The organism is Novosphingobium sp. fls2-241-R2A-195 (assembly GCF_030209485.1).
GTDB lineage: Bacteria > Pseudomonadota > Alphaproteobacteria > Sphingomonadales > Sphingomonadaceae > Novosphingobium > Novosphingobium resinovorum.
Genome location: NZ_JARVRY010000003.1, coordinates 170195 through 227865 on the forward strand (window position 1 = coordinate 170195; position 57671 = coordinate 227865).

A 57671-nucleotide genomic window follows, 5' to 3' on the forward strand; every position below is an offset into this window, starting at 1 on the left:
TTGTCCTGATCCTGCGGCAGATTCTGGCGCAGACCCGGGGCGAAGGCTTCAAGGCGCACGCTGTTGAAGTGGTCGTAGTGCGTCTTCATGTAGAAGCCGCCCGCCTGGAACTTGATCGCGTCGCTGAGGTCGGCAGCGGTGCGCAGTTCCTGGCTGAACTGCCAGCCGCGCGTGCCACGGAAGGTGTCGATGCCGAGGCCGACGACGGCGTCGTTGTCGGTGAATTCCTCCAGATGGAAGCTCTTGTAGCCGGTGATCGCGGTGATGTCGCCGATCGGCGTATTGCTGACGTTGGCGGTCAGCGTGGCGCGGTAGTTGTCCATGTTGCTGAGATCGGGGCCGAAGTCGCGCGCGCTGTAGTACTTCTTGGGCGCGCGGCACGGCGCGGTATCGGAAGCACAGGGGGAGGCGTACATCGGCAGGACCTGGCCCGTCGTCATCGTCCCGGCGGGCACGTAGATGGCGTAGTCCGGTCCCGTCGATCCGTTGACGATGACGGGCGAACCGTTGCGCGAACGCCCGTATTCGCCGCTCAGCGTCACATCCACGTCAGCGGTTGGCGTGTAGCGCAAGTAGGCGCGCAGCACGGTGACGTTGCGGCTGCCCATGTCGGAGCCATCGACGATGTTGGTGTAGAAACCGTCGCGCTGGGTGTGCATCGCGGAAATCTTGCCCGCGAGAATCCCGTCGATCAGGGGGGCATCCACGGCAGCCTTGATGTCCATGCGGCCCCAGTTGCCGTACGTCACCTCACCGCGAACGCCGAAGGTCCCGGTGGGCTGGCGCGTCATCACGTTGACGACGCCGCCGGTGGTGTTGGCGCCGAACAGCGTGCCTTGCGGCCCGCGCAGCACCTCGATCCGGTCAACGTCGAACAGGTCAAGCAGCGCACCCATCGAGAAGTACTGTGGCACGCCGTCCTGCACGATCGACACGGTGTTGCCGGCGAACGGGTCGGGCTCGACCACACCGATGCCGCGGATCGTGAAGACCGCGCTGTTGGGCGTGTTGGTGAAGTTGTTGATCTGGAGGTTGGGGATGGTCCCCTGCAGGCCCTTGAGATCGACCGCCTTGAGGTTTTCGATCGCCTCGCCGGTGACGGCGGTGACCGCGATCGGCACCGACTGGATGTTCTCGGACCGCTTCTGCGCGGTCACGACGATTTCCTGAAGCCCTTCGTGAGGCGTGGTGTTGGCGGAACTGTCTTGCGCGCGAACCGGCACGGCAGTGACCAGGCAGGCGGCAATCGCGCACGCAGCCGTGCGGGTATACAAGAAACTGACCATTTTCTCCCCTCTCCCTAAGGCGCGCTCCCGATTTTCAGGTGCTTTTGCTGCGCCTCAATTCTCCAAGCTTGCCGCCGATATACGGCGGACATTTTTATGTCGTCTTGTTGTACAACGAATTTGCATAAAGAATCGGCGGTCGGCACCTCGCACTTTGGCGAGGCGGCTCACACCGGGAAGCGGTCGCAGCGGCGCTCAGATGGGAGAGGTGAGAAACGCCCTCAGTGGAGCGGGAAAACGCTCTGGAGAAGGTCGCGCAGCGTCTGCTTCTGGCGCTCGGCCGGCCATCCGGCTCGGTCCTGGGATACGAGCGAGGCTATCCCGTTGACCAGGATCTGGATGCGCGTCGCCGCCAGAACGCAGTCGACGGCTTCCGGGAATTGCCCCGCGTCTTGGGCGCTCTTGATCAGGCGCAGGAACAGATGGTGCGCGTTGCTGGTGCCTTCGCGCCATTCGCGCGTCACGTCGGGTTCGGCCGGCGCCATGCCCCAGAAGGCGAACCAGGTGTGCCAGTTGCGCCAGCGCTCTTCTGTGATCGGCAACAGCTCTTCAAGTGTCTCGATCAGGGGGCGGTTGGTGCGAACGGCCTCGTCGATCAGCCCTTCGGCCATCCGCCGCGCGACTTGGTGCGTGAAGACCAGCATCTCCAGCTTGCTGCTGAAGTAATGCGAAACGACGGTGGTGCTGTACCCGACGCGGGATGCGACTTCACGGATCGTGACGGCCTGCACGCCCTGCTCATAAACCAGCTGGTCCACGACCTGCGCGATTTGCAGACGGCGTTCGTCGTGGTCTACTACGCGCGGCATGCCGTATCAGCCAGTTTGCGGTGGACCTGCATGGTCTTGCGCATAGACCAGCGAGAGGTGTCCCGGCAATTGGGACCATTGAGATTTCCAGTCGGAGACTAGGTCGTGACCCCATAAATTGATCGTTGAGGGGAGCCAGAAGGCTCCTCACAAGATTGCCGATGGTAAGCTTCATCCGCACAGCTTGGTTTCGTGACCCCGATGCCGATCCGGTAGATCAGGACTATGATTGCCCTGCCTCTATTCGAGTGAACGCGGATACGGCTTAAGCTGCGCGGAGGTCGATGACCACCGTGTGCTGAACGGGATATTCTGGGTGCTGCGATCTCGCGTGCCGTGGCGCGATTTGCCGGAGCTTTATGGCCCGCGCACCACCTGGTACAACCGCTTCGTGCGATGGACGATCCGTGGTTCGGCAGGCCAAGACCTGGTGCTGCGCTTGCCGGAACGCGAGCACATCGACCTTAGGAGCATCGTGCGGACCTATCTTGCCAATGGCGAGGCGAAGGCGGCACCGGCTTCCGGGGCGATCGACACCTGGTCGCCCTGAGGCAGCTATGTCGGAATAGCCGTGCTGGAAGACAAGAATCGGGTGCTCGTAGGCGGTAGCGAATAATCAAGTGGCGTGAGGTTCTACGCGGCCAAAGATGCGACTATCGCCAATAAGCGCGTGTTGCTCGCAGACTATATCGGCCGGCGTGCGCGTATCCGTGACTTGGGGGGCAGCGGCATCCGGACGAATATGCGAAGGTCCCGTCTAAGGAAACCTGCATCCCCGTTAATGGTGAGGTCCTGCCTGCCCGAAAATAGACGCGGGCCAGCATAAAGGAAAAGGCCGCAGTGAGATCGCTGCGGCCTTTTCCTCCTCGGTGTCCGCCACGTTATTTGAGCGCGAACCCCAGCGCGTTCAGGGCTTCGCGCAGACGGTGCCGACCGTTCAGCGATGCTCCGCTGCGGCTGCGAGCGAGAATGGTCCTGATCCATCCGATCGGGTCCTGCCCTTGTGATCGCTGGAAGGTGCGGGCCACCTCGTCATAGGCGGCAATCGCCGGGCGCTGATCATCGAGTCGATATCGCCCTTGGTGCAGGACCGCGTCCTGTGTAAGGCGCGGCTTGACGGCGGCGGGGCGATCCTCGTCCTCGAACCCAACCACCAGCCCGAACACGACTGCGGCATGGGGCGGCAGGCCGACAAGCTCGGCGACGGCTTCTGGTTCGTTGCGCAAGGCGCCGATATAGACGGTGCCAAGCCCCAGCGATTCTGCAGCAACGACTGCATTCTGCGCGGCCAGGGCAGCATCGACGGCGGCCACCGTCCAGCTTTCCAGGTAGGCTAGGCCCTCTACGGACACTCCCTCGTCGCCGGCGATCAGATGCGCGCGCGCGAGGTCGGCCACCCACAGCAGGATCAACGGGGCGGCGGTGATGTGGGCCTGGCCGCCGGCCAGCCGCGCCAGTTTTTGCCGCTGATGTACATCGCTGACCGCGACCACGCTCCACAACTGCAGGTTGGAAGAACTGGCAGCGGACTGCGCCGCAGCGATTAGCGTGGGTACGGTTCCGTCGGGTAAGGGATCGCTGCGATAAGCGCGCACGCTTCTGTGGGCGACGAGCCGGGCGATCGTATCGTTCCAAAGTATTGGCGGCATGCCGGCACCGCCGTAGCGCACCGCTAATGCTTCGTGTGCGGGGTCACTCCGAGGGTCATCGAGAGCCATGATCATCCTTTCGGTTCGTTGCTGCCGAAAAATATGAACTTTGTGTCTTTCGCGTCGTATGAAATCTGCACATCGTCCTATGAGTTTGGAGAGACAAACATCGCGTCTCGCTCATCTGCTGTTGATACTTGTTCAAGCGGCCGATGTTTGCTTTTCACCGGGCGCATGCGAGCTAAAGAGCGGCATCGATCATGGGATCAAGGACCATCATGCAATACCGCAAACTCGGCCGTACCGACCTTAATGTCAGTCTGATCTGCCTCGGCACGATGACCTGGGGCTCGCAGAACACCGAGGCGGAGGCGCACGCACAGCTCGACTATGCGATCGGCGCGGGGGTCAATTTCCTCGATACCGCCGAAGCCTATCCGGTCACCCCTGTGAGCCGTGAAACGCAAGGACGCACCGAGGAATACATCGGCAGTTGGCTCGCCGCGCGCGGTCGGCGCGACGACGTCATCGTGGCAACCAAGGTCGCAGGCCCATCGCGCGATCCAGTACGTGAGTTTCGCGGTGGCGGCAATCGCCTCGACCGGCGTAACATCCACGCTGCGATCGACGACAGCCTCATGCGGCTGCGAACGGATTACGTCGACTTGTACCAGGTTCACTGGCCGGACCGCTCGGTACCCTCTTTCGGGGTGCGCGGCATCAGTGCCCTCGCCGATGCGCCCGAGACGGTGCCGATCGAGGAGACGCTCGATGCGCTGGCGGAACTGGTGAAGGCTGGCAAGGTGCGCCATTTCGGGGTTTCAAACGAGACGCCCTGGGGTGTTTCGGAATACCTGCGCCTTGCCGCCGAAAAGAAGCTGCCACGCATTGCCTCGATCCAGAACGCCTACAATCTGCTCAACCGCATCTACGAGATCGGGCTTTCGGAATTTTCTCTGCGCGAAGCTATCAGCCTGTTGGCCTATTCCCCCTTGGGTGGCGGCAATCTTACCGGCAAGTATCTGGGCGGCATCGTACCCGCAGGGTCGCGCCGCGATGTAGCCAAGCAATTCGGTCGCTATGACCTGCCGGGACAAGCTCCGGCCAGTGCCCGTTACGTCGCCATCGCGCAGGCTCACGGAATCGATCCAGCGCAGTTCGCGCTGGCGTTCGTCAACAGCCGCCCGTTCGTGACCTCGACGATCATCGGCGCGACGTCGCTCGATCAGCTCAAGTCCGATATCGCCAGCGTGGATGTCACGCTTCCCATTGAGGCAATTGCGGCCATTGATGCCGTGCACCGCGAAAATCCCGATCCTTGCCCGTAACCGCAGGGAATCGGTTCAGGACATCCGTCTTCTCCAAATCCTCAAATGGTGCTCAAGGTGAGTGAGGCGCGAAGGTCATCACTGATGCTGTGTGTCGGTGAATGCAGATTCAACGGGCTGCAGGGCTACAGAGTGCTCCCCGCTACTTCCGTTTTCCGAAGAATGCGCCGGAGTAAACCGCGTCCGCTGGTCCGCCCGGTGATACCCGGGTGAAGAACTCGAACGCGCCGCCGATTTCTTCTCCTCCGGGGCCATAGAGGCTGCCGCGAATGGACCCGTCACTGTGCCCGGGCGCATCGAACAGCAAGGTGTCGAAAGCGTAGGCGTTGCCTGTCGCGCTGAACGTCATGGAGGGAAGGTTGATGGCCTCGTTTGCCGCCGTCCAGGCCGCTGCGTTGAAAGTGCCATCGACCCTGGCGGCCGCGAAGTCGATCGTGATCGCGGTAGTACCCTTCAAGGTGAGCTGCCCCATGTCGGCAAGGCGTTCGCCAGACCCCAGCACGGTGGCGCTGAAATGCGCGGTCCCCGTGGATGGCAATGTGCCACTGATGGTGCGGGCGCCATAGGAGAACCAGGTGGACAGGCTGTGCCGGACGGCGTCGCCGATGGGGCGGTCTTCGCGCCAGTGCCCGAAGCTGCTGTAGGTCAGCGCGATCTCGGGGTTGCCGGTCCCGGGCTTGAACATCTCGAGCCGATAGGTGTTGTCGCCGTTTCGAACCTCATACACGTCGAAGCGGTTATCGCTTTGCGCGGCGATCCGGTCAGTCGGAAGGAAGGTCACGTTCTGGAAGCGGGGGTCGTTGATGAGGAACATCGGCGTCACGCCGCCAGAGGCGTCGAACTCCACGCTGCCGAAGGTCGCGGGCAGGTAATAGGCTGCGCTGTCCGAAGACGTTGCCCCGGTTCGCTGCGATGCCACCGACGTGCCCTGAAGCGAAGAGTATTTTCGCGCACCCTGGTCAAGTACGGTCAGGCTGGCGTCGATGCCATCGCGCAAGCGGGTGCCGGCGAAGGCGCCCGTGAACGTGGCGTCCGTGCCATCGTTGCCAAGGATGGTCCCGCCGATTTCCGCAGCTCCCGGGCCATAGAGCGCACCGGAAATGGAAGAGCGGTAGGTGTTTCCTTCACGCCCGCCGAAGTTGAAATAGCCGGTGAGCCCGCCGTTTGCACCAAGATATCCTGCACCCTGCCATGTGGAGCAGCAGCTCGAATAATCGACGTCGTTATTATACTCGCCTGCCTGGCCTGACATGGCGAAAAGCCCATGGGCAAAATCGAGCGAAAAAGTGCCGTCACCGATGACGCTTCGCGGGAAGTACCCGGCCGGAGAAGCAACGCCGAACAAGTCGATGTCGTAAGTCGCGCTTCCGCTGACGGGAAGCTGGGCTATCCTGGTCGGAAAGCCGTAGACGAAGACGTCGAACTGGAGATCACTTGCGCTGGTACGGCGCTGCCACAGTCCGAGGGAAACACTCTGTGTGCCGACGCCGATACGCTTCGGATTGAATAATGTGAGGGATTCGCGGCCGCCGTCCAGCTGGCGTGTGAAAAGCGCATCGCCAGCCTCACTGTCACCGAGAGATTGCGCCGTGCCGAACGTCGACGAAACGCCGCTGCCGGACACCGAGTAGGCTTTAGCCGCGGCATCGTAGCGAAAAGTCAGCGGCGCGCTCTGCGCCGACGAGGTCATGACCACATCGCCCTGATCCGTGAGGCGCTGCGCCGTATGCGTGGACGAGGTCGAAAAGTCAGTGGTGCCCGCCCCGGCACCAAGCGCATGCGGGGGAGACGCCGGAGTGGGAGCGGGGCTGGGCGTCGGCGTAGGAGCCGGTGTGCTGTTTACATCGCCGCCGCCGCATGCCGAGAGAGTTAGGCTGAGCGCCGCCAGTGAGGCCGTTGCAAGAAGACGTGCGGTATCTGTCCAAGTCACGAACCTATTCCCCCTAGAATGCCGACGTGACGCCAAATTCGGCGACGACGCGGCGGTAGTCGTAAATCTCGATCGAAGAGTGGTTACGCTCCCATTTGAAGCGGACCAGCGGCGCGAAGCTACCCAGATGCAGCGCCCGCAACGTCGCAGCTATCGAAGCGCTGTAACGATCTTCGACTCGCCGGCTTGGATATAAAAACAGTCGCGCGTCGGCTTCAAGGTGGCTGTAGGCGACAGTCCCCACCAGCGTCGTGCGGCCCAGTTCACGAAACAGGTAGGCGGAGGAACCTCCCATCGCCAGCGAGTAACCCGGGTCGCGCGCGGCTTCCCGGAAGCCGAAGACCTGCACGCCGCCGCCAAAGCGCGCGCTGAAGGCCCGGTCGATATTTGCTGAAAGCGTGAAGTCGTCCGCGGTTTGCAATGCATTGCGACGGTTGCGGACATGGGCCAGGTTCCCATCAATGCGGACCTGCGCTCGTTTTCCCAGCGACCGCTGCCAGCTGACGCCGCCCCCGATCGTCGTGCTGAACAGGTGTCCCCCGTACCAGCGACGCGACGGACCGGCTGAAAAGGTCAGCTGGTTACCGCCCCAAGTGTACTGCGGTCCGGCCTGGATCGCTACGGATATATCGTTGAAGCCCGGCTCTCGGTAAAGCGTCGTGTCGCTCGAAGCACGTACGAGCAGATCGGTGCCGGGTTCGATACCCAGCCGGAAATAGCCCTGTCCCTGCAGGTCGAGACCAACGCCCGACTTTGCGCGCGCGTCGTCGTCGAGCGTGAAATCGCCAATCACGGTGCCCAGGGTATCCGATCGCGTGGCCCGGTTGATGTTGCTGTCGGGAGCAACGGCTACTTCAATCGAGCCGCCCAGAGGCTTTCGCGCATTGAGCGCGCGGGAATAGAAGCGCACGAGCTGTTCCACGGCCGAAGGCAGGCCAGCCGCCTGCGCCGCGCGCAACTCCTTGCGCGCGGCGCCCATGTTACCAAGCATCGTCTGCATGCGTGCCAACTCCAGCCGCACACGCGCAGCGCCGGGTTTGTCATCGAGGATGCGACGAAATTCGAGTGCGGCATCGCCATAGCGCTTGAGATCGTCGGCCAGCATCAGGCCCAGGCGAAAGCGTGCCTCTGTGCGAATCTCAAGGTCCGGGTCTTGGGTCAGCGCGCGATAAGCGGTCTCCGCGGTGAAGAAATCACTGCGCTCACGCGCATTATCGGCAAGCGCAAAGACCTGCGCGGCCGAGAGATGGTCAGGCGCGGAAACCGGCGCAGCCAGGCCCTCTTGGTCCTGCGCGCCTACGCTGGTCGCGATGCCCGCCAGCATCACTGCGACCAGCAGTCGACGAATTGAAATGGTACACCCCCGTTTGCGTGATGCTTACCGCGGAGGCGAGAGCCTTGTCCATATTTTCAAGTACCGCCACATCGCGACAGATTTGTATTTCAGGAATTTAATCTGGCTCGCTGGTGCATTGCCTCATCCGCGTTCAATCATCGCGATGTCCCGCTCAACCTGATCGGCGATCAAGCTCAGGCCGGATGCTGTGCTGCGGTAGCGGAATTTTTTCTAATAGGACGGAATTCCATAAATAACATCAATATCATGCAGATAATAATAATTGCAATTGACTCGCAAATGCATCATTGATGCTGCGCTGCGACATTTGCAACAAGGGGGCGACAATTCCTACTTTTCGGGTTTCCAGAGCAGCCGTTCTGCTGACTTCCATTCCGTTTCTCTCGATCCCGGCCGTGGCGGCGGAAGGTGACGAGAACGACACAATAATCGTCAATGGCGTCACCGAAGATCGCTACGGTATCTCCTCCACTTCGACGGGCATGAAAATCGATGTGCCTCTCCTGAAGGCGCCTCAGGCGGTCGCTGCCGTCTCGAACGAAGTTATCCTCGAGCAGTCCGCGCAAACCCTTACCGACGTACTGCGTAATGTCAGCGGCATCACCGAGGCGAACACCTTCGGCAACACCGGTGACAACTTCATGATCCGCGGCTTCGAAAGCGGCCAGGGCACCATCCTTCGCGATGGCTACACCAGCGTACAGGTTCGCGCCCTCAACGCCTCGACGGAGCGCGTCGAAGTCCTGAAAGGACCCGCATCACTGCTCTACGGGCGGTTCGAGCCGGGCGGCCTGGTAAACGTGATCACCAAGAAGCCGCTGGATACGCTCCATTACAGCCTCAACACCAATTTCAGCACCCGCGGCCAAAGCCGTCAGGTGGCCGACGTCACTGGACCGCTGGGCGGCGGATTTGCCTTCCGCCTGATCGGCGAGTACGAGGACAGCGACTATTGGCGCCCGCAGGCCCACGACGTGGAGCGCACATATGTCGCGCCCAGCCTGTCGTGGAGTGGCGGCGGCTTCAGTATACTGACTGCTTACGAATATACCGACAGCACCCAGCCCTTCGATCGGGGCCGCGTCTATTACAACGGCAAGCGGGTGAACGTTCCTTCGACCCGCTATTTCGGAGAGTCCTTCACCACGCTCAAACAGAAGCTGCATGCGGGTAACGTTCTGCTTGCCTACAGGTTTGCGCCTGGCTGGCGCATGGAAACCAAGTACGCGATGCAGCGCACGTCGGGCTCCGACCTTCAGGTCCGCCCACGCAGCCTGGTCGTTGGGCCAGACGGCCAGTTGACCGGTGAGTTGATCCGCAGCCTCGATGGCAACCGCGACCTCAGCGACGATCGCGATTATGTATCGCTCAACCTACACGGCGACGTCGGTTTCCTGGGCATGCGGCATAAGCTGCTGTTTGGCGCCGATTACGAGAGCTTCCGCAGCCTGCGCGGTTACATGGTCGACTCTCCGCGCCGGGGTGGGTTCAACATCTTCGATCCCGCCTATGGCCTGCTTGATCAGAACTATGCGAACCTGACTGTGACGCCCAATTCGGCTACGATCGACAGCTACAAGACCACCGGCCTCTACTTCCAGGATCTGGTCATGGTCGACGATGCCTGGACGTTCGTGTTCGGCGGCCGCTACGAAACGTTCAAGGACTTCCAGCGCGAAGGGACACTGGCGAGGCCATCCAACCAGTCGAAGAGCGACACTTTCCTGCCGCGCGTGGGTGTGGTGTTCCAGCCCAGGCAGAATGTCTCGATCTACGCCAGCTATGCTCGCGCGTTCGCACCGAACCCCTCGGTCCCCGCCCAGGGCGATCAGCCGGCGTCCGGTCCCTTCCCGGCGGAAAAAAGCCGCAGCTACGAGATCGGTGTCAAGGGCGAAGTGTTCGACGGAGTGACCGCCACTCTCGCCGCATACGACATCCGCAAGAACAACGTGCTGGAGACCGTCGACATCGGTGACGGCAATTCGATCACCGAGGCACGTGACAAGGTCACTTCACGGGGTATCGAATTCGATCTCGCTGGGGAAATCACCCGGCACCTTAGCGCGATCGCCTCCTACGCCTATACCGATGCGCGTGACCCGCAGAGCACGCTGTCCGACGACGTGGTGAACGTCGCGCGCCATACCGGCAGCTTCTCATTCTCATATCGCCCCGGCGGGGTGCTGGAGGGCGTTTCTCTCGGCGCGGGCGCATTCCATGTCAGCAGACGGTATGGTGGACTTTCTCAGTCACCCACCGGATCGACGACAGTGCCGTTCCACCTGGCGGCCTACACGACCTTCGACCTAAACGCGGGCTACGCGACGAAGCTGCGTTCGGGCCACAGCGCCTATGCTCGCCTGACGCTGCGTAACCTCACCAACCGCAATTACGACCAGTCGTCGGGTAACGCGCTGCGTGTGGTGCCGGGCCAGGCCCGCACCCTGTTCGCGACGATCGGCATGCGCATGTGACACGCGCCGCCTGTGCTTTTGTATAGGCAACGACTTATACGAGAGCACAGGTTGCGAGCATTGAAGGCGGGAAAAGGGCAGATCCTTGCGATATTCTTAAGCCGTTTGGTGGGCGCGTTCCAGATAAAGCGCTTCTACCCCAGGCCTTTTAGACCCTGCACTCCTCAGCCGCGGCGCCAGCCTCGCTTACTGGGGGATACGCTTAAGTACCAAGAAAGCATGATCTGGTCGTAAACAGCATCATACCGTGTCACTTCTAACTACGGTGCATCTTAGGCCGGGTGGACGAATTTGAGAGAGTATTTGGCGGTGGCGAAATTGCCTGGTGCGGCCGGCATATCCTGCAGGAATACACCGTCGACCAATTCGACTTTCTCCAGGCCGCGCAGTTCATGACACCTGAGCCTGAGGTGTTGCCCGGCAGCATGACCCTCGCCGATGCGCTCTAGAACCGAGGCGCGCCATCGCAGCTATCCGGCGGATGCTACGCTCGCCGACGCACTGTCCGACGCGTCGCAGCCCTGCGGCAGCCCGCATGACCCGCTCAGCCGGATCGCGGATCTCATGGTCGCGACGGGCATCGGTCGCATTCCGATCGTCGCCCCTGAGACGCAGCGGGTCGTCGGCATCCTTACCAGACACGACCTGCTGCAGGTCCGCAACGTGCATCACGGCCTCGAGACCAAGCGGGCACGAACATGACCTGAGGTCGTTTTGGTATCGTGGCACTTTGCGCCTTGGCTTGGTTACGCAGTTGAACTCACGATCGGCGAATTTTGATCTGCGATATCAGTCTATACTGCGAAAGGCGTCGTCCGAACCAAGCCGAACGGCTGCGCCAGTCTGACTAAGGCCATACAGCCGGAAGGGCAGGTACCCATAGCTGGTCGCTTATCTCTCATGCTGTTCGTCAAGGACCGCAGCTATCTCCGGTTGGTTCCTGCAACCGGAAAGTCGCCTATCGGCCGGTTTTGGGCATTCAGAAGTTCTCCCATGGCCGTCAGGGCCACATCCTTGGAGGACTTTGCATTTCCTAGCCGCACCGATCATGCAGCGCACATCAGCATCAAGCAATATGCTCGCCTTGCCGATGAATGGGTCTTGGGGATTGGCTTCCCCAACGAAGATTACGGGAATCACTTGCTGCGGCTAACGACGGTGTCGATCACTTACCAGGCGACCGGGAATCTCCGTGTAGTCCAAATTCTTGGACACACGAAGATCGAAAGCACGGTCAGATACCTTGGGGTAGACGTTGAGAACGCCTTGATGTTGATAGAGGCCACCGAAATCTGAGATCGCCTGGCTCCTTGTCGTTCCGAGAAGCGAGGGGCCAGGACCTACACTGTGGTTACCGCGCGTCCATGTCGGTCAATCCAGCGGCAATTATCATAAATTTGTCATGCTCTGATTGGCAAATCCCCAGCCGCGAAGTTGCGCGGCGCGGTCTATGAGTGAGTCCGCATCGCCGATCGAAAATGGATGCGCACTTTTCATGCCGTCCAGTTCATCCCACTCCACCGGCACCGCGACCGGTGCGCCTTCCCGTGACCGAGCCGAGTAGGGCAGCACTGCGGTCGCCCCGCGCTGGTTGCGCAGCCAGTCGATGAAGATGCGGCCTTTGCGCTTCGCCTTGCTCATTGTCGCGACGTAGCGGTCGGGCTCGGAGAGGCTCATGGCCTCGGCGAAGCGGCGGGCGAAGTCCTTGTGGGTATCCCAGTCATGGCCCCGTCTCAGCGGTACGACGACATGTACGCCCTTACCGCCGGACAGCATGGCGAACGTCACCAGTCCGAGGTCCGCCAGCCGCGCGCGAATGTCCCTGGCGGCGCGCACGCACTCCTTGAAGTCCAGCCCTTCGTCGGGATCGAGATCGAAGATCATTCGATCAGGAAGGTCTACCTCATCGGCTCGTGCCGCCCAGCCGTGGAACTCGATCGTCCCCATCTGCACACAGGCGAGCAGGCCCTCGGCATTGTCGAGATAGAGGTAGTCCTCCATGCCGCCGTCCTTCTCACGGATGGGGACATGATGGACGTGATCGCCGAAGGTGCCGCTGTCATGCTTCTGGAAGAAGCATTTCTTCGCACGGCCCTGCGGACATCGCACCAGGCTGATCGGGCGGTCAGCGGCGAAGGGCAACATGAGCGGGGCGATGGCGGAATAGTAGTCGGCCAGATCTCCCTTGGTTTCGCCGCTTTCGGGGAAGATTACGCGGTCGTGATTGCTGATCTTCACGGCAATTTCCGCCTTGGGCGCGGCCTGCGGTTGCTCGGGTGTCACTGACTTCGCCCTCTTTTCGGTCCTCAGGCCAAGAAAGCTGCCGTGGCGGATGCGGCCGTCACCGGTGAACTCGGCGAAGGCGACCTCCGCCACCAGCTTCGGCGTGACCCAGCTTGCGCCGCGAGCCTCCGCGCGCTCGACTTCGACAGGTGCGGTCTTCCGCGCCAACTGCTCCAGCCGGGCAGCCATATCGACGAGGCTTTCGGCATCGAAGCCGGTGCCGACCTTCCCGCAATAGATGAGCGTCTTCCCCTCGTACTGCCCCAACAGCAACGAGGCGAACGGACGGCCCTTTGCGCTAGACTTCGACCAGCCAACGATCACGAATTCCTGCCGACGGGTACACTTCACTTTGACCCAGTTCCTCGTGCGGCGCCCCAGGTAAGCGGCATCGACGCGCTTGGCGATGATGCCTTCCTGGCCGGCCGCGCACATCGCATCGTAAAGCTTTTCGCCCGCACCGATTACATGGTCGGCGACGAAGACGGGCGGGCGGGCTTCCGAGAGCAGGGCCTCGAGCCGCTCCTTGCGCTCGATATTGGTCATCGTGGCCAGGTCATCGCCTTCGAGTTCGAGGAGATCGAAGGCATGGAATTCCAGGGGCTGGTCTTCGCTCTGGCTACCCTTGCCGCGCTTGAGCACGGCCTGGAGGTTGGAGAAATCGGGATTGCCGTCCGGCCCCCGGGCGATGATCTCTCCGTCGATCAGGCAGGGCGGCAGGTCCAGCGCGGCGATATGCGTGGCGAGGGGGCTGAACTTGTCGGTCCAGTCGAGGCCGCTGCGGGTGTGGACGACGACCCTGTCTCCCGCCGCCGCGATGAGCGCGCGGTAGCCGTCAAACTTGATCTCGTGCATCCACAGGTTGCCGGTGGGCACGGTATCGACCAGCGTGGCGAGCTGGACGGGACGGAACTTCGGCGGCTTGACCGGGGCTTCGCGGGAGGTCCGCTTCTGCCGCGCGTTGCGAGAGGCGGCCTTCTCCATGACCTGCGCGAAAGCATCGCCCTTCTTGCCTTTCAGCGAGTGGGTTCCGCCTTTGTCGGCTTCGATCTCGGCCATGGTGCGGCCGGTGAGCACACTGGTGAGGCCCTGTTCGACGAGTGCATCACCCGTCTGCGCATGGGCATCCTTCACCTTGCGCAGCAACCAGTTCTCGCGCTTCTCGCCGGGTCTGGGCTTCATGCGCACGAGCAGCCATTCGCCCTTCATCCGCTCGCCGTCGAGAGTGAAGTGAAGGTGGCCATCCGCGATGTCCTTCGCGCTCTTGCCCGCGATCGGCGCCCAGGTGCCCCGATCCCAGAGCATCACCGTACCGCCACCGTATTCGCCCTTGGGGATGCCGCCTTCGAATTCTCCGTAGGACAGCGGGTGGTCTTCGGTGCGCACGGCAAGGCGCTTGTCGTCGGGATCGGGGCTGGGCCCCCGGGTCACCGCCCAGGACTTGAGCACGCCATCGACTTCGAGTCGGAAATCCCAGTGCAATCGCCGCGCCGCGTGCTTCTGGACGATGAAGCCGTTGCCGCCGGTCCTGCCGCTTTTGCCCGCAGGTTCGGTGGTCTTCGCGAAGTCGCGCTTGCGGTTGTATTCGGCGAGGAGGTCGGCGCCCGGATCGCCGGCCTTGCCGCTACGCCCGCTTGCGGGCACGGCTGCCACCCGAGGAAGACGCCTTCTTCGCCGCAGGCTTGCGCGTTGAAGAGGTGGATTTGCCGCCGGCCTTGCCGTCCCCGACAGACTTCTTGAGCGCCGCCATCAGATCGATAACGTTGCCCTTGCCGCTGGTCGGTTCCTCGACGTCCTCCAGAATGCGCTTGTTGCTCTTCGACTTGGCTTTCTTGTCGATCAGGCGGTGGAGCGCATCGACATAGCGGTCATGGAACTCGGCGGGTTTGAACGGCGCGGTCTTCTTGTCGATCAGCGTCGTGGCAAGGTCGAGCAGGTCGGTGTCGGGCTTCGCATCCTCGATATCGCGGAAGTAGCCCTGCGCCTTGTGGACCTCGTCGGCGTAGCGCAGCACTTCCATCACGAGGCCCCGCCCGCAAGGCTTGATCGAGACCAGTTGCTCGCGCCCGCGCACCGCCAGTTGCCCAAGGCCGACTTTGCGCGTCTTGCGCAGCGCCTCGCGCAGCACCGTGTAGGCTTCCTCCGCCAGATCGTCGGCTGGGACTACGAAATAAGGCTTCTCGTAATAGAGCACGTCGATCTCGTCGGCATCGACGAACTGGACAAGCTCCAACGTCTTGCGGCTCTCGATCTTGACCGCCTCGATCTCCTCCTCGTCGAGCAGCACGTAGCTGCCCTTGGAGACCTCGAAGCCCTTGATGATCTCATCGCGGTCCACCGGGCCGACGCCGGGCGCGACCTTCTCGTAGCGGATGCGCTTGCCGCTCGGTTCATGGATCTGGTGAAAGGAGATCGCTGCGCCCGACCGCGTCGCCGGATAGACCTCGATCGGGATCGAGACGAGCGCCAGACGAATCTGGCCTTTCCAGTATGCGCGTGCGGGCATCAGCAGGCTCCTTCATCGGAGACACAAGCCGGATTAGGGCATGGTTGTTCCCGTCGCAGTCTGGCCGGTGGGGGCAGCGAGGCTTTCGGCCAGATCATCGAGTGCCTCCTCGGGTATGCGCCGGGCGATCACGGCCATCGGGTCCTGCGGTTTGTGGGCGTCGATGACCGTGTGATCGCCTCGCCACTGGCGCAGGCGTCCGGCCAGGTAACTGGCGCGCTGGCCGGTGATGACAGGGGCTGCCTTGCCGGGGGCGTGGCACTGCGCGCAGGCTGGCAGTTGCGTTTCTGGAAGGCCTTTTGTGGCTATGGCGTGCCGGTCTGCAACGGGGCCGTGAGACAGGCCGGGCAGGCGCGCGTAATAGGTGACCGCAGCTTTCATTTGCGCCTCGTCGAGCCCGGCCGCGGCTGTCTGCATGACCGCGCTGGACCGCTTGCCGGATTTGTAGGCCTGCAGCGCGCGCAGCATGTAGGCGGCATCCTGTCCGGCGATGATCGGGATGTCGGGCTGGGCGCGTCCTTTGCCGTCGGCGCCGTGGCAGCCCGCGCACTGGGGCAAGGGAGCGCCTGCGATCGGCCGAGTGAGCGCGCGGTATTGCCGCGGTGTCATCGTCGGCAGGCGGCGCACGAAGCCGACCATGCGGCGGATTTCATCGTCGCGGTTCGTTCCCGCCCATGCCGGCATGCCGGTGAACTTCACCCCGTGGCGGATGATCCAGAACAGTTCGCGATCGGTGTAGTGGCCCGCCGTCCTGGCAAGGTTCGGCGCTGGCGGTGTCGCGGCCTGCATGACCGGGGAGGGCGCTTCCCCCGGCGCGCCGTGGCATACCTGGCAGGACTGGCGGAAATGCCCTGCCGCGCTGACGAGGCCCGTATCGTCACGGATGACCTTGGGCGTTTGCACGGCGCTGTAGGTGCGCGCGGAATTCTGCATCGTCCAGTGCAGGAACCAGTCGGTGATCTTCCAGTGCCCGGTGGAGGCGGCGATGGGTACAAGCCCCGCCGCTGCCGCGCCCAGACCGAGCGCAAGAGCGGCGCCCAGCGCGAGGACGACGCGCCCGATCGTGATCTTCACCATCATGTCGAAGCGCTCCGGTTCTCTCGCAGCAGGGTAGCCAGCAGGGCCAGCCCGCCGATAAGGTAACTGGCGCCGCCGACCACCAGCATCACCACGCCGCCAAGTTGCTGGTCGCCGAGCGGATCAAGCCCGTGGCCATGGTGCATCCCGTGATAGAGCGGACGCGGCGCAAGGCCAATGAGGACGCCCAGCAGGGTCATATGCATGGACGTAAGCAGCAGGGCGCCGATCCCGCTCGCTCGGGCGGGGGAGTGGATGGCGGCGCTCCACAGCAAAAAACCGGCCGCCAGAAAGCTCGCCTGCTCGATCAAGGCTATCAGGGCGTGACTATCGGCGGCGCCGCGCGAAGCGGGCAGATGCCAGCCCCAGACGGTCAGCAGTTCCAGCAACATCATGACCATCGGTGTGACGATCCGCGGCCAGCGCCTTGCCGGATCGGCAATGGTGCCCCGTGCGGCATAGGCCAGCAGCGGCGCGACCACGGCCACGGCGATCATGTGTCCCGCCATGTGTCCAGTCATGCCCAGCAGCAGCGGCGACAGCGCCCAGCCGATCGGGACCAGCAGCAGGCCGATAATCAGCGCGGCTCGCCTCACCGGCAGTCTCCGATGAAGACGACGGGCAGGGCTGTGAACAGCACCGACACGAAGCTGAGGCCCGCCAGCAGCAGGGTCGATTTGGCCAGGAACCGCAGGCGGTCGACCTCGGTGCCCTCGTCATGCGGGGGCGGATCACCGACGATGCGCTGCTGTTTCCACGCGATCCAGCCAGACAGCGCGATCACCACCAGCGCCAATACGGTGCCAAGGGTGAACAGCACCGGGAATTTGGCGAAGGCGCCGTCCTTGGCGCAGGATATCGCCGCCCACAGGTAGGCGAAGAGGAAATGGCCTGCCCATACCGCAGGCGGCACGATCAGAGTCCAGAGCGTGACCTTGAGCCGCTCATGCCACTTGCGCCGCTCACTCATCACGCGAGCTCCGGAAACAGGCCGATAGTGAGGTACGTGACCGCCACCGTCAGCGCGAGGAAGTGCATATAGACGGTGACGTTGCGGATGTCGGCGTCGTGCGCGGGCGTCATCTTCCCGGCAAGGCTGCGCGCAAGGACGTAGGCCAGCATGATCGCGGCGACGCCGCAGTGCGCCGTCGTCCAGATCGCCAGCGTCCAGACGATGGCTGGATAGCTGTGCATCTGCGGGTCCATTCCTGAGAGCCAGGGTCCGGCAAGACCTGCGTAGATTCCGGCAAGACTGGCCGCGATGCCCAGCAGTACCAGCACGCGGGCGAGCGCGATCTTGCCGCGCGCGTGAACCTCGCGCGCGCCTGCCGTCGCCAGCCAGCTTGCCAGCCCTACCACCAGCGCCACCATCGGCCACCAGACGCCCGGTCCGTCCGCCATCGCCATCGGCGGGAAATCTTCATGCCGGGTCCAGAAAAAATAGTAGCCGAAGACGAGGCCGGAGAACGCCGTCGCATCGGCCATCATGGTGATGAACATCGCCCACCACCCCGGCGCCGCGTCGCCCGAGATGTAGAGCGGCAGTTCAATGCCGTGGCCGATCGGCTTGCGGGGCTTCTCCGGAATCTCCGCCGTGCCGGTCCACAGCCATGTCAGCACCAGCGCCAGCGTCAGCATGCCCGAGACGAGTGCCGCCCAGTAGAAGTGGTAGGTCGTCAGGATGAAGACCCCACCCAGCGCCACCGCCGTCAGCATCGGCAGCCAGCTCGGTCCGCCAAGTCGGATCACCGAAACGGGGCGCGCGTCCAGAACCGAGGTCACGATCGTCTCGCGCCGGCCTTCCTCGGCGTCGGGCAGAAAGTAGCGGCCTTCGTCCACCTTGCGCACGAAGTCCTCCTGATCCCAGATCGGATAGCGGCTCTCGATCAGCGGGATCGAGCGGATGCCCCAGTCCTCGTCGTCGGGATGGGCGAGCCACTCCAGCGTGCCCGCAGCCCACGGATTGCGCGGGGCCTTGCGCCGCCATGGCGAGCGGCACAGGTCCAGCACGATCACCGCGACGCCCGCCGCGATCACGAACGAGCCGATGGTGGAGGCAAGATTGAGCCCGCCAAGGCCAAGCTCCTCCGGATAGGTGAACACCCGGCGCGGCATCCCTTCCAGCCCCGACAGGTGCATCGGGAAGAAGCACAAGTTCGCGCCCAAGAAGATCAGCCAGAACGCCGTGCGCCCCAGCCGGTCGGACAGCTTCTTTCCGGTAATCAGCGGCCAGTAGTAATAGAGCCCCGCGAACAGCGGCATCAGCGTGCCGCCGATCAGCACGTAGTGCAGGTGCGCGACGACGAAGTAGGTATCGTGCGCCTGCCAGTCGAACGGGGCGACGGCCACCATCACGCCCGTAAGCCCGCCAATGACGAAGATCGCCAGGCTCCCGGTCGCGTAGAGCAGCGGCGTCGACCACACCACGCGGCCTGCCCACAGGGTCACGATGAACACGAATATCTGCACTGCCGTGGGGATCGCCACCGCCTCCGACGCGGCGGAGAAGAATGCCAGGCTGATCTTGGGCAGCCCGGTCGCGAACATGTGGTGGACCCACAGCCCGAACGAAAGGAACGCCGTCCCCACCGCCGCCAGCACGATCCAAGGATAGCCCAGCAGGTGCCGCCGCGCGAAAGTGGGCACCAGCATCGCGAACAGGGCGATGGAGGGCAGGAAGACGATGTAGACCTCCGGGTGACCGAAGATCCAGAACAGGTGCTGCCACAGCAGCGGATCTCCGCCGCGCGATGCGTCAAAGAACGGCCAGTCCAGCAGGCGCTCCATCTCGAACAGCACGTCGCCCGCGATCAGCGGCGGGAAGGCGAACAGGATCATCACCGCGACAACGAGGATGTACCAGGCATAGAGCGGCATCAGGTTGAGCCGCATCCCCGGCGGGCGGCACTTGAGCACGCCGACGATCAGTTCCACGGCGGCGGCTACCGAGGACACCTCGATGAAGGACAGACCCAGCATCCAGATGTCGGCGCCAAGCCCGGAGAGATCGGTGCGCGTCGTCAGCGGCGGGTACATGAACCACCCGCCATCAGGCGCGGCGTCGAAGAAGATCGAGCCGGAAACGAAGACCCCGCCGATCAGGAACGACCAGTATCCGAAGGCGGAAAGGCGCGGGAACGGCAGGTCGCGCGCGCCCAGCAGCTGAGGCAGCAGGATGATCGAGACCGCCTCGAACATCGGCACCGCGAAGAGGAACATCATCACCGAGCCGTGCAGCGTGAACAGCTGGTTGAAGGTTCCCGCATCGACGAAGTCGTTGTCCGGAACTGCGAGTTGCATGCGCATAATAAGCGCGAGCACGCCCGCGAACAGCATGAAACCGAAGGCGGTCAGGACGTACCACACGCCTACGCGGTTGTTGTTGGTGTCCGTCCAGCGCAGGAACAGTCCCTTGGGCGGTTCCCAGACCTTGCGGAGCCGCGCTTCCTGCGCCTCGCGCAGCGCGGGGTCGTCCTGATCGTGCAGGCTCATCGTCCCGCCTCCTTCAGCCAGCGGGCGATGGCGAGCGCGTCCGCTTCGGGCATTGCCGAGTAGGAGGGCATGCGGGCACCGGGCTTTGACCTGTGGGGATCGCGGATGAAGGCGGCGGTGTTCTCCACTGTGGGAGCAAGGATGCCTGCGCCCAGCCTGCTCCGCTCGCCGAAGCGGGTGAGGTCGGGGCCGATGCTCTCGCCGCCGGTCAGGGAATGGCACGCATTGCAGCCGCTGGCCGCGAATAGTGCCGCACCGCGACCTTGCGTGCGGATCGGTGGCTCGCGGCTGGCCGCCAGCCATGCGTCGAAGGAGGCAGGCTCCATGGCGATGACGTCGAACGCCATCAGCGCATGGCTGAGGCCGCAGAACTCCGCGCAGACGCCGCGATAGGTGCCCGTCTTATCGGCCTTCACAACGAGGCGGTTGGTGCGTCCGGGAATCATGTCCATCTTTCCCGCAAGGCCGGGGATCCAGAAACTGTGGATCACGTCGGTCGCAGTCAGTTCGAACACGACAGTGCGGCCCACCGGGATGCGCACTTCGTTCGCGGAGATCAGGGGCGGCTGGCCTTGCGGCTGGTAGCGCACGCGCCACCAGAACTGCTCGCCCTCGACATGGATGCGCAGGTTCTGCGCCGTCTCGGGCAGTGGGCGCATCGCGGGCAGAGCCCAGACCAGCAGCGCCGTTAGAACCACCGACGGCACGATCGCGCCGAGCCAGAGCACCATGCGCATTCCGCCCGCGTGGTCCAGCCGCCCTTCCGGTGCGCGCACTGCGAGGACGTACACAGCCGCCACGCCCAGTGCGATAACAAGCGCGCCGATCACCAGCACCATGGTCATCGTCAGCGTCGAGCGCGCCTCCAGCCCGAACGGCGCCAAGGCGGACTGGTGGCGGTTGCAGCCCGCTAGCAGCAGTGCGCAGACGACGGTCGATTTACGCAAGCCATTCTTCCCCTGTGTTGCGCAAGGCAACGCATGGAAGGTGCGGGGGTTCGATTGGGTCGCGTTACAAAGGGTTTCTGGCTCTTCAGCGCGCCGCAGAGGGCGTGATGCGCCATACCGTATTGGACAGGTCGTCGGCGACCAGCAGCGCGCGGCGGACCGGATCGTAGGTCACGCCGACCGGACGTCCCCGTGCCTTGCCGTCCGGGCCGATGAAGTCGGTCACGAAATCGCGCGGCTTGCCGGAGGGGCGGCCGTTGGTGAAAGGAATCCAAACGACCTTGTATCCCGCCAACTGGCGACGGTTCCAACTGCCGTGCTCGCCCACGAAGGCGCCGTCGGCATAATTGCCGCCGAAGCCGCCGCCGGTGAGGAACGTCAGGCCGAGTGCGGCGACGTGCGAGCCGAGCGCATAATCGGGGGCGATGGCCTTGCGCACCATCTCGGGCTTCTGCGGGTGGGCGCGCGGGTCTACGTGATTGCCGTAGTAGCTGTAAGGCCAGCCGTAGAACGCGCCCGGTTTCACCGAAGTCATATAATCTGGCACGAGATCTGCGCCGAGTTCGTCACGCTCGTTGACGACGGCCCACAGCGCCTGTGTCGCCGGATTGATGGCGAGCGCGGTCGGGTTACGGATGCCAGAGGCGTACGTGCGGTGCGCGCCGCTCTCACGGTCGATCTCCCAGACGACGGCGCGCTCTTCCTCAAGCGCCATGCCGCGTTCGCCGACATTGCTGTTGGAGCCTATACCGACATAGAGGCGCGTGCCGTCGGCGCTGGCGGTCAGCGACTTGGTCCAGTGGTGATTGGGATTTGCGGGCAGCTTCGTAACCACCTCGCCGGTGCCGTCGATGCGCGTCGCGCCGTCGCGATAGCGGAAACGCAGCAGGGCGTCCTGATCGGCGACGTAGAGATCGCCATCGACCAGCGCGAGGCCGTAAGGTGCATTAAGGTCGTCGATCAGCACGGTCTGCAATTCGTATCTGCCGTCACCGTCGCGGTCGCGCAGAAGCGTCACGCGGTTGCCTCCTTTGGTGCCGCTCTTGCCGAGGCTCTTGATGTAGCCGGCGATCACGTCCTTGGGGCGCAGCTTGGGCGCGCCGCCGCCGAGACCCTCGGAAACGAGCACATCGCCGTTGGGCAGGACCAGCGTCTGGCGCGGGACTTTGAGGCCCGTCGCGATCGGAATGATGGTGAAACCCTGTGGGACGCTTGGCATGGCGCCGTTCCAACCTGCGGGCCGCGCGATCTTCATCGGCGGGAGCAGCGTTTCCTTCTGCGCCGGCAGTTGCGGGCGAGCACCGGTCTGGTCGAGTTCGGGCGCCTTGTCGCAGGCGGTAAGGGCGAGCGGGGCGGCAAGCGCCAGCACAGCATGTCGCAGCACGGTCATGCGCGCACCTCCCTCGGCACGGTGTAGCCGATCCAGCCGGCAGCCAGCGCCAGCACGATGGAGATCACGGACAGCGCAAGGCCGGTGGTGCCGACCGAACTCCAGCCGTCATGGCTGTGCTGGAATGCGTTGACGAGCCCTGCCACGAACAGAGCGGCCAGAACGATCGCAAGCCAGCAGCTTCCCGCGCGGCGCATGGCCACCCGCGCGAGCGTCCATGCCAGCGACAGACCGGTGAAGACCAGCGCTCCTGCAATCAGCCAAGCGGCGAAGTTCGACCACTGCATCTCGGAACTGTTGAGATAGGTAACATCCGCCGCCAACGCGCAGGGAAACAGCGCCACCGGGAATGCGAGCAGGATGCCGTGAAGAGGATGCAGCGGCATTGACAAGCTGCGCGGAAAGGCTGCTGGCAAGTCGGGTTCCTTCAGTGCCTCGGGGCGGGACATGGTCTGCAAATGCGCCGGATCGTGATGGGTTGCCGACGATCCGTGGCCCGACCCTTAGGCGGGATAGTGGTGCAGTCGTCCAAAGCGGTGCCCGGATGTGAGGTATTACAGGCGCAGGGGATGTTCCTGTATCAAACAGCGGGCTCGGATCTGAGATCCAAAAACGACGAGTGCTGCAGTGACCTAACTTGACCGAAGAATCCTCATGCGAGGAGTTAGGGGCTCAAGCAATCCCGTCTTTCGGGCACCGTCATCAATTTGATCCCGTGGCAAGGCGACGCTCATCTTCCCGGTCAATGGCAAGCAGCGACGTGCCCTTGCTCTCGGTCATGACGAGCGCGGACAGCAGGCTGATGGCTCCGGCAGCCGCAACATAGAATGCGATCGGCAGCCAGTCGTCGTATTCGCGCAGCAGGGTGGTGCCGATCAGCGGAGCCCACGACCCGGCGAAGATCGCCGTCACCTGATAGCCCAGGGAAACCCCGGAGTAGCGCATCCGCGTGGGGAACATCTCGGCCATGATGGCGGGCTGCGGGGCATACATCAAGGCGTGGACGAACATGCCCCCGAAGATACCCGCGAGCACGATGGCGGTGCTTGCGCTGCCGAACATCGGAAACGCGATGAAAGGCCATGCCATCGTAAATGCCGCGCCCAGCATGTAGACCGGCTTGCGTCCTATCCGGTCTGCCATGGCGCCGAACAGCGGGATCAGAACGACGTGAAGGATGTGCGCGCAGAACAGCAGGGTCAGGATCTTGGTCGTGTCGACACCAATATGGGCCAGATAGGTGATCGAGAACGTGACGACCATGTAATACAGGATATTCTCGCCTACCCTCAGACCCATCGCCGTGAAGACCCCGCGCGGATAGCGCCGGAAGACTTCGACCAGCCCATAACCCTGATGCGCGCGCTCCTCGGCTTCGGCCTTGGCAGCCTCGAAAATGGGTGAGTCGGCTACCTGGGTTCGGATGTAATACCCGATCCCGACGATCACGGCGGAGAGCCAGAACCCGAAGCGCCAGCCCCACGACAGGAACTGCGCGTCGGACAAAGTCGCCGACAGGATCAGAAGCACGATCGTCGCCAGCAGATTGCCCAGTGGAACGCCAGCCTGAGGGAAACTGCCCCAGAAGGCGCGGCTGTGGTTAGGACTGTGTTCCGCCACCAGCAGTACCGCGCCGCCCCATTCTCCGCCCAGCGCGAACCCCTGCACGAAACGCAGGACGACAAGAAGCACGGGGGCCCAATAGCCGATCGAGCCGAAAGTCGGGAGGCAACCCATCAGGAACGTCGAGCAGCCGATGAGCATAAGGCTGAACTGAAGCAGCGATTTGCGTCCTACCCTATCGCCGATGTGGCCGAATACGATGCCGCCCAACGGACGCGCGATGAAGCCGACCGCATAAGTCGCGAAGGCCGCGATCACGCCATCCAGATCATTGCCGGTGGCCGGGAAGAACAGCTTGCCGAAAATGAGCGTGGCGGCGGTTCCGTACAGGAAAAACTCGTACCATTCGACCACGGTGCCCGCCATGGAGGCGCCCACGACCTTGCGCAGGTAAGGTAAATCGGCCGTTTCTTCGTGCTGCATCATTTCCACATCCCGTTCCCGTCGCGCTCCCGAGCCCGAGCCAAGCTCAGCTGTTTTGGCGCGCGCGAGATATGTTGCAGCGCATTCAAACCAACTCAAGTGGTTAGAATGATCAGGGGCGGCAGAATGTCATCGAGTGGGTGCAAGATGCGGCCAGACCGTGATCCGGCGCATATCGTTGCGATCTCGGTCACCCCGGGACGCGGCGGTGCAGCCAGCGGAACGCTGCGCCCACCAGCACCCAGCCGCCGAGCAGGGCGTAAGGGCGCCAGTCGGCCTCCAGCCCTACCAGTGCGAGCGCCAGCGCGCAGGCGGCTCCGGCATAGGCGAAGGCGCGCATCGTCGGGCGGGCGAATTTGAAGGCGGCGGCCTCGTAAAGATCGTCGTGCCGCTCGACCACGCGGGCGGCGGAGAGGCAGATGCTGGCGTATTTCAGCAGGTTGGGGATGTTGACCGCCAGGAACAGGAAGGTCAGCTCCATCGGCAGCAGCAGCCCCGCGCAGCCGATGGCGAAGACCGCCAGGAGCGCGACATGGGGCGTCTGCCAGCGCGGATGGACCCGGCCTAGCGCGGCGGGCAGCATCCCCGCCGTTCCCATGGCGTAGAGGCTGCGGCTGAACATCGCGAACATCGCGTTGAGCGACTTGCCGATCGAGAGCACCGCCGCCAGCACGATTACCGGGATCGCCGCCGGCCCCATGAACGCCTTGGCCGCATCGAGGATCGGCGCCTCGCTCGATCCCAGTGCCGGAGCACCCAGCACGCCGAGCGCCACGAAGCCCACGGCAAGGTAGAGCAGCGTCGCCGAGCCGATCGACAGGGCGATGCCCAGCGGAATGGCGCGGCGGCTGTCGGCGACTTCGGCGCCTGCCTCGGTCGCGGCCTCGATGCCGAAGAACAGGCCCATCAGCAGCGGCATCGCCGCGATCATGCCGTGCAGGCCGTTCGGGAACAGGGGCTCAAGGCGGGAGATGTCCACCGCCGTCGCCCCGCCCCAGCCGATGAACACCGCAAACAGGATCAGCATCGCAGCCAGCAGCCACTTCTGCACGGTCGCGGCGATGTGGACGCCGAACAGGTTGGCGAGCAGCGCCAGCACCAGCACCGCGAACATCGTCGGCTTGACCGGCAGCGGCAGGATCATCGAGCCGTAGCGCACGAGGACCAGCGCCAGCACCACCATCGCCCCCATGTTGGCGATGATCCGCGCCCAGGCGATGAAGAAGCCGAGCGCGGGATGCAGGAACCGCGCGGGCCACGCGAAAGATGCGCCCGACACCGGCAGCGCCGAGCCGAGGAAGGCATAGCTCACCGCGATCAGGTACATCGGCAGCGCCGCGACCAGCACCGAAAGCAGCATCGCCGGACCGGCGATCGCAGTGGCGGGGGCGATGGCGGAAAAGATCGAGACGCCCACCGCCGTGCCGAGGCCCAGCGCTACGACGCCCCCCAAGTCGATGCCCTTGGCGAGCTTCTGTTCGTCGCTCACGGCTTGCTGCCAGCGATCACGAAGGCGCGGATGTCGGTGACCAGCTTGCGCCAACTGACGTCGTCGGAATAGGCGACGTGCCCGGCGGGATAGCGGTGGTTGACGAAGCGGTCGTCGGTCAGGTTGGCCTGGGCGAAGAGGTAGTCCGCCGCGCCGACCGTGGTAGTCAGGTCGTAGAGACCAGTGCCGACGAAGAGGTGCAGCTTGGGCTCGGCGGCCATCGCGGCTTCGAGGCGGGCCATGAACGGCCAGTCGTTGAATGGGCTGTCGCCCGCGCCGTAGGACCATTCTCCGGGGAAGCGGGTAATGACCTTGTAGCGTTCAGGCGCCGCCACGCCGATGCTGGCAAGCTGGCCGATCACCGCCTTGCCGTAGAGATCGGACACGGCGGAGAAGGCGTCGGGGCCGACCATTTCGCCTGCGTTGGCCGGAAGCGGCGCGGTATAGCGCGCGTCGTAGCGGCCCAGCACCTTGCCCTCGGCGCGCAGCAGTTCGACGCGGAAGCGCTCCTTGGAGATGCGCAAGTCGTGGGCGAGGTAGAAGGCGGCGGGGATGCCGGTGAGGTCGGCCAGCTTGGCGGCGACCTTGGCGCGGGCGGCCTCGTCCAGCCCGCGGCCCTTGTAGAGCGCATCGAGGTAGGCCGGGCCGAAAGCGGTAGCCTCTTCGGCGCTCGCGGCGGGGGCGCAGGGCGCGGGGCGCTTGTGGTGGTAGCAGGCCAGCGCGGCGAGGGTCGGCAGCGAGACCGGGTAGGTCACCACGTTGCCCGGCCGCTGCGAGGTCTCGATCATGTTGAGCGCCTGCCCGAGCAGCAGCACGCCGCGCACCTTGAGGGCGCCGTCCTGCGCCTTCAGCGCATCGACCATCGCGGCGGCGCGGATGGTGCCGTAGCTCTCGCCAAGGATGAACAGCGGCGAGGCGGTGCGGTGGTTCTCGGCGAGCCAGGCGCGGGCGGCCTGCGAGACGGCGTCGGCATCGCCCTTCACCGACTGGTAGAAGGCGGGGTCGGCGTCCTTGCCGATTTCGGAGAAGCCGGTGCCCGGCGGGTCGAGAAAGACGAGATCAGCCACGTCGAGCAGCGAGGCCGGGTTCGCGGTGACTTCCGCCTCGGCGGGCAGCGGCGCGGCAGGGTTCTGCGGCACATGCGCGCGCATCGGACCGAGCGCGCCCATCTGCAGGTAGGCAGACGCCGCGCCGGGGCCGCCGTTGAAGACGAACAGCACGGGGCGCTCGGCAGTGGCGCCCTTGCGGACATAGGCGACATAACCGGCGGTCGCGTCGCTGCGATCTGGCTTACTCGCGACCGGATAAGTGCCCGCCTCCGCCGTGAAGGCGAGGCGCTTGCCGCCGACCTTGACGCTTTGTTCGGCGCGGCCTTCGATCCTTGCCGCGACGGTGGGCGCTTCCTGCGCGGTAGCCGAAGTGCTCGCCAGCATCGCCAGCGTGATGGTCAGCCAAGTGCGCATGTTCAGTTCGTCCCTCTGGCTGCGAGGAGGTCGCGGTAGCGGACCAGCCCGTCGGTCAATGCCTGCAATCCGTAGTCCACGTCGGCCGGGGCACGGGCGAAGCCGATGCGGATGTGCCCGGCGGCGCCGAAGTATTCCCCCGGCGCCACGACCACGCCGCAGCGTTCGGCCAGCCATTCGGAGAAGGCGATCGTGTCGTCAATCCCGGTCAGGCGCGGGAAGGCGATGCAGCCGAAGCGCGGCAACTCGCCCGAGACGAGGCCCTCGGCGCGCCAGTGGGCGTGGTAGCTCTCAATGATCGGGCGCGCCTTGCGCATGATGGCGTCGCGGTAGGCGTCGAACGGCTCGGGCCGTTCCAGCACCAGCGCGGCGGCAGCGTGGGCGAGGTTGGAGACGCCGAACTCGGTCTCGTCCGCCAGCGCGCGGATGCGGCGCATCGGGGCCTCGTCCGCGACGATCCAGCCGCAGCGCAGGGTGCTGAGGCCGTAGGACTTGGTCAGGCTGTCGATCCCGATGATCGCGGGCGAGAGCGACACCGCCGAGGGTGGGCGCACATCGGCATCGACATAGGCGGCGTAGACTTCATCCACGACGACATGAATGCCGCGTGCCTCGGCGATGCGGGCGATGGCCAGCAGCGTGTCCCGATCCACCGCCATGCCGGAAGGGTTGTGCAGGTTGGACAGCACGATCAGCCGCGTCGTCGGAGTGATCCGCGCGGCGATCTCGTCGGGGTCGATGGTGAAGCCATCGCCTTGCCTGGTGAACTGATCGACGCCAAGGCCGTTGGTCCGGGCGATGGTGTGGAACAGGTCGAAGCCGGGCGTCTCGACCAGCACGGATTCGCCGGGGCCGACGAGGGCGCGGTAGATCAGCGAGAGCGCGCCGGTCGCTCCGGTCGCGCAGAGCACACGGTCGGTCGCCACGCCGTAGCGCCGGGCCAGTTGCTCGACGACGTAGGGGTTGCCGTTGAAGGCGCTGGTATAGCGCGAGGTCACCGGCTCGGCGAATTCCTCGACGACGATCCGGCGCAGCAGGTCCACCGGCTCGGGCACGGAGCTGTCGAACAGGCTGACCAGCAGGTTGCGCTCGGAACGCACCGAGCGGATTACCTTGCGGACCCACTGCGAGTACGAGCCGATTCCGGCGTCGTCCGGAATCTGAGGGGGAGAGGAGGGCATCGGCGGGTTCATCGCGGGGATCGTCTGTTTTTCCGTTCGATGCGGGAATGAAACCGCCGCCAGTGCGTCATGCACCGGCGGCGGATCGGGTCACTTCAGCTTGATGCGCGCGCCGACGAAGAAGCGGCGGCCGAGGATGTCGCCATAGGCGATCTGCGGATAGGACGGAGCCTTGTCGGTCAGGTTGTCGATGCCTGCGCGGAAGGTCATGTTCCCGGCCTCGACTTGCGCCGAGATCGAGTGGACGATGTTCGACTTGAGGATCGGGTTCGGCGTCGTCTCGATCGTGGCGTCGTAGGCGGCGCGGGTGCGGCCGAGGTAATCGAGCTGGTAGCTCACGCGCACCGGTCCCTTGTCCCACACTGCGTTGAACCGGCCGACCCATTCGGGGCTGCGGTACGTGTCATCGGTACGGATGAAGGTGGTGCCCGTTACCGATGTGGTGAGCAGGGTGTTGTGTGTGGCGTTGGCGGTCAGGCGCAGCGAGCCGAGGTCGCTGCCGCCGAACAGATCGCCCGGCGCGAAGGCATAATCGACGGTGTAGGTCTCGCCCCGGTACTTGACCACGCCTGCGTTGAAGGTGGTCGTGGTGCCGGTGACGATGGTGCCGCCGATGCTCGTCGAATCAGGCCCGGTGAGGCGGGTGAAGGCGCTACACACGGATTCCGAAGGGTTCGGATCGTCGAAGCAGGCGGCCGCGAAGTCCTCGGTGGTGAAGGGTGAGAGGCCGTCCTTCAGGTCGATCTCGATGCGGTCGACGCTGATCGACAGGCCGGGCACGAAGCGCGGCTGCAGCACGATGCCGTACGTCAGCGTGTCCGATATCTCGTTGCGCAGGTTCGGGTTGCCGCCGCTGGTGATCGTGGTGCGGTTGAAGTTCTCCGCCGGGCTCTGGAACCGGGCGAGGCGCTCGGCGGCGCTCATGCCCGAGCCCGTGCCGTCGGGATCGACGCCATAGCCCGGGTTTGCCGTGAACAGCGCCAGACAGTTGGCGCGGCGGACCGCCGGGTTGGCGCCCGCGTTGATGCGGTCGGCATCGCAGGGGTCGTAGCCCGCCGAGCCGATCGTGGTGCTGGTGGGTGCGAGCAGCTGGGTGAGGGTGGGCGCACGAAAGTTGCGGCTGCGCGATCCGCGCAGGGTCACGCCGTCGGTGACTTCCCAGCGCAGGCCTGCGTCCCACACGTTTTCGCGGCCCGCGAACGAGTTGTCGACGTAGCGGAAGGCCCCCTTGAATTCGAGCAGCTTGACCAGCGGCAGCGTGAAGTCGCGGCCGATCAGCGGCACGATCACTTCGGCGGAAAGCTCGTCGGTGTTGTAGCCGCCGGACTGCGCGACCTGCTGCGAACCGTCGCCGAACACGCCGTCGAGGTTGGCCTGGAGCGGGCTGAACGCAGCCTTCTCGTCGCGGTGCTCGTAAGCGGCGCTGAACTGCACGTCGCCCATCGGCAGCGAGAACAGCGTGCCGCCCAGCGTGGCGAGCACGTCGATCTGCTCATTGGTCCAGTCGAGTCCGGCGCGGGTGCTGACGTACTTGCGGGCGGCATCGCTGACGGTGCCCGTACCGAAGGGGTTGATCGGCGCGCAGCTCGCATCGTCGTTGGTGGCGTCGGCATCAGCGTTGATCGCGCAGACCGCCTGCCCGCCTGACAGGACCGAGTTGATCGCATTGTTGTAGCGGCTGTTGACGACCTGCCAGCTGCGCTGCCTGCCCTCGACGCGGGCGTAGCTGCCCGAAACCGACCAGTAGAAGTTACGGCTGCCGACGTCGAAGTCACCATCCAGCGTCAGGGCGCCGCGCCAGGTGTCGGTGTTGTAGGTCTGCACCGGGTCGGGGACGAGGTCGTAGAAGTACTTCGACAGGAACAGTGGCGCGCCGTTGGCGAAGCTGGGGCGGGCGGCGATCAGCGCGGCCTTGGCCTCGTCGGTAAGGAAGGCGTTGTTGATCGTGAACGCAATCGGCCCGGCATACGTGCCGCCGTTCAGCACGGTGCGGCTGTTGCCCTGCGGGATCTCGCGGCCCTTGGTGTTGGCGTAGAGGAACTCGGCCGAGAGGGTGATGCGGTCGGTCAGGTCGTAATGGCCGATGGCGTTGGCGGTCAGGCGCTCGACGCCGGTGCGCAGGCCCGCCAGTTCCTGATAAGGGAAGCCCTCGCCGTCAGAGGCGAAGGGGATCCCCTGGATGGTGCCGGGGTCGTAGGGAATGACGCTGCCGTCGCTGCCGAACTGTAGCGCGCTGCCGGCGCCGTTGCGCAGCAAAAAGCTGGGCGGAGGCGCGGGCGCGGTGAAGATCACGCCGTTGCCGTTGAAAGGCCAGAACCCGGCGTTGAAGATTTCCTTGACCGAGGGGATGCCGTCGGTCGGCCCGGTGTCGGCGGAGTTCGACACGGTCAGGCGGCCGAGGTTCGACAGCGGGCGATCCGAGAAGCGCAGCGACGGGCTCTTCGACCAGCCCATGTCGACCGCGAAGTTGCCGCGCCCTTCGGCGAAGTTGAAGCCTGCGGTGCCGCGCAGCGAGTAGGTGCCGTAGTCGCCGCGGTCGGAGATGCCGGTCTGGCCGTCCAGCACGATGCCGGTGAAGTCCTTCTTGAGGATGTAGTTCACCGTGCCCGCGATCGCGTCCGATCCGTAAACTGCCGCGCCGCCGCCCTGATAGACCTCGACGCGCTCGAGCAGGCCGAGCGGGAGAATGTTGGAATCGACCTGTGCGTCGCCGACGCCGTCAGTGCCGCCGATGCCCGAGCTGCTGGTCACCATGCGGCGGCCGTTGAGCAGGGTCAGCGTGCGCCCGGCGCCGAGGCCGAAGAGGTTGGGTGCCTGGATGCCCGATCCGCTCGATGCGCCCGAACCGTCCGCCTGGTTGAGCGTCGGCACGTTGGAAGGCAGGTCGTTGAGGGCGTCGGCGACGCTGACATAGCCGCGATCGAGGATCTGCTGCTGGCCGACTTCGAGGACCGGGGCGGCATCGGAATTGGGCGCGCGGCGGATGCGCGATCCGGTGACGACGATGGCTTCACCGGCGCTTTCGGCCCCGGCGCCATCGAACGCGGCGGGGCTCAGGTCCTGCGCGTGGACCGGCGAGCCGAACACGGCGACCGAGAGTGCGGTGGTGGTCAGAAGCGTGCGTGTCTGCCTGCGAAGTGTCATGCCCGAATTCCCCGATATGTCCCTGAAGGCCGCCGCGTTGGCACGGCGTTTCCCTGTCCGTCAGCATAGCGCAGGCGCCGGGATTAGTTTTGCGTTCGCACCGGCCTCGGCGCATCGCTCGCCCATGTTCTGCTGCGATCGCAATTCGGGGCGCAAGATTTATGCGCGTTATCGCAGGAACGCGGCAAGCTCACGCCCGAAGCGCAGGATTTCGCGATCATCCTCATACATCATGTGGCCGCCTTCGTAGCATTTTAGCACGAAGCGCGCGGCGATCGAAGCGGGCAGCGCCGCGACCGTCGCCTGATTGCCCGCGCAGCTGTTGAGCGAATCGAAGCGCCCGGCAGCGACCCAGGTGCGCATCGTCGGCATTGTCTCCATCGCGCGCAGGGTCCAGGGCTGCGACGGGCTGGGCGGGCCTTCCCCGGCCATGGCGCGGGCGAGGGATTCCTTCGTGATCGGCGATTGGTCGTACTGCCACTCGCTGCCCGCGTTCGAGGCCGGGGCGTCGATCCCGGCATAGCTGCCCGCGCGATAGCCCAGCGTTGTGCGATAGTAGTCGAGCACGAGCGCGTTGTCTGCGGCCTGGTCAGGCTCAGGGCCGGAGCGGCGCATGTCGAAGACGTCGAGCGTCTTCTTTTCTCCCGCGAGCAGCGCGGTGCGGAACTGGCGGGGCGAGACCCACAGCGTCTTCCCATCGACGATGGCGGGATCGAGGCCCTGATAGCGCGCCAGCTTAGTGATCACCGCCTCGCGCTTTTGCGGGGACAGCGCATCGGGCGCGGCGAGGGCCGGGGTGTAGACCTGCGTGGCCCATTCGCGCTCTTCGGCCAGCAGTTTCGCGCGGTCGGCACCCGGCGCAAGGCGGCCGAGCGCATGGGCGGTGGCGATGCGGCTGTCGAGCGACAGGGCGCGCATGAGATTGCGGTCGGGCATGTCGCCGAGCGGGATACCGCCCGAGATCAGCGCGATGCCCGCGAACGGCGTGCCTGCATCCACCAGCGCCTCGGCCACGCCCGCCGCGCGCCATGTGCCGAAGCTCTCGCCCGCGAGGTAGAGCGGTGCGGCAGCGCGGCCGTAGACCTTGCGCCAGTCGCCGACGAACCCGGCGACAGAGGCGATGTCCGCGCGCGTGCCGTAGAAATCGGCGGCATGCTCCGGCGTATCGGCGCGGCTGAAGCCGGTGCCGACCGGGTCGACGAAGACGAGGTCGCTGACCGCGAGTGGGCTCGCCGGATTGTCGGCGAGGCGCCCCCTGGCGATCACGCGGGGGCCGAGCGCATGGAACTGCAGCAGCCGCGAATCCGCGCCGGGGCCGCCGTTCCATACGAAGGTCAGCGGGCGGCGCTGCTTGCGACCCGGCACGATGTAAGCGGTGTAGAAGATTCGACCGCGCTCCTCGCCCTTGAGGTTGCGCACCGGCAGTGTCCCGGCGCAAGCGGCATAATCGATGCGCTTGCCAGCGATCACGGCGTGGTGCCGGGTCTCTACCGCATCCGCCTTGCAGACCGGCGCCGCATGCGCGGGCAGGGCCAAGGTCATCAGCAGGGCGGGAATGGCAGCCAGTCGCAGCATGGTCGGTCTCCGGATCACGCATCGACGATAGCGGCTGGGCCGAGGCATTTTTATGCGCAGTTGGGGTCTGTTGGACAGGCTGCCGTGCGTCGCTATGGCGCTTCCGGCGCGCAACATCGGCGAATTCTATTCGCGAAGACCGGGTTAGTGTGCATGGCACGGAGCACAGGAGCGCGCATGGAGATCAAGGGAATGACACGGCGCGGCGTTCTGGCGGCGGCGAGTGCCGTGCCGGTGGCGGCCCGCGCGGTTGCCGCAATCAAGCTCACAACATTGCCGGATCGCGCCGCCTTCGCGCCCACCGTCGCGGGCTACCTCGATAGCGGGACGATGCACCCGATCCCGCTCGGAGCGCGGGCGGCGGTGCAGCGTTACCTCGACCAGCGCACGTCCATGGAGGGGCACTACCCGACCGACGAGGTCGAGACGCGCGTGAAGGCCAATTTCGCCCGCCTGATCAACGCCGCACCGGAGGAACTGGCCTTCGTCCAGAGCACTACCGCAGGCGAGCAGCTGGTGATCGAGGCGCTGGACTTCCCGCGCGGCGGAGGGCGCATCGTCACCGACACGCTGCACTTCTTCGGCTCGTTCTATCTTTACGAGGAGCTGGCGAAGCAGGGCGTCGACGTGGCCTGGCTGCGGCCGGAAGGCGGGCGCATCTCCGTCGAGGCCTACGAGCGGGCGATCACGCCGGGCACCCGCCTCGTCGCGCTCTCGCTGGTATCGACCTACAACGGCTTCGAGCACGACCTGAAGCGCATCTGCGAGATCGCCCACGCACGCGGCGCGCTGGTCTATGCGGACATCATCCACGCGGCAGGCACCATCCCCATCGACGTGCGGGCAAGCGGCGTCGATTTCGCCTCCACCGCCAGCTACAAGTGGCTGATGGGGGACTTCGGCCTCGGCTTCCTTTACGCCCGCGCCGACCTGCGCGAGCGGCTGAAGCGCACCCATTTCGGCTACTACCAGCTCTCCGGCTTCGCGCCGCACGTCTACCCCTTCGATCCGCCGGGCGACACGATCGCCGACACCACCCCGCGCGGCGATATGGAAGGGCTGTTCGCGGGCGGCACCCGGTCGCACGCGGTACTGGCGCAGCTCGACTGGTCGCTGGACTACATCCTCGGCCTCGGCGTCGAGCGCATGGTGGCGCACCGTCTGCCGCTGCTGGCGCGCCTGCGCGAAGGGCTGGCGGCGAAGGGCTATGCCATCGTCACCCCGGAAGGATCGCGCACGCCGCTGGTGACCTGCGCGCTGGAAGGCGCCTACGCCAAGTTGTCCGACCCGCTGAACGCCGCGCAAGCGCGCATCACGCTTTCACGCAACCGCTTCCGCGTCTGCCCCTCGGTCTTCACGGACGAGCACGACATCGACCGCCTCCTCGCCGCGCTGCCGCGCGCCTGATCCTGCAGGAAATGCCCATGCGTAACTTTTCCGCCATCGCCGCCATGCTTCTCGCCACTACTTCGGTTGCGGCCCATGCGCAGGACGGGGAGGCGCCGATGTCGCCTGCGTTCCTGCGCGCGATGGAGCCGATGGTTCCGCGCGACACGGCTACCGACCGCGTCGTCGTCACCCGTCATTCCGCGAAGATCGCCGGGCGCAAGCTGGCCTACAAAGCGATCGTCACCGAACTGCCGATGCCGGGAGCGGATGGCGTCCCGGTCGCCGTGGGCGTGAGCTACGCCTACGTCGCCGAGACCAAGGGCGATGCGGCGAAGCGCCCGATCCTGTTCGTCTTCAACGGCGGGCCGGGCGCATCGTCCTCGCCGCTGCACATGCAGGCGCTCGGGCCGCGCCGGATCGTCGGCAAGGGCGATGCGGCACATCTGGAGGACAATCCGCACAGCCTGCTCGACGTCGCCGACCTCGTCTTTATCGACCCGGTGGGTACGGGCGCAAGCATGCCGGTTAAGGATCGCGACGCCAGCGGCTACTGGGGCGTCGGTGGTGATGCGCGGGGCGTCTCGGCGATGATCGAGGCGTGGGTCAAGGCCAATGACCGCACGGCGTCTCCCCGCGTGCTGGTTGGCGAAAGCTACGGTACGTCGCGCGCTCTGGCGATCGTCAACGAGGATATGAAGGCCAAGAAACCGCTGCCCGCGGGCGTCGTGCTGCTGTCGCTGGCGATCGGCGATGCCGATGGTCCGGTGCTGTCCGAGGCTATGCATCTGCCCACGTTCGCGGCGGTCGCATGGTATCATCAGGCGATCGACCGGGGCGGGCGTACCGTGGCGCAGCACTACGCCGAGGCGCTGAACTTCGCGCAGACCGAATATGCCTCCGCCCTTATGCGCGGCCCGGCCTTGCCTTCTGATGAGCGCAGGAAGGTGGCCGAGCGCATGGCGGCGCTGATCGGCATCCCCGCCGATACCATCGAGGCGAAGAACCTGCGCCTCGACAACTACGACTTCATGCTTGCGCTGCTGGCGGACAAGGGGCTGCGCACGGGCCAGCTCGACGGCCGGGCGACCCGCGCCATCGCGGAATCGAAGCTGCGCCCGCCGTTCGACGATCCGTCGATGTCGCTCGGTTCGGGCACCAGCGCCGGGATCGAGGGCTATCTCAAGAACGAACTCGGCTACACCGCACCGAGCCCTTATCGCAGCCTGAACCTGGGCATCAACTTCAAGTGGAACTGGGACAAGGACTACGGCGGCAGCTATCGCGCCATGTCGTTTGCGCCCTATCTCAAGGCGGCCATGGACGCACAGCCGGGTCTGAAGGTCTTTGCGGGCGGTGGGTATTACGACATTACCACCCCGGTCTACGCAGGCCAGTTCGCGCTGGAGCAGGCGGGAGTGCCTGGGGACCGCGTGACTTATGCCCGTTACGCGGCCGGCCATTCGGTTTTCGAGGACGAAGATGGGCTGACTGGGCTGAGTGCTGATCTGCACCGTTTCCTACAGTCTCTCGGTGGTTGACGACTCGTCTTCCGGATCGCTCCATAGGCTTGGCAACGTACTATGATGGCGGTCAAAAGCGTACGAAAGCCCGACGAGTAACAGTGGTCGTCGGCCGGATCCGGTGTTCAACAGTCAAAGCGAATTGCGGCTTGCGATCGCGCCCAGCACGCGCGCCGAGGGCTTGGCGGTCCGCGCGAACGTCCTGCGATCGAGCGTGTGCAGGCCGAACTGCGGGTTGTAGCCGAAGACCCACTCGTAATTGTCCACCAGCGACCAGTGCATGTAGCCGAGCACGGGGACGCCTTCGTCCATCGCGCGCTTGAGTTCGGTCAGCGCGGCGGGGATCAGGCGCGCGCGCTTGGTGTCGTCGGCCGAGTTGATGCCGTGCTCGGTGACGATGACGGGCACGCCGCTGACTTGGTGGGCATGGCGCACCGCGCCCGCGAGCGAGGCTGGATAGACTTCCGATCCCGCGTCGTTGGTCTCGGCGCCTTGCGGTGCGGGCAGGCGGCCCTTGTCGTTCCAGACCGTGCGCTCGTAGTTCTGCACGCCGACGAAGTCGTTGCCGCGCGCAGCCTCCAGCCAGGGTTGGTAGAGCTTCGCGCGCATCGCGTCGCGCAGGCTGCTGCGGCCCACCGCCTGATCGTCGATGATCGCAAGGCTGACGCCCACGGGAAGGTCGCCGCGCACCGCCTTGATCGCTTCGCGCCCGGCCTTGTGGCCCGCGAGGAGGTTCGCCTGAACCACTTGCGGGTCGGCGACATAGAGCGGGTTGCCCGGCAGGAACCGCGCCACGGCATATGCGCGAGCGGCAGCTTCCTGCATGGCCTTGTCGGCGCCGAGCAGTTGCTTGCCGATGTCTCCGGGCAGCACGATGTCGAGCAACCCGCTGAGGTTGGGCTCGTTCAGCGTCGTCGCCTGCCCGATTCCGGCGGCGAGATGGCGCGCGGCCTGGTCGCAGTAGCGGGCGAACAGCGCGGGCGCCTCCGCGTTGGACCAGCCGCCTTGCGCGGCGAACCAGACGGGCGTGGTGAAGTGGTTGAACGTCACCATCGGGTTCAGCCCGCGCTCCCGGCAACCCTCGATCATCGCCTTGTAGTGGTCGAGCATGGCGATCGAGAACTGGCCCTTCGCCGGTTCGATCCGCGCCCATTCGAGGCTGAAGCGATAGGTGTTGAGGTCAAGCCCCTTCACCAGATCGAGGTCGGTGCGCCACAACGCGAAGCTGTTCGCCGCATCGCCCGATGGCTCGGCGTAGACGGTGGGGCTGGCGTGTTCCATCGCCCAGACGTCGCTGTTCACATTATTGCCTTCGACCTGATAGGCCGCCGTCGCCGCGCCCCACAGGAAGCCTTTGGGAAACGCCGGATTTACCGGACGCGCGGCCCGGGCGAGGGCGGGCGTTTCCATCATGGCGGCAAGCCCGGATGCGGCGGCGGTCGCCAGAACGGTGCGTCGATCGATCATGCTTGTCTTCCCTCTCCCGCCGTCCCCAGTGCGAATCGGCATGAGTTATTTAGAATTTATATTCTAAAATCGGAAGTGACTTGATTGCGGCACACCGTGGTTCCCTCATAGCCTTGACGACCCGCTTGACGACCGATTCTCCATCCACTAATTAGAATGCGTATTCTGGTTTTATAACGGCTTCCCAGAAGGGCAGCCATTCGCATTGGGGAGAGATCTATGAAGCTGAATTTCCTGCTTGTTTCCGTGTCCGCATTCGCCCTGCCGACGATCGCCATGGCGCAGGACGCGGCGAGCGAATCGCAGGATCAGGCCGGCCTCGGGGACATCATCGTTACCGCCAACCGCACTGCTTCCAGCGCGCAGGACACGCCGACCGCGCTCAACGTCTATTCCGGTGACTCGCTGCGCGATGCGGGCATCGCCTCGGTCCGCGATCTCGCCACGATCGACCCCAGCGTGAACATCTCGCCCTCTGCGGGCGCGGCCTATGTCGCGGTGCGCGGCATCGCCTCGACCGACGTGACCGAGATCGGCGATCCCTCGGTCCCGGTCTCGCGCGACGGGTTCTACACCAACCGTTCGTTCTCGCTGAATTCCTCGATGTACGACCTTGCCCGCATCGAAGTGCTCAAGGGGCCGCAGGGCACGCTCAACGGCCGCAACTCGACCGGCGGCCTCGTCAGCATCATCACCAACCGCCCCAAGTTCGAGAACGGCGGCTATGCTTCGGTGGAGGCGGCGAACTTCGGCACCTTCAATGGCGAGATGGGCGCCAACCTGGCCGTCAGCGACACTTTCGCGATCCGCGCCTCGGGCACGTATCTGACGCATGACGGCTACCGCAAGATCGACGGCCCCACCACCAGCGGTGACGACGAAGACTTCGCGTCGGGCCGCATTCAGGCGCTCTACGCCTCGGGCGGATTGTCCGCGTGGGTCTCGTACCAGCACGATTCCCGCACGGTGAACGGCGACGCGATCTTGCGCGGTACTCTGGGCGGACCGAAGCCGAGCTTCAGCGATCTCGGCGCGTTCCCCGGCAATTCCGCGCAGAAGACCACGCTCGAAGGCGACCGCGTGCGCTGGGAGCTGGCCTATTCGACCGATAGCAACCTCAACTTCATCTACGCGGGCGGTTTCGACAGCCAGAACTGGGTCAACGTCCTCGACGCGACCGGCCCGGAATACCCGGCCAACCGCCAGTTCCGCCAGAACGAGCGCCCCAAGACCTGGAACCACGAATTCCGGGTGAGCAATGACAGCAGCTCCAGGCTGTTCTTCCAGGCGGGCTACTTCCGGTTCAGCGAGAACAACACGGTCGATTCCGGCCTCTACAACCTCGACATGACCGGCCTGTTTGCGGATGGCGGCCCGCTCGAGGTGCTGGGCCAGCCCGACCAGTACGGCATCAAGTTCGACTACAAGATCCGCACCCGTTCGCAGGCGGTCTTCGCGCAAGTCGATTACGACCTGACCGACCGGCTCGAGATCAGCCTCGGCGGCCGCTACACCTGGGACAAAAAGACCCGCAGCGGGCAGGCTCTGCTGTTCCTGCCTGCGCTGGCCAGCCCCTTCGCACCGGCGCTGCGCCTGACCACGCCCGGAGACGGAAACCTGAGCGACAGTCAGCCGACCTGGCATGCGGGCCTGAACTTCCGCCCGAAGCCCGACACGCTGATCTATGCGAAGTACGATCGCGGCTACAAGTCGGGGGGCTTCAACTCCAACGGCAGCTCGGCTGCGGTGCCTTACGATTCCGAACAGCTCGACGCCTTCGAGATCGGCACCAAGAACTCGCTGCTGGGCAATACGCTGCAGATCAACGGCGACGTGTTCTACTCGAACTACCGCGGCTATCAGGCATCGCAGACTTCCGACGTGCTGCAGGGCAGCGGCATCTTCAACGTGGGTTCGGCCAAGATCTTCGGGGCCGAGGCCGAAGTGAAGGCACTGCTGGGCAAGGCCACGCGCATCGGCCTCAACGCCGCCTACCTGCACACCAGGTTCGGGAACGGCATCGTCGTCAACGACGGTGACGGCAACCCGCAGGACATCAGCGGCAACCGCCTGCCCAACGCGCCCTCGTTCACCGTTACCGGATCGTTCGACCAGGACATCGCGGTGGGCGCGGGCAAGATCACCGCGCATGCCGATGCCAAGTATTCGTCGAAGTACTATTTCTCCGCCTTCAACCTCGACGATATCTCGACCGCCAGCTTCGTCGTCGCCAATGCCTCGATCGGGTACGAGCCCGACCATGGCGGCTGGAAGGTGATCGCTTTCGTGCGCAACATCTTCGACAAGAACGTGCTGGCCTACGCTCAGCAGAACTTCGTCTCGCACACCAACAACTACCAGTTCCAGCCCCCGCGCACATACGGCGTGAGGGCAAGCGTCAGCTTCTGACGCCGGGACGCGTTCGTCGCGGGGCCGCACCGTCTCCTCCTTGCGGCCCCTTCATCGTGTCAGACTGCCGGAAAGGCGAAAGCCCGCGTCAGGCATCCGCCTTGAGGTAGGCGAGGCACATCCGGCCCAGCTCTGTGTTGAGCTGCTCCCAGTCGTGGGCATAGGCGGACTCGGCTGTCGAGCCCAGGCTCAGCTGGCGGGCGAGCGTTGCGAAGATGATCTGGTAGGCGGCATTGGCCTTCAGTTCGTGGTCGTCGCCGCCGAACGCTTCGCGGTATTCGAGCATCGCCGCGATGCCCATCGCGGCGGCGCGGTTGGCGCTCTGCTTGCCAGGTTCGGACACCAGCGGGTCGAACGAGGCGCGCTGCATGCTCAGGCGCAGCAGCGGCGCATGGTCGCGCAGCACTCCGGCGAACGCCTGCACGTAGCGCGGCATGAACGTGTCGAGCGAGGTCGCCTTCGCCTTGACCGCCACCATCATCGCGTCCTCGTCCGCCGCCATGCGTTCGAGGTGGTTGGCGATCACCGCGCGGACCAGGTTCTCCTTGCTCTTGAAGCGCAGGTAGATCGACCCGATCGAGACGGCGCCCGTCTGGCTGACGTCCTGGAGGGTGAACTCCTCGCTCCCCCGCTCGAGCATCAGCTTTTCGGCGGCGACGAGCATGCGCTCGAACGAGGCCTTGCTGCGCCCCTGTTGCGGGGTTCGGCTGACGGTATCGACCGCCAGCGTTTTTTCGGAAGCACGAGGCTTTGGACGTGTTGACATGACAGCAATAAACACCTTATCGAAATAAGAACGTCAATTCTAATTTAGCGACATATCCATGTCGCGATGATTCCCTTGGGAGGGTACATGCGCTTTTCCGTCTTCCTGAACGCCCGTTCGCTCGGCCCCGAGCAGGATCGCAAGCTGATGAAGGACCTGGAGGCGCACGCGCGTCTCGCGGCCTCGCTGGACTACGATGCGATCTTCCTGCCGGACCATCACTTCAACGGTTACATGCCGGTGGCCAGCGACAGCTTCATCTTCGCAGGCTACCTTGCCGGGCAGATGCCGCACATGCATTTCGGTTTCTCGGTGGTGTCGGTGCCGCTGCATCACCCCGTGCGTTTCGCCGAGCGGATCAACGTCCTCGACCAGCTGACCGACGGCAAGCTGCTCGTCGGCGTCGGCTCGGGCACCACGCCCGAGGAGATGATCGGGTTCGCGGTGGACTACAGGGACGCGGGTGCCCTTGCCGAGAACAATCTCGCCATCGCCGAGCAGCTCTGGGCCAAGCGGATGGACGATCCCGCCGTGGTGATCGAGAACGGCCCGTACAACGGCCGCGTCCTCCAGCGCATCACGCCGGCGCCCTATACGCCCCGCCATGCCCGCCTGATGCCGGTGGCGATGAAGGAGGCCAGTTCGCGCCGCGCTGCCGAGAACGGCTGGCCCGCCTTCATCCCCGCCTTTACGCCACCCAAGATCGGCGGCACCGAGCCTTTCGTCCACGTCAAGAAGTGGTTCGACATCTACAAGGGGTTCCTGCTCGAAGCCGGCCACAGCGACGAGGTGGTCGCCTCCGCGCTCGACTGGACGACGCACACCTATCAGGTCGTCCACGTCGCCGAGACCGACGAGCAGGCGCGCGAGGAACTCGAAGTCATCCTGCGCAGCTATCAGGACGCGGTCGAGCGTGAGGCCGAATTCAACGCCCGCGCCGAGAGCGACGACGCCAACAAGAAGACCGACCGCACGCCTGATGCGCTGACCGACGACTGGATCGGCACCTGGTGCCTCTACGGCTCGCCCGAGACGGTGATCGAGCACCTGAAGCCCTATCAGGAGCTGGGCATCGGCAACATCCTGTGCGGCACGACGACCGGCCCGCTGACCGACGAGCGCCTGCAGCTGGGCAACCAGACGCTGCACCTGCTTTCCGAGAAGGTGATGCCCGCGCTCAAGGGCTGAGCCGAGCCGACGACGACGACAGGGCGCCCGCGAGAAGGGCGCCGCCTTATCAGGAGAGCGCAAAGTGACCGCAACTTCATCGCCCCGCCGCAAGCGGGTGGTCGGCCTTGGCGGGACTTTCCGCCAGGCCTCTTCCAGCGAGCGGATCGTGCGGGCCGTCCTTGCCGAGTGCGCGGCGATGGGCGCTGAAACCACGATGTTCGACGGCCCCTCGCTTGCGCGGCTACCGCACTTCAACCCGGAGAACCCCGCGCGCACCGCCGAGGAACAGGCTCTGGTCGAGGCGGTGCGCGGCTGCGACGCGATCGTCATCGGCAGCCCCGGCTATCACGGCGGCTATTCCGGGCTGGTGAAGAACGCGGTCGATCTCCTCGAGGACTTGCGCGGCGATGCGCGGGTCTATTTCGAGGGGCTGCCGGTCGGCCTCGTGGTGACGGCGGCGGGCTGGCAGGCTTGCGGGACGACGCTTTCCGCGCTGCGCGACGTCGTCCACGCGATGCGCGGCTGGCCCACGCCGGTCGGCATCGCGGTCAATTCGGTGGAGCAGCGGCCGTTCGGTCCTGACGGCGCACTGGCCGACGATGGCATCGCCCGCGCCGTGCGGGCGCAGGCACAGCAGATCATGGGTTTCGCATTCGAGGTTTCGACCGAGGTTTCGGCCGGGGGGTTGGCATGACGGACATTACGCTCACGCAGGCGAGCGCACTCACGGCGGGCGGGGCGATGTGGTCCTCGGTCGCATTGCCCGAGGCGGACATTCCGGCCTTCACCATGTCCGATGGCCCGCTCGGCATTGCCAGCGGCCGGGTGGACGAACGCGACATCGCGCTGCTCAGCCCGTGCTCGACTTTGCTGGGCGCGACGTGGGACCGCGACCTGTGCCGCCGCGTTGGCGAACTCGTCGGGCACGAGGCGGTCGCGCGCGGCGTCGATGCGGTGCTGGCGCCCAATCTCAACCTTGCGCGCAGCCCGCTGGCGGGCCGTGCCTTTGAGTATTTCTCCGAGGACCCGGTGCTGGCAGGTGTTCTCGGCGCCGAGTGGGCCGTGGGCCTGCAGTCGACCGGCACCGGCTCGGTCGCCAAGCACCTCGTCTGCAACGACAGCGAGACCGCGCGTGACGAAGTCGACGTGCGCGTCGATGACCGCACTTTGCGGGAAGTCTACCTGCTGCCGTTCGAATATGCGGTCGATGCGGGCTGCGTCGGCCTGCTGGCGGCCTACAACCGCGTCAACGGTTCGTGGTGCGCGGAGCAGGCCGAAGTGCTGACCGGAATCGTCAAGGGCGAGTGGGCTTTCGGCGGTCTCATCATGAGCGACTGGTTCGGCACCCATTCGACCGAGGGCTCGATCAACGCCGGGCTCGATCTGGAGATGCCGGGGCCGGCGCGGTTCCTCGGACCCAAAGTGGAGGCGGCCGTCGCGGCGGGCTCGGTCCTGCGCAGCCGGGTCGATGATGCCGCTGCCCGTGTCACCGCCGTCGCCCGCCGCCTCGATGCGCCCAAGGCCGCGCCTGCGCCGATGGATCAGGCCGAGGCGCTGCTGGTCGAGGCCGCTGCAGCGGGCTTCACCCTGCTGCGCAACGAAGGCGCGATGCTGCCGCTCGAACCGGGGACGGTGAAGCGGCTGGCGGTGATCGGGCCCAATGCCTACGCGCCGTGCTTCCAGGGTGGGACCTTCGCGAAGATTTCGATCTCGCCCGATGCGCCGACGCCGCTGGAAACGCTGCGCGAGACCTATGGCGACAGCTGCGAGCTGGTGTTCGAACCCGGCGTCGATCCGCAGCCGCGCCTGCCGGGGATGCCGGTGGTTCCGGCGCTCGACATCGGCGACGGCTGCACCCGCGGCATGACGCTCGAATACTTCGCGCAGCCCGGCTGCACCGGAGAGGTACTCTCGCGCGAGACGCGCGATACCAATTCGCTGGTGTGGTTCGTCGGCGTGCATGAGCAGGCGGAATTCACCCGGCCCGGATCGCTGCGCGCTTCCGGCCGGTTCACGGCGGAAAGCGCGGGGCTCTACAGCTTCTACCTCGGCTCCACCGGCGCGGCGCGCATCCTTGTCGATGGGCGGGAAGTGCTGACGGCGGGCGGCGAAGTCCCGGCTTCCGAGATCATGGGCGTCCTCAAGCGCGGCGACGCCGACATGGCCGCGATCGAACTGGCCGAGGGGCAGGAGGTCACCGTCACAGCCGAATTCGAGTGGCTGGGCGGTCGCGTACAGGGTCTTTGGTACGGGGTGCGCAACCCTGACAGCGCCGAGGCCATGCTCGCCCGCGCCGTCGAGGCCGCGCGGGGAGCCGATGCGGTGCTGCTGATGGTGGGCGAGACATCGGATTCCAGCGTCGAGAGCAAGGACCGCGGCGACACCCGCCTGCCCGAGATGCAGGAGCGCCTGATCGCGCAAGTCTGCGCCGTCAATCCGCGTACGGCGGTGATCGTCAACGTCGGCCATGCCTTCGACTGCAGCTGGGAGGATGGCGCTGCCGCCGTGCTCTCGGTCTGGTATCCGGGGCAGGGCTTTGCGCAGGCGCTCGCGGACGTGCTCTGCGGCCGCCGCGAGCCGCGCGGACGTCTTCCGGTGACGATTGCGGCCGACGAAGCGGACTATCCCGCCTTCGACCTCGCCCCTGCGGCGGACGGCACGCTGACTTACGCCGAGGGCACGCGCTTCGGCTATCGCGGGCTGGTCGCGCAGGGGCGGGCCGCGCGCCATCCGTTCGGCAGCGGCCTTGGCTATGCGCAAGTGCTCTGGAGCGATGCGCGTGCCGAGGACGGCGCGGTTTCGGTGGCGCTGACCAATCCCGGCGCGCGCGAGACCTGCGAGATCGTGCAGGTCTATCGCGACGAGCCGGAATGCGCGCTGGTCGGCTTCGCGCGCGTCATTCTCGCGCCCGGAGAGACGCGGCGGGTCACGGTGCCGCTGGAGACCAGGGCACTGCGCATCTGGGGCGAGGAGGGCTGGATGCCCGTAGCCGATCGCCTGACCCTTCGCGCCGCGCGGCATTGCGAGGATGCGGGGCTGCCGGTCGAGGTCACGCTCGCCGCATTCGTCTGAGGGTCGAGGTTAAAAGAAAGGGGCCGGCAGGACGCATTGTCCTGCCGGCCCCTTTTTGTCGCTTTCCCACACCGCCGTCATTGCGAGCGGAGCGAAGCAATCCAGGGCGGCACTGTGCCGTCTGGATTGCTTCGCTCCGCTCGCAATGACGAGAGGTTCAGGCCGTGCGCGGCACCGCCGGGCTGGCGCGCACGGCGGCGACGACCGCCACCGCCATGCCGACCAGCGCCGCGCATCCGCTCGCGACGAAGGCGCCCTGCATCGTCCCGGTCGCGAGGTTCATCTGGTGGACCAGCCACGGCGAGCTGAACTGGCCGAAGAAGAACGCGCCGGTCCAGATGCCCATGCCGCGGCCGCGATGCTCGAAGGGGAACTTGGTCTGCGCCCACGCCACCAGCATAGGCACGGCCATGCCTGCGGCGGTCTGCTGGATGCACAGGCCCACGACCATCTCGCCCGGCGTGCGGGCAAGGCCGATCACGGCAAGCCCGGTGCCGATGATGCCGAAGAAAGTGGCCAACTGCACCGCGTTCGCACGTCCCGAGAGAATGCGGAACAGCAGTGCCCCGGGGATCACGAAGAGGCTGGGCAGGAAGCTCATCCGGCCGACCGCGCCGGGGTCACGGACGCCGACTTCTCCGAAGGCGATGCTGCCATTGACGATGAAGACGTAATAAAGCGCCGAGGAGAACAGCGTGACGAGCGCCACCGTCGCTGCCGCCGCGATCGGGAAGGCCGCCTTGCCCGCCGCCGTCGGTGTTTCGGCCTGTACCCTGGGGGCCTGCGCCCGCTTCGGCTCGAACATGAAGGCGAGCATCGCGAAGAAGATCGGGAAGGCCACCAGATAGACCAGGAAGCCGCCGTTCCAGCGCAGCGAGGCCACCGTGCCCGACAGCAGGATCACCCCCGAGGCAAGGAACGGCCCGACCACGCCTTGCACGAACAACCAGTCGCGGCGCCCGGTATCCTCCCAGTAGTCCGCGATCAGGGTGTTGACGATGGTGAGGATGCCCGCCTCGCACACGCCCAGCATCAGGCGCGTGGCAAAGATCTGGTCGAGGTCGTCGAGGAAGAACGGCGCGGTGCCGAACAACCCGTAGAAGAACGTACAGCCCAGCAGCAGCCGTCGCCGTCCGAACTTGTCGACGAAGAACCCCGCGAACGGCGCGAGTACGGCTACGGTCAGGCCCGGAGCCGTGACCATGAGCGGCACTTTCGCGGCCGCGTCGGGGTCGGTGGCGAAGTGCTGGATCATCGAGGCGACGATCGGGAACATCGAGACGATGGCGAAGATGGGCAGGAACGCCGCCGACACCAGGGTCACGCCCTGGGGTCGCATCGTCAGCCTGCCGAAGAATCGGGATACCGGGTTCATGCTACTCCCAACTGCGCTCTGGATCGGCGCATATTAGAATTCGTATTCTCGTTTGGTATCCGGCCATGGGCGCCCGGTCAATGCACTTGTTTTGCCATCGATGGGCTTGACGAACGTGCCATTCAAAAATTAGAATGATAATTATAAAAATGGGCGATGGTGCGGATGAGGCGGCGTTTACGAATGGACATGACATACAGCGGTGCGGCCTTGCGGGAGCGATGCGCATGAGCGGGTGGACGCGCCGCGATTTCGCGGGCGGTGTGGCGCTGTTCGCGCTGGCGCTGGGCATTCCGGCGGCAGCGGTGAAGCTCACCGATCTTGCCGCCGAGGACGCGCCGAGCGACCGTCAGCGCAGCCTGATGGCCGAGGTGTCCGACCTCGTCATCCCGCGCACCGATACGCCCGGCGCCCGCGATGTCGGCGTGGGCGACTTCGTGGTTCTTGCCCTCGCCCATGGGTTGAGCGGGACGCGGGCGCCGATGGCTGCCGAGATGGTGACGGCGGCGCTCGTGCCGTTCCGCCGCCGGGACGGATCGCTGCGTCATCTGGCATGGCTGGAGCAGGCGCTGGACCGGGCTGCGGGCGGCGACTTCCTGCGCCAGCCGCGCGAACGCAGGGCCGAGCTTCTCTCCGCGCTGGATGCGGAGGCGTTCGCACAAGCCGCCGTCTTCTCGCCGTGGACCGCGATCAAGGGGCTGATCCTGACCGGCTACTACACCAGCGAGGCGGGCGGATCGCAGGAGCTGCGCTACGATCTCGTTCCCGGCAAGTGGGAGTGGGACATTCCGATCACGCCCGGCATGCGGGCATTCTCCAGTGACTGGACGGCAGTGGATTTCGGTTGATGACGGGCAACAACACGCAATTCGACGCGATCGTCGTCGGCTCTGGCATCACCGGCGGCTGGGCGGCCAAGGAACTGACCGAGGCGGGCCTTACCGTCCTGATGATCGAGCGTGGCCGCAAGATCGAGCATCAGGTCGACTACGAGACAGAGACAAAGTCTCCGTGGGACATGGAGTTTCGCGGGCAGGGCGACGCAGCGCTCTATGCGCGCGAATACCCGGTGCAGATGCTCAACCGGCACTTCAACGAATTTACGCAAGGCCACTTCGTCAACGATGCGCAGGAGCCTTACCAGAAGGCGCCGGGCAAGGATTTCGACTGGTTCCGCTCGTACCAGCTGGGCGGTCGCTCGCTGACCTGGGGGCGCCAGTGCTATCGCTGGTCGGACTACGATTTCGGCGCCAACAAGCGCGACGGCTTCGGCACCGACTGGCCGATCCGCTACGCCGAACTCGCGCCGTGGTACGACCGGGTCGAGGAGTTCGTCGGCGTGTCGGGCGCGGCGGAGGGGCTGGCGCAGTTGCCCGACGGGCGCTTCCTGCCGCCGATGGAACTCAACTGCGTCGAGCAGGCGACCCGCGAGCGCATCCTTGCGAAATACCCCGACCGCGTCATGACGATCGGGCGCACCGCCAACCTCACCGAAGCGCGCCCCGAACAGGGCCGCGGGCATTGCCAGTATCGCAGCATCTGCGCGCGCGGCTGCTCCTACGGCGCTTACTTCTCGACCCAGTCGGCGACGTTGCCGGCGGCGCAAAAGACCGGGCGGTTGACGGTGGTGACCGACGCGCAGGTGCACAAGCTGGACTACGATCCGGCGACGAAGCGAGTCACCGGCGTCCACTGGATCGACACGAAGACGGGCGAGGGGCGGCAGGCGCACTCGCGGATCGTGTTCCTCAATGCGGGCGCGTTCAACTCGGTCCACCTGATGCTCAATTCGGCGAGCGAGGCGATGCCTCGTGGCCTCGCCAATTCCAGCGGCGTGCTGGGGACGCATATCATGGACCACGCCAACACGATGGCGGGCATGGCGGTGATGCCCGGGTTCGAGGGGCGCACCACGTTCGGCAACCGTCCGACCGGCATCGTCATCCCGCGTTTCCGCAATCTGGAGACGATGGACGGCAAGGGCTTCACGCGCGGCTATTCGTTTCAGGGCGGCGCGCTGCAGGGCACGTGGACGCGCGGCAAGCGCATGGCGGGCATCGGAAGTGCCTACAAGGACGAGCTGCACGATATCGGTCCCTGGACGATGGTGCTGGTGGTCTTCGCCGATTCGATGCCGCGCGCCAGCAACCGCCTGACCTTGAGCAACCGCACCGACCCGCGCGGCGTGCGCCAGCTGGAGATCGCCTTCGAGCACGGCAGGGAGGAACTCGCCGCGCTGTCCGACGCGAAGACCGAGGCGGCGGCGATGCTGACGGCGGCGGGCGGCCACGTCGTCATGGGCTTCGACCGGCCGGGCCACGGCGGTACCTCGATCCACGAGATGGGCGGCGCGCGGATGGGCTGGGATCCCCGGACTTCGGTGCTCAACCGCTGGAGCCAGGCGCATGACGTGCCGAACCTGTTCGTCACCGACGGCGCGCAGATGAGCTCGTCGGCCTGCCAGAACCCTTCGCTGACGTATATGGCGCTGACCGCACGGGCCTGCGATGCGGCGGTGAAGATGCTTCGGGAAGGGGCGATTTGACGCCCGATGTGCCGCCGCCGCCAGCGGTGAAGCATGGTTCGGGCCTCAGCGAGCGGCAGAAGTCGCTCGCTTACCTGACGCTGATGGTGGCGCTGGTGCTGGAGATCGTCGACGTCACGATCGTCAACACCGCGCTGCCGGTGATCGAGCGCGATTTCGGCGCGATGGCCGCGCAGGCGCAGTGGGTGGCGGCGGGCTATTCGCTCGCCTTCGCGCTGCTGCTGATGCTGGGCGGACGGCTGGGCGATTCGTGGGGTTACCGGCGGCTGTTCGTCGGCGGGGTCGGCGGCTTCACGCTGGCTTCGATTTTCTGCGGCCTTTCGGGAAGCCCCGACCAGCTCATCGCCGCGCGCGTGCTGCAAGGATCGGCGGGCGCGATGATGGCGCCGCAGGTCATGGCATTGGTGCAAGTGCTGTTCGAGCCGCTGGAGCGCGTCGCCAAGCTGGCATGGGTGGGCGTGATCGGCGGGCTCTCGGCGATTTGCGGGCCGATTCTGGGCGGGCTGCTGATCCATGCCGACCTGTTCGGGCTGGGCTGGCGCAGCGTGTTCCTGATCAACGCGCCGGTCGGCCTCTGCGCGATGGTGGTCGGCTGGAGGCTGCTGCCGGATGCGCGATCGTCGAACGCGCGAGGCGTCGATCTTGCCGGGACGCTGCTGTTCGCGGGCGCGATGGCGGCGCTGCTGGTTCCGCTGGTGCGGGGCGCGGACTTCGGCTGGCAGGTGTGGCACTTCGCGCTGCTGGCCGCCGCGCCCGTGCTGCTGGCGCTGGTCTGGCGCCGCACCCGCGCGCGGGCCGCCAGAGGCACCGCGGCCCTGTTCGCGCCGGAGCTTTTCGCCGAGCCGCAGTTCGCGCTGGGCCTCGCGATCGCGCTGCTGTTCGGTGCGGCGACCGGCGGGTTCCTGTTCGTCTTCGCGTTCGGAGCGCAGAAGCTGCTGGGCTATTCGCCCTTGCAGACCGGGCTGTTGCACATTCCCTTCAGCGTGGGCGTGATGCTGGGCATCGCGTTCCTTGGCCGCAAGCTGCTGATGAGCCGGGGCAAAGGCGTGCTGGTGCTGGGGGCCGGGCTCATGGCGCTGTTCGCGGGTGGCTCGCTGGGGTGGATCGGCTGTGCCAGTGCTTGGGCCAGTGCTTTGGCCAGCCCTTGGGCATGGGCGCTGCCCTGTCTGGCGCTGGCGGGCACCGGCATGGGCATGACCACCGGGCCTTTGACCCCGGTGATGCTGGCACGGGTCGATACGCGCCATGCCGGGGCGGCAAGCGGGCTGATCAAGACCGTGCAGGAACTCGGCATGGCGCTGGGCATCGCGGTGGTCGGCACGGCCTTCTTCGCCGGAGCGCCGCGCGGAGAGGTGGGCGCGGTGTGGCCCGCCATCGCGGTCATCGAGGTGTTGCTGGCGGCGTGCCTGCTGCTGGCCCTGCGTTTGCCCGCAAGACTGTTCCCGGAGCACGACGCTTGAATGGAAAGGGGCGGCTGAGCCGCCCCTTTCAACGTCAGATCGATACCGTCTTGCGGTCGGTGTTGATCGAGGGGAACGGCAGGTAGGACACCCGCAACTGCTGGAGCAGCGTGAGTTCGTGCTCGCCCGCCGGGAAGCCGCCGGGATGGTCGACGAGAATCGTCGCGGGTGTGCCGAAGGGCCAGCGGCGGTCGTAGGCCAGTTCCATCTCGTCCAGCGTCAGGGTGCCCCCCGTGCGGCCGCCGCCTTCATCGAAACGCACGGCTTCGCGGGCAAGGGGCTCGCCGTCGATGGACACGTCCAGCTTCTCGATCATCGAAAGGCCGAGGCCGCGGTAGTAGCCGAGCTTGGCCTCGAAGGCGAAGCCCGTGGGGGCGTCCGCCGGGCCGGTGTTGCGCAGGCTGGCGGCGTCGATCAGGTACTTGTCGAACATCAGGCGATCTCCAGCCGGCTTTCCGCCTTGGCGATGAGGTTTTCGAACATGACGTGCTGGCGGCGCACCTGCTCGCGGCTGTCCACCTCCTCGACGTCCTGGATCCAGCGGTTGCCTTCGTATTCGCTGGAAAGCGTGCCTTCCCAGCCGCACTTCACCAGTTCGGGGATCACTTCGTCGTAGGCGATCGTCGGGTCGGTGCAGTCCTGCGTCATGCCGTAGAACTTGGCCTGGATATGGCGGAAATAGGGGGCGTAGTCCTTGATCCGCCTGGGGTTCGCGTAAGGTGCATGGCGCAGCGTCTCGGCCATGGCGATCTCGGCCTTGTTGCCGCCCATCTTCACCGCGACTTCGTAGATCGTGTATTCGCACATGATCTTCTGTTCGTGCTGGTCGACGATGAACTGCGCGATTTCGGGGCGGGCGCCCTGCCGCTCGAACCGGGCGCGGAATTCGGGTGGGTAGTGCTTCATGAACACGCCCATGTCGGGCAGGATGCCGAGGTGCTGCGTGCCGAGGCGGTCGGCGACGTCGATCGTGCGCAGGATCCACGCATGTTCCAGATGCCAGGGCGCATGGACCTCGACGCCCATGTGGACGTCTAGCTGTTCGGCATAAGGCACGCACTTCTCGAGGATGTCGGGACGCACGAAGATCAGCACGCGCATGTTGCGGATGCCGAGGCGGTTGCAGAGCACGAGGTCGCGCCGGATGCTCTCGACCTGTTCCTCGTCGGACAGGACCTCGCCCTTGCGCAGCTTGGTGTCGAGGAACATGTCGTAGCAGGTGAAATGCGCGCCGTGACGGGCCAGCATGTCCTGCCACTCGCCCAGTTGCGCATCGGTGATGTTCGGGAACGTCGGCATGTTCTGCTCGGGCAGGATCTCGATGCCCGGTGCGCCGATCGACGCGGCGAAGGCGACGACGTCCTCCACGCTCATCCGGCCCAGGAACATCTCCTCCTGGAAACTGTAGAGGCTCACGCCCCGCTCAATCTTGGACATTGTGGCCCCTTTCGAATGGGCCGTTTCGCAGCGGCATACGAAAGCGCTTCCGGCCCGTGCGGCCCGTCGCTTCTCCCGGATACGCGGCGTTGCGGCCGTCCATATTAGAATAGAAATTCGTATTTGGACTCGGATCGGGGCGCTGTCAATCTCTTGACGTCTCCGGAATCGATAATTAGAAATATCGTTCTAATTTGCAAACGCGGGGCGCAAAGCCGCGCCGGTTCGGACCATGAGCCCGGGAGAGAAACATGCGGCCAATCGATGATACTGCCCATGGTACTGCAACGAGGGCGGGCGCCCGCCATGCATGACCTGAACGTCCTGATCATCGGGGGCGGCATCGGCGGCCTGTCCGCCGCGATCGCGCTCGGCCGCGCGGGCCACCGGCTGACGGTGATCGAGCGTGACCCGGAGTGGTCGGTCTACGGGGTAGGCATCATCCAGCAGGCCAACGTGGTGCGGGCGATGGACCAGCTCGGCGTGCTCGACGCATTCCTCGACGCGGCCTGCGGCTTCGATGCAGTGGAGATCTACGTGCCCTCCGGCGAGCGCGTCGCGCGGGTTCCGGCGCCGAGCCTCGTGCCGGGCAAGCCCGCCAATGTCGGCATCGGCCGCCGCGCGCTGCAGAAGGTGCTCGGCGACAGCGCGAAGGCGCTTGGCGCGGCGATCCGGCTGGGCGTTACCGCGACTGTGCTTGAGGATGACGGCGCCGATGATAGCGGGGGTGTGGCCGTCAGCTTCTCGGACGGCAGCGCGGAACGCTTCGACATCGTGGTGGGTGCCGATGGGGTCTATTCGCAGACGCGCGAGGCGATCCTGCCGGGCGCCGCCGCCCCGGAATTCACCGGGCAGGGGGTGTGGCGCTACAACTTCCCGCGTCCCGCCGATCTTGATGCGCTGCATGTCTACAACGGCCCCGTGGGTGTCGGCCTGGTGCCGATGAGTGCCGAGGCGATGTACCTCTTCGCGACCAGCCCCGAACCGGGCAATCCGCACTATCCGCGGGAGGGTCTTGCCGCCGCGATGCGCGGCAAGCTGGCGAATGCCGCACCGCAGATCCGGGCGCTGGCTGAGCAGATCACCGACGATGCGGGCGTGGTCTATCGCCCGCTGGAGGGGTTGATGGTCCAAGGTCCCTGGCACAAGGGCCGCGTGGTCCTGCTCGGCGACGCGGTCCACGCGACGACGCCGCATCTGGGGCAGGGCGCCGGGATGGCGATCGAGGATGCGCTCGTGCTCGCCGAAGAACTGGGCCGCAGCGACGCGCCGGAAGCCGCCTTCGCCGCCTACCGCGAGCGCCGCTACGAACGCTGCCGCTACATCGTCGAGAAGTCGCTGGAGATCTGCCACGGCCAGATCGGCAAAGGCCCGCAAGTCGACAACCACAAGGCCACCGCAGAGATGTTCGCGGTCGTCTCGCAAGCTATCTGATCAGGCAAGGACAGACCCATGACCCGAGTGACCGAGATCCGTTATGTCGGATATGGCGTCGAGGATTTCGACGCCGAACGCGCTTTCTACACCAACGACTGGGGCCTCGTCGAAGTGGCCGGTGATGACCAGATGGCGTGGTTCAAGACCCACGGCCATGACGAGCATCACGTCGTGCGGTTGCACAAGTCGGACGCCAACCACGTCGAGGTGATCGCCTTCGCCGCCGACACCCGCGAGGATGTCGATACCCTGCACGACAAGGTCGCCCAGGCGGGCTGCCGGGTCGTCCATACCCCGCGCGATCTCGATGCGCCAGGCGGCGGCTACGGCTTCCGCTTCTTCTCGCCCGACGGCCTGCCCTTCGAGATTTCCGCCGAAGTCGCGCGCTCTGCCAAGCGGGCGATGGAGCGCTGGGAAGGCATGCCGGTGAAGATCAGCCACATCGTCGTCCACTCGCCCGACCATCAGGGGCTGGTGCGCTTCTTCACCGAGGTGCTGGGCTTCAAGGTGAGCGACTGGCTGGGCGACTTCATGTGCTTCCTGCGCTGCAACGAGGCGCACCACCGCGTCGCCATCCTGCCCGGACCGCCGTGCCTCAACCACGTCGCCTACGACATGCTGACGGTGGACGACATGTTCCGCGGTGCCCACCGCCTCAAGCAGCACGGCACCGACATTCGCTGGGGGCCGGGCCGCCACACGGCGGGCAACAACACCTTCAGCTACTTCGTGACGCCGGGCGGCTTCGCGGTCGAGTATACTTCCGAACTGGAGGACGTGGACTTCGAGAACCACGTCCACAAGGTCCACGTGCCCGCGCCGCTGGTCATGGACCAGTGGAGCATCGGCGTCGGCGGTCCCCAGACGATGCCGCACCCCAGGCCCGACGCGAAGCTGTTCCAGCCGGCGGAGGTGTGACAGGTGGCCCTCTTCGAATACTTCCCGAACTACATCTGGAACCTCTCGGTCGCGATCGCGATGGAATCGGGCGCGCAGCTCGGCGAGATCATCGACATGTGCAAGCCGATCCGTGACGCGGCCGACAGCGGCGCGGACGCGGGCACGCCGCAGTTCATGAAGGCATGGGCGGCGATGGGCGACAAGCTGCTCGATCTCGCCGCCGAGGACGAGGCGAAGGGCCGCGCCTTCTCTGCCTCCAGCAAGCTGGAACGCGCCTCGCTCTACCTGATCACGGCGGAGCGCATGCAGGGCCACGGCGCACCGGGACGCGAGGCGACTTACGCGAAGGCGCGCGAGGCGTTCGACCGCTCGACCGCGCTGGGCAAGCTGAACCGCGAGCGCGTCGAAATACCGCTGGAACAGGGCACCATGCCCGCGTTGTTCACCCGCGCTCCCGGATCGGGCCGCAAGCCCGTGGTGGTGTTCTGCAACGGCCTCGATAGCTGCAAGGAGCTGCTCTACTGGACCCGGCTCCCTGAAGAACTGGCGCGGCGCGGCATCTCCACCCTTTGCGTCGACCAGCCCGGCTCCGGCGAGGCGCTGCGCTTGCAGAGCCTGCCGGTCGACCCGCATTCCGAAAGCTGGGCGAGCAAGGCGGTGGACTGGCTGGAGCAGCAGCCCGAAGTCGATCCCGAGGCCATCGGCATGACCGGCATCTCGCTCGGCGGTCACTTCGCGCCGCGCGCCGTCGCCTACGAGCCGCGCTTCGCCAGCGGCGCGGTCTGGGGCGCCAACCATAACTGGCGCGAGGTGCAGGACAAGCGCATGTCGCGCGAGGGCGAGAACCCGGTGCCGCACTACTGGGCGCACGTCCACTGGGCCTTCGGGGCCGAGGGTCAGGAAGACTTCCTCGCCAAATCCGGGGCGATGAACCTCAACGGCCATATGGACGGCATCAGGGTTCCGTTCCTGGTTACCCATGGTGCGCAGGACCGCCAGATCAGCGTCGCCTACGCCGACGACCTTTATGACCAGCTCGTCAACTCGCCCCGGCGCGAGAAAGTGATCTTCACCCCGCGCGAAGGCGGGGTCGAGCACGTCGGCGCCGACAACATGGCATATGGCCGCGACCTGATCTCCGACTGGTTCGCCGAAACGCTTGGAGGAGCAACCGCATGAGCCCCCGTAGTGCCAACAGGCAGTTCATCGACCTCTCGATCACGCTGTGCAACGACGTGGTCAGCGACCCGCCGTTCCTCAAGCCCGAGATCACCTACCAGAACCACATGGACACGGCGGGCGAACTGGACATGTTCTTCCCCGGCGTTACGGCCGACGACACCCCTGACGGCGCCGGTTTCGCGGCCTCCGAATGGGTGAAGCTGACGACGCACAGCGGCACGCATCTCGACGCGCCCTACCATTTCCACCCGACCATGAACGGCAGGGACGGCGAGCCCGAACGCTCGATCACCATCGACGAAGTGCCGCTGGAATGGTGCTTCCAGCGCGGGGTGAAGCTGGACTTCCGCCACCTGCCGGACGGCCATGTGGTCACCGCCGCCGAAGTCGAGGCGGAACTCGCGCGGATCGGCCATGACCTGCAGCCGCTCGACATCGTTCTCGTCAACACGGCGGCGGGCAAGGCGCTCGGGCGGCCGGACTTCGTGAACGTCGGCTGCGGCATGGGCTACGAGGCGACGATGTACCTGACCGAGCGGGGTGTGCGCGTCACCGGCACCGACGCCTGGTCATGGGACGCGCCTTTCGCGCATACCGCGAAGAAAGTGCAGGAGACCGGCGACACCTCGCTGATCTGGGAGGGCCACAAGGCCGGGCGCGACATCGGCTACTGCCACCTCGAAAAGCTGCACAACCTTGAGGCATTGCCGCCGCACGGCTTCACCGTCAGCTGCTTCCCGCACAAGATCAAGGGTGCTTCGGCGGGCTGGACCCGCGCCGTCGCCATCATCGAGGACTGAGCCCGCAATGCGCCTCGCAACGCTTGCAGACGGGACGGCGGACGGCCGCCTCGTCGTGGTTTCGCACGACGGCGCGCGCTGCCTTGCTGCGTCAATCCCCAACCTGCTGGGCGCGATGGAGGACTGGACGGATGCGGAAGCGCTGCTGCGCGATCTTGCCGCCCGGCTCGCAGCGGGAGAGGGCGATCCGCTCGACCCCGCGCTTCTGCGCGCGCCGCTCCCGCGTTCGTGGCAGTGGCTCGACGGTTCGGCGTTCGGCACACACGGCGAACTCATGCAGATCGCCTTCAACCTGCCGCCTATCGAGACCGACCGTCCCCTGATGTACCAGGGCATGTCCGACCGTTTTCTCGGTCCCGCCGACCCGGCGGCGTTCCCCAGCGAAGCCGACGGCATCGACTTCGAGGGCGAATTCGGCGTCATCGTCGATGCGGTGCCGATGGGGGTGACGCCGCAGCAGGCGCTCGGCCACATCCGGCTGGTGGTCCAGATCAACGACTGGTCGCTGCGCGCGATCGCGCCGATCGAGATGAAGACCGGTTTCGGCTGGGTCCAGGCCAAGCCGGCCTGCTCGATGGCACCTTTCGCCGTCACGCCCGATGCGCTCGGCGCGGCATGGCGCGACGGGCGTGTCTGCATGGACCTGCAGATCGACTGGAACGGCAAGCGCTTCGGCCGGGCGAGCGGCGGCGCCATGGACTTCGGCTTTCACGAACTGGTGGCCCACGCCGCTCGCACGCGCGATCTGGTCGCGGGCACGATCATCGGTTCGGGCACGGTGTCCAACCCGGATTATGCAGAAGTCGGTTCCAGCTGCATCTCCGAAGTGCGGGCCATCGAGATGATCCGCGACGGCAAGCCCTCCACGCCGTTCATGGCCTATGGCGACAGGATTCGCATGGAAGCTCTGGCGGCGGACGGCGGTGCGCCATTCGGCGCGATAGACCAGACCGTCTCGCGCGTCTGAGGTACCTCCCTTTTCCGGTGCTGTAGGAGTCAGGCGGCTTCCAGCCTGACCGTCGCAGCCGCCAGTGCCCGGCGCCATCCCGCCAGCAGGCGGTCGCGGACGTCGTCCGGCATGGACGGCAGGTAACACGTCTTCTCGCTCCGGGCTGCGGCGATGGCCTGCGTATCCGGCCAGACGCCGACCGCAAGCCCGGCGAGGAAGGCAGCACCCAAAGCGGTCGTCTCGAGATGCGCGGGGCGTTCCACCGGGATGCGCAGTATGTCGGCGAGGAACTGGCACAGCCAGGCATTGGCCGCCATGCCGCCGTCCACCCGGATGGCCGATGGGCGTGTGCCGCTGTCGGCGATCA

Annotated in this window: 45 protein-coding genes and 2 pseudogenes (2 of these 47 running past the window's edge); 20 read left to right on the plus strand and 27 right to left on the minus strand. The window is 65.6% G+C overall.

Features of this window, described 5'->3' with window-relative positions; all coding sequences use genetic code 11:
- Both QRN25_RS02825 and QRN25_RS02830 read right to left on the minus strand, forming a co-directional pair.
- Positions 1–1286 carry the 5' portion of a TonB-dependent receptor gene (locus tag QRN25_RS02825; RefSeq protein ID WP_271183956.1) on the minus strand. 1012 nt of this gene lie to the left of the window's left edge, so only the first 1286 of its 2298 coding nucleotides appear in the window; it begins with the start codon at positions 1284–1286; its stop codon lies beyond the left edge, outside the window.
- A gap of 221 nt (positions 1287–1507) precedes the next feature.
- Positions 1508–2044: a TetR family transcriptional regulator C-terminal domain-containing protein gene (locus tag QRN25_RS02830; protein WP_285017351.1), complete on the minus strand. Its 537-nt coding sequence runs from the start codon at positions 2042–2044 to the stop codon at positions 1508–1510.
- A gap of 328 nt (positions 2045–2372) precedes the next feature.
- Here QRN25_RS02830 and QRN25_RS02835 point away from each other — a divergent pair.
- Positions 2373–2507 (plus strand): annotated as a pseudogene (locus tag QRN25_RS02835) (transposase); the annotation flags it as partial.
- A gap of 469 nt (positions 2508–2976) precedes the next feature.
- Here the strand turns inward: QRN25_RS02835 and QRN25_RS02840 are convergent.
- The gene (locus QRN25_RS02840) at positions 2977–3813 is read right to left on the minus strand and encodes a nitroreductase family protein (protein ID WP_271183958.1); all 837 of its coding nucleotides are present in this window, start codon (positions 3811–3813) and stop codon (positions 2977–2979) included.
- Positions 3814–4022: 209 nt separating this feature from the next.
- Between QRN25_RS02840 and QRN25_RS02845 the strand changes: the two genes are divergently transcribed.
- Positions 4023–5072, plus strand: a complete 1050-nt coding sequence (locus tag QRN25_RS02845; RefSeq protein ID WP_285017352.1) for an NADP(H)-dependent aldo-keto reductase — start codon at positions 4023–4025, stop codon at positions 5070–5072.
- Between the two features lie 142 nt (positions 5073–5214).
- Here the strand turns inward: QRN25_RS02845 and QRN25_RS02850 are convergent, their stop codons facing one another.
- From QRN25_RS02850 to QRN25_RS02860, 3 genes are all read right to left on the minus strand, one after another.
- Positions 5215–6762: a transferrin-binding protein-like solute binding protein gene (locus QRN25_RS02850; protein WP_285017353.1), complete on the minus strand. Its 1548-nt coding sequence runs from the start codon at positions 6760–6762 to the stop codon at positions 5215–5217.
- Positions 6763–7015: 253 nt separating this feature from the next.
- Complete coding sequence (locus tag QRN25_RS02855) at positions 7016–8326, minus strand: surface lipoprotein assembly modifier (RefSeq protein ID WP_285017354.1); 1311 nt, start codon at positions 8324–8326, stop codon at positions 7016–7018.
- A 277-nt stretch (positions 8327–8603) separates the two neighbouring features.
- A complete protein-coding gene (locus tag QRN25_RS02860; RefSeq protein ID WP_285017355.1) occupies positions 8604–8732 on the minus strand; it encodes a hypothetical protein in 129 nt (42 codons plus the stop codon).
- Between the two features lie 22 nt (positions 8733–8754).
- On the opposite strand from QRN25_RS02860, the gene QRN25_RS02865 reads away from it, so the two are divergent.
- The 4 genes and pseudogenes from QRN25_RS02865 to QRN25_RS02880 all read left to right on the plus strand — a co-directional run.
- Positions 8755–10833, plus strand: a complete 2079-nt coding sequence (locus QRN25_RS02865) for a TonB-dependent siderophore receptor (protein ID WP_285017356.1) — start codon at positions 8755–8757, stop codon at positions 10831–10833.
- 281 nt (positions 10834–11114) lie between these two features.
- The gene (locus tag QRN25_RS02870; RefSeq protein WP_285017357.1) at positions 11115–11282 is read left to right on the plus strand and encodes a hypothetical protein; all 168 of its coding nucleotides are present in this window, start codon (positions 11115–11117) and stop codon (positions 11280–11282) included.
- Positions 11272–11535: a CBS domain-containing protein gene (locus tag QRN25_RS02875; RefSeq protein ID WP_285017358.1), complete on the plus strand. Its 264-nt coding sequence runs from the start codon at positions 11272–11274 to the stop codon at positions 11533–11535. The genes QRN25_RS02870 and QRN25_RS02875 overlap by 11 nt, the downstream gene beginning before the upstream one ends.
- 318 nt (positions 11536–11853) lie before the next feature.
- A pseudogene (locus QRN25_RS02880) lies at positions 11854–12129 on the plus strand (site-specific integrase); the annotation flags it as partial.
- 93 nt (positions 12130–12222) lie between these two features.
- On the opposite strand, the gene ligD reads toward QRN25_RS02880, so the two are convergent.
- The 15 genes from ligD to QRN25_RS02955 all read right to left on the minus strand — a co-directional run bounded on the left by ligD (position 12223) and on the right by QRN25_RS02955 (position 33426).
- Positions 12223–14769, minus strand: coding sequence for a DNA ligase D (gene ligD / locus QRN25_RS02885; RefSeq protein WP_285017359.1), 2547 nt, complete (start codon positions 14767–14769; stop codon positions 12223–12225).
- Positions 14741–15622, minus strand: coding sequence for a non-homologous end joining protein Ku (gene ku, locus QRN25_RS02890; protein ID WP_285017360.1), 882 nt, complete (start codon positions 15620–15622; stop codon positions 14741–14743). Before ku ends, ligD begins: the two co-directional genes overlap by 29 nt.
- 33 nt (positions 15623–15655) lie before the next feature.
- Positions 15656–16702 carry a c-type cytochrome gene (locus QRN25_RS02895; protein WP_285017361.1) on the minus strand — a complete coding sequence of 349 codons (1047 nt, stop codon included), beginning with the start codon at positions 16700–16702 and terminating at the stop codon, positions 15656–15658.
- Positions 16699–17295 (minus strand): cytochrome c oxidase assembly protein, encoded by a 597-nt coding sequence (locus QRN25_RS02900; protein ID WP_285017362.1) that lies wholly within the window; start codon positions 17293–17295, stop codon positions 16699–16701. The genes QRN25_RS02895 and QRN25_RS02900 overlap by 4 nt, the downstream gene beginning before the upstream one ends.
- Positions 17292–17669 (minus strand): hypothetical protein, encoded by a 378-nt coding sequence (locus QRN25_RS02905; RefSeq protein ID WP_211151446.1) that lies wholly within the window; start codon positions 17667–17669, stop codon positions 17292–17294. Before QRN25_RS02905 ends, QRN25_RS02900 begins: the two co-directional genes overlap by 4 nt.
- The gene (gene ctaD / locus QRN25_RS02910) at positions 17669–20191 is read right to left on the minus strand and encodes a cytochrome c oxidase subunit I (protein WP_285017363.1); all 2523 of its coding nucleotides are present in this window, start codon (positions 20189–20191) and stop codon (positions 17669–17671) included. Before ctaD ends, QRN25_RS02905 begins: the two co-directional genes overlap by 1 nt.
- Positions 20188–21138 carry a cytochrome c oxidase subunit II gene (gene coxB / locus QRN25_RS02915; protein ID WP_285017364.1) on the minus strand — a complete coding sequence of 317 codons (951 nt, stop codon included), beginning with the start codon at positions 21136–21138 and terminating at the stop codon, positions 20188–20190. The genes ctaD and coxB overlap by 4 nt, the downstream gene beginning before the upstream one ends.
- Before the next feature lie 85 nt (positions 21139–21223).
- The gene (locus QRN25_RS02920; protein WP_285017365.1) at positions 21224–22528 is read right to left on the minus strand and encodes a PQQ-dependent sugar dehydrogenase; all 1305 of its coding nucleotides are present in this window, start codon (positions 22526–22528) and stop codon (positions 21224–21226) included.
- A complete protein-coding gene (locus QRN25_RS02925) occupies positions 22525–22914 on the minus strand; it encodes a DUF2231 domain-containing protein (protein ID WP_285017366.1) in 390 nt (129 codons plus the stop codon). The genes QRN25_RS02920 and QRN25_RS02925 overlap by 4 nt, the downstream gene beginning before the upstream one ends.
- 316 nt (positions 22915–23230) lie before the next feature.
- Positions 23231–24577, minus strand: coding sequence for an MFS transporter (locus QRN25_RS02930; RefSeq protein ID WP_285017367.1), 1347 nt, complete (start codon positions 24575–24577; stop codon positions 23231–23233).
- A 187-nt stretch (positions 24578–24764) separates the two neighbouring features.
- The gene (locus tag QRN25_RS02935) at positions 24765–26063 is read right to left on the minus strand and encodes an APC family permease (protein ID WP_285017368.1); all 1299 of its coding nucleotides are present in this window, start codon (positions 26061–26063) and stop codon (positions 24765–24767) included.
- Entirely contained in the window at positions 26060–27526 is a 1467-nt protein-coding gene (locus QRN25_RS02940; protein ID WP_285017369.1) for a S10 family serine carboxypeptidase-like protein, read from the minus strand. Before QRN25_RS02940 ends, QRN25_RS02935 begins: the two co-directional genes overlap by 4 nt.
- Before the next feature lie 2 nt (positions 27527–27528).
- Positions 27529–28719 (minus strand): pyridoxal phosphate-dependent aminotransferase, encoded by a 1191-nt coding sequence (locus tag QRN25_RS02945; protein ID WP_285017370.1) that lies wholly within the window; start codon positions 28717–28719, stop codon positions 27529–27531.
- Between the two features lie 78 nt (positions 28720–28797).
- A complete protein-coding gene (locus tag QRN25_RS02950; RefSeq protein WP_285017371.1) occupies positions 28798–31851 on the minus strand; it encodes a TonB-dependent receptor domain-containing protein in 3054 nt (1017 codons plus the stop codon).
- Between the two features lie 168 nt (positions 31852–32019).
- Entirely contained in the window at positions 32020–33426 is a 1407-nt protein-coding gene (locus tag QRN25_RS02955; protein WP_285017372.1) for a S10 family serine carboxypeptidase-like protein, read from the minus strand.
- Between the two features lie 177 nt (positions 33427–33603).
- Between QRN25_RS02955 and QRN25_RS02960 the strand changes: the two genes are divergently transcribed.
- Both QRN25_RS02960 and QRN25_RS02965 read left to right on the plus strand, forming a co-directional pair.
- Positions 33604–34833, plus strand: coding sequence for an aminotransferase class V-fold PLP-dependent enzyme (locus QRN25_RS02960; RefSeq protein WP_285017373.1), 1230 nt, complete (start codon positions 33604–33606; stop codon positions 34831–34833).
- 17 nt (positions 34834–34850) lie between these two features.
- Positions 34851–36353 (plus strand): S10 family peptidase, encoded by a 1503-nt coding sequence (locus QRN25_RS02965; protein ID WP_285017374.1) that lies wholly within the window; start codon positions 34851–34853, stop codon positions 36351–36353.
- A gap of 114 nt (positions 36354–36467) precedes the next feature.
- Here QRN25_RS02965 and QRN25_RS02970 read toward each other — a convergent pair whose 3' ends face one another.
- Positions 36468–37802 (minus strand): family 1 glycosylhydrolase, encoded by a 1335-nt coding sequence (locus QRN25_RS02970; protein ID WP_285017375.1) that lies wholly within the window; start codon positions 37800–37802, stop codon positions 36468–36470.
- Between the two features lie 219 nt (positions 37803–38021).
- Between QRN25_RS02970 and QRN25_RS02975 the strand changes: the two genes are divergently transcribed.
- Entirely contained in the window at positions 38022–40211 is a 2190-nt protein-coding gene (locus QRN25_RS02975) for a TonB-dependent receptor (protein ID WP_285017376.1), read from the plus strand.
- Positions 40212–40299: 88 nt separating this feature from the next.
- Here QRN25_RS02975 and QRN25_RS02980 read toward each other — a convergent pair whose 3' ends face one another.
- On the minus strand, positions 40300–40977 hold the full coding sequence (locus QRN25_RS02980; protein ID WP_285017377.1) for a TetR/AcrR family transcriptional regulator: 678 nt from the start codon (positions 40975–40977) through the stop codon (positions 40300–40302).
- A gap of 87 nt (positions 40978–41064) precedes the next feature.
- Here QRN25_RS02980 and QRN25_RS02985 point away from each other — a divergent pair, with 87 nt between their 5' ends.
- The 3 genes from QRN25_RS02985 (at position 41065) to QRN25_RS02995 (ending at position 45219) form a co-directional block, all read left to right on the plus strand.
- Positions 41065–42165 carry an LLM class flavin-dependent oxidoreductase gene (locus tag QRN25_RS02985; protein WP_285017378.1) on the plus strand — a complete coding sequence of 367 codons (1101 nt, stop codon included), beginning with the start codon at positions 41065–41067 and terminating at the stop codon, positions 42163–42165.
- Positions 42166–42229: 64 nt separating this feature from the next.
- Entirely contained in the window at positions 42230–42841 is a 612-nt protein-coding gene (locus QRN25_RS02990; protein WP_285017379.1) for an NADPH-dependent FMN reductase, read from the plus strand.
- Positions 42838–45219 (plus strand): beta-glucosidase, encoded by a 2382-nt coding sequence (locus QRN25_RS02995; protein ID WP_285017380.1) that lies wholly within the window; start codon positions 42838–42840, stop codon positions 45217–45219. The genes QRN25_RS02990 and QRN25_RS02995 overlap by 4 nt, the downstream gene beginning before the upstream one ends.
- A gap of 157 nt (positions 45220–45376) precedes the next feature.
- Here the strand turns inward: QRN25_RS02995 and QRN25_RS03000 are convergent, their stop codons facing one another.
- Positions 45377–46594 carry an MFS transporter gene (locus QRN25_RS03000; protein WP_285017381.1) on the minus strand — a complete coding sequence of 406 codons (1218 nt, stop codon included), beginning with the start codon at positions 46592–46594 and terminating at the stop codon, positions 45377–45379.
- A 227-nt stretch (positions 46595–46821) separates the two neighbouring features.
- Here QRN25_RS03000 and QRN25_RS03005 point away from each other — a divergent pair, with 227 nt between their 5' ends.
- Genes QRN25_RS03005 through QRN25_RS03015 form a run of 3 tightly spaced genes read left to right on the plus strand, consistent with a single transcriptional unit; the run spans position 46822 to position 50599 of the window.
- The gene (locus tag QRN25_RS03005; protein ID WP_285017382.1) at positions 46822–47442 is read left to right on the plus strand and encodes a gluconate 2-dehydrogenase subunit 3 family protein; all 621 of its coding nucleotides are present in this window, start codon (positions 46822–46824) and stop codon (positions 47440–47442) included.
- A complete protein-coding gene (locus QRN25_RS03010) occupies positions 47442–49139 on the plus strand; it encodes a GMC oxidoreductase (protein ID WP_285017383.1) in 1698 nt (565 codons plus the stop codon). The genes QRN25_RS03005 and QRN25_RS03010 overlap by 1 nt, the downstream gene beginning before the upstream one ends.
- Entirely contained in the window at positions 49136–50599 is a 1464-nt protein-coding gene (locus QRN25_RS03015; RefSeq protein WP_285017384.1) for an MFS transporter, read from the plus strand. The genes QRN25_RS03010 and QRN25_RS03015 overlap by 4 nt, the downstream gene beginning before the upstream one ends.
- Positions 50600–50633: 34 nt before the next feature.
- Here the strand turns inward: QRN25_RS03015 and QRN25_RS03020 are convergent, their stop codons facing one another.
- Both QRN25_RS03020 and QRN25_RS03025 read right to left on the minus strand, forming a co-directional pair.
- A complete protein-coding gene (locus tag QRN25_RS03020) occupies positions 50634–51032 on the minus strand; it encodes a C-glycoside deglycosidase beta subunit domain-containing protein (protein WP_285017385.1) in 399 nt (132 codons plus the stop codon).
- Positions 51032–52036, minus strand: coding sequence for a sugar phosphate isomerase/epimerase family protein (locus QRN25_RS03025; RefSeq protein ID WP_285017386.1), 1005 nt, complete (start codon positions 52034–52036; stop codon positions 51032–51034). The genes QRN25_RS03020 and QRN25_RS03025 overlap by 1 nt, the downstream gene beginning before the upstream one ends.
- 306 nt (positions 52037–52342) lie before the next feature.
- Here QRN25_RS03025 and QRN25_RS03030 point away from each other — a divergent pair, with 306 nt between their 5' ends.
- The 5 genes from QRN25_RS03030 to QRN25_RS03050 are packed head-to-tail and all read left to right on the plus strand — an operon-like array spanning position 52343 to position 57322.
- A complete protein-coding gene (locus QRN25_RS03030) occupies positions 52343–53470 on the plus strand; it encodes an FAD-dependent oxidoreductase (protein ID WP_285017387.1) in 1128 nt (375 codons plus the stop codon).
- 18 nt (positions 53471–53488) lie between these two features.
- Complete coding sequence (locus QRN25_RS03035; protein WP_285017388.1) at positions 53489–54391, plus strand: VOC family protein; 903 nt, start codon at positions 53489–53491, stop codon at positions 54389–54391.
- A 3-nt stretch (positions 54392–54394) separates the two neighbouring features.
- Positions 54395–55552: an alpha/beta hydrolase family protein gene (locus QRN25_RS03040; RefSeq protein WP_285017389.1), complete on the plus strand. Its 1158-nt coding sequence runs from the start codon at positions 54395–54397 to the stop codon at positions 55550–55552.
- Positions 55549–56355, plus strand: a complete 807-nt coding sequence (locus tag QRN25_RS03045; RefSeq protein WP_285017390.1) for a cyclase family protein — start codon at positions 55549–55551, stop codon at positions 56353–56355. The genes QRN25_RS03040 and QRN25_RS03045 overlap by 4 nt, the downstream gene beginning before the upstream one ends.
- A gap of 7 nt (positions 56356–56362) precedes the next feature.
- Complete coding sequence (locus QRN25_RS03050) at positions 56363–57322, plus strand: fumarylacetoacetate hydrolase family protein (RefSeq protein WP_285017391.1); 960 nt, start codon at positions 56363–56365, stop codon at positions 57320–57322.
- Positions 57323–57351: 29 nt separating this feature from the next.
- Here QRN25_RS03050 and glpK read toward each other — a convergent pair whose 3' ends face one another.
- Positions 57352–57671 carry the final stretch of a glycerol kinase GlpK gene (gene glpK / locus QRN25_RS03055; protein WP_285017392.1) on the minus strand. It continues 1183 nt past the right edge of the window, so 320 of the gene's 1503 nt are visible here — the last part of the coding sequence; its start codon lies beyond the right edge, outside the window — the gene reads right to left on this strand; the stop codon is at positions 57352–57354.

Coding starts and splice junctions, on each gene's coding strand:
- QRN25_RS02950 (WP_285017371.1), bottom strand. CDS start 31,851: ATGACACTTCGCAGGCAGACACGCACGCTTCTGACCACCACCGCACTC.
- QRN25_RS02970 (WP_285017375.1), bottom strand. CDS start 37,802: ATGATCGATCGACGCACCGTTCTGGCGACCGCCGCCGCATCCGGGCTT.
- QRN25_RS02980 (WP_285017377.1), bottom strand. CDS start 40,977: ATGTCAACACGTCCAAAGCCTCGTGCTTCCGAAAAAACGCTGGCGGTC.
- QRN25_RS03000 (WP_285017381.1), bottom strand. CDS start 46,594: ATGAACCCGGTATCCCGATTCTTCGGCAGGCTGACGATGCGACCCCAG.
- QRN25_RS02955 (WP_285017372.1), bottom strand. CDS start 33,426: ATGCTGCGACTGGCTGCCATTCCCGCCCTGCTGATGACCTTGGCCCTG.
- QRN25_RS03025 (WP_285017386.1), bottom strand. CDS start 52,036: ATGTCCAAGATTGAGCGGGGCGTGAGCCTCTACAGTTTCCAGGAGGAG.
- ctaD (WP_285017363.1), bottom strand. CDS start 20,191: ATGAGCCTGCACGATCAGGACGACCCCGCGCTGCGCGAGGCGCAGGAA.
- QRN25_RS02845 (WP_285017352.1), top strand. CDS start 4,023: ATGCAATACCGCAAACTCGGCCGTACCGACCTTAATGTCAGTCTGATC.
- QRN25_RS02995 (WP_285017380.1), top strand. CDS start 42,838: ATGACGGACATTACGCTCACGCAGGCGAGCGCACTCACGGCGGGCGGG.
- QRN25_RS02875 (WP_285017358.1), top strand. CDS start 11,272: ATGCGCTCTAGAACCGAGGCGCGCCATCGCAGCTATCCGGCGGATGCT.
- QRN25_RS03050 (WP_285017391.1), top strand. CDS start 56,363: ATGCGCCTCGCAACGCTTGCAGACGGGACGGCGGACGGCCGCCTCGTC.
- QRN25_RS02925 (WP_285017366.1), bottom strand. CDS start 22,914: ATGCCGCTGCATCCTCTTCACGGCATCCTGCTCGCATTCCCGGTGGCG.
- QRN25_RS03035 (WP_285017388.1), top strand. CDS start 53,489: ATGACCCGAGTGACCGAGATCCGTTATGTCGGATATGGCGTCGAGGAT.
- QRN25_RS02930 (WP_285017367.1), bottom strand. CDS start 24,577: ATGATGCAGCACGAAGAAACGGCCGATTTACCTTACCTGCGCAAGGTC.
- QRN25_RS02905 (WP_211151446.1), bottom strand. CDS start 17,669: ATGAGTGAGCGGCGCAAGTGGCATGAGCGGCTCAAGGTCACGCTCTGG.
- QRN25_RS03045 (WP_285017390.1), top strand. CDS start 55,549: ATGAGCCCCCGTAGTGCCAACAGGCAGTTCATCGACCTCTCGATCACG.
- ku (WP_285017360.1), bottom strand. CDS start 15,622: ATGCCCGCACGCGCATACTGGAAAGGCCAGATTCGTCTGGCGCTCGTC.
- QRN25_RS02920 (WP_285017365.1), bottom strand. CDS start 22,528: ATGACCGTGCTGCGACATGCTGTGCTGGCGCTTGCCGCCCCGCTCGCC.
- QRN25_RS02960 (WP_285017373.1), top strand. CDS start 33,604: ATGGAGATCAAGGGAATGACACGGCGCGGCGTTCTGGCGGCGGCGAGT.
- QRN25_RS03030 (WP_285017387.1), top strand. CDS start 52,343: ATGCATGACCTGAACGTCCTGATCATCGGGGGCGGCATCGGCGGCCTG.
- QRN25_RS03005 (WP_285017382.1), top strand. CDS start 46,822: ATGAGCGGGTGGACGCGCCGCGATTTCGCGGGCGGTGTGGCGCTGTTC.
- QRN25_RS02975 (WP_285017376.1), top strand. CDS start 38,022: ATGAAGCTGAATTTCCTGCTTGTTTCCGTGTCCGCATTCGCCCTGCCG.
- QRN25_RS02855 (WP_285017354.1), bottom strand. CDS start 8,326: ATGCTGGCGGGCATCGCGACCAGCGTAGGCGCGCAGGACCAAGAGGGC.
- QRN25_RS03010 (WP_285017383.1), top strand. CDS start 47,442: ATGACGGGCAACAACACGCAATTCGACGCGATCGTCGTCGGCTCTGGC.
- QRN25_RS02840 (WP_271183958.1), bottom strand. CDS start 3,813: ATGGCTCTCGATGACCCTCGGAGTGACCCCGCACACGAAGCATTAGCG.
- QRN25_RS02940 (WP_285017369.1), bottom strand. CDS start 27,526: ATGCGCACTTGGCTGACCATCACGCTGGCGATGCTGGCGAGCACTTCG.
- QRN25_RS02945 (WP_285017370.1), bottom strand. CDS start 28,719: ATGAACCCGCCGATGCCCTCCTCTCCCCCTCAGATTCCGGACGACGCC.
- QRN25_RS02985 (WP_285017378.1), top strand. CDS start 41,065: ATGCGCTTTTCCGTCTTCCTGAACGCCCGTTCGCTCGGCCCCGAGCAG.
- QRN25_RS02965 (WP_285017374.1), top strand. CDS start 34,851: ATGCGTAACTTTTCCGCCATCGCCGCCATGCTTCTCGCCACTACTTCG.
- QRN25_RS02895 (WP_285017361.1), bottom strand. CDS start 16,702: ATGATGGTGAAGATCACGATCGGGCGCGTCGTCCTCGCGCTGGGCGCC.
- QRN25_RS02850 (WP_285017353.1), bottom strand. CDS start 6,762: ATGACCTCGTCGGCGCAGAGCGCGCCGCTGACTTTTCGCTACGATGCC.
- QRN25_RS02860 (WP_285017355.1), bottom strand. CDS start 8,732: ATGGAAGTCAGCAGAACGGCTGCTCTGGAAACCCGAAAAGTAGGAATT.
- QRN25_RS03020 (WP_285017385.1), bottom strand. CDS start 51,032: ATGTTCGACAAGTACCTGATCGACGCCGCCAGCCTGCGCAACACCGGC.